Below are 56,460 nucleotides of genomic sequence, written 5' to 3' on the forward strand. Positions count from 1 at the left end.
CGGCATCGTTCCGGGCCGGGTCTCCACCGAGGTCGATGCGGACCTCTCCTTCGACACCGAGGCGACCATCGCCAAGGCGCGGGCCATCATCAAGGCCTACGAGGAGCGCGGCGTCGGGCGCGAGCGCATCCTGATCAAGATCGCCTCCACCTGGGAGGGCATCCGCGCGGCGGAGGCTCTGCAGAAGGAGGGAATCGACTGCAATCTCACGCTCCTCTTCGCCCAGGTCCAGGCGCAGGCCTGCGCCGAGGCCGGCGTGTTCCTCATCTCGCCCTTCGTGGGCCGCATCCTCGACTGGCACGTGAAGGCGGGCGGCGGGCCCTATACGGGCGAGACCGATCCCGGCGTCGTCTCGGTGCGCAACATCTATGCGTCCTACAAGGCGCAAGGGATCAAGACCGTGGTGATGGGCGCCTCCTTCCGCAACATGGGAGAGATCGAGGCGCTCGCCGGCTGCGACCGGCTCACCATCTCGCCCGCGCTGCTCGACGAGCTGGCGAAGGCGGAAGGCGAGCTGCCGCGCAAGCTCTCTCCCGACAACGTGGAGACAATCCAGCCCCTGCCGCGCCTCGACGAGAAGAGCTTCCGCTTCGCGCTCAACGAGGACGCCATGGCGACCGAAAAGCTTTCCGAGGGCATTCGCTCCTTCGTGAAGGACCTGCGCTCGCTTCGCGCCTTGGCGGCCAAGCGGCTGGACGAAGCGAAGGCGGCCTGAACCTCATGACGAAAGCCCTCGTGGTCATCGACGTTCAGAACGGTATTCTCGACGTGCCGGGCGCGAAACGCCCGGCCGTCCGGCATCGCTTCGACGAGGTGCGCGGGCGCATCGCCCGCCTCGTCAGCGAAGCGAGAGAGCAGGGGGCTCCCATCGTCTTCGTCCAGCACGACGGCGATCCCGACCACCGCCTCGAGAAGGGCACAAAGGGCTGGGAGATCTGCGGCGATCTCAACCGTGCGCCGGAGGATGCCGTCGTCGGCAAGACAGCCTGCGACTCGTTCTTCGGAACGGAACTTCAATCTGTGTTGTCCGGGCGCGGCATCGATCATCTGGTGATCGCCGGGTTGATGACGCAGTACTGCATCGACACCACCTGCCGGCGCGCCGTGAGCCTCGGCTACAATGCGACGCTCGTTGCCGATGCCCACACGACGGCGGATTCGGACGCGCTCGCCGTCGAGCAGATCGTGAGCCACCACAACGCCCTGCTGGACGGGTTCGATGCCGGTCCGGCCGTCCTGAGGGTCGTGCCCTCGAGCGAAATCCGATTCGGGTGAGAACAGGAAGGCGGCCTGAGCTGCCTTCCTGTCGTCGTCTGGCCGGCTAGCGGTTGTCCGGCCGGCTTCTCACTGCCCTCAATCCCTGCCGCGTGATGCGGTAGGGACCGCCGTTCGACGAGGCGATCAGGCCTTTCTGGCGCAGCGCCTTGAACAGGTCCATGGTGCAGAGAGTCAGCAGCCAACCCTCGCGGGTGAGGCATTCGATTTCGGAAATGCGGCCGGTCTCGTCCTTGTAGTGACGAATGACGCCGCCCTGGGCGAGCACGTGGAGCACGCGCTGCCCGTTGCGTGAAACGTTCACGGGAAAACCCTGAGCTTACTGTGTGCTTGTCAGAGAGAGGCGCGCAGGCGCGCGCGTTCGGCCGTTCGATCGGCCGCTGCCCGCCATTCAGGTGGCGGGCTCTACCGGGACTCGGTCTCTCTGCGCATCAAAGCTCCAGGTGAAGGACGGGATTTTTATAGAAGCAGTCGGGCTGGATCGTCAACTTTACGCGCACAGCGCTGTCATTCCGGGGCGAGCAAGAGCGAGAGCCCGGAATCCATAGCCACCATCGGTACAGAATAGGGCGCTACGTGAACCGCAGCGCCCTTTCTTGTAGTGTTTATGGATTCCGGGCTCCGCTGCGCGGCCCCGGAATGACAGTGCTATTTCTGGCTCGCCAGCGCCTTCTCGCGGATGGCGGAGAGGGACATGGCGGGGGTGATCGCCTCAGGATCCAGCAGGCAGTGCAGGATTGCGGGCTTGCCCGCGGTGAGCGCCCGGTCGAGGGCGGGGGCGAAGTCTTCCGTGCGCTCCACGCGCTCGCCATAGCCGCCGAAGGCCTTGGCGTAAGCCGCGAAGTCCGGGTTCTGCAGCATCGTCGCCGAGACGCGGCCGGGATATTCGCGCTCCTGGTGCATGCGGATCGTGCCGTACATGCCGTTGTCGATGATGATGACTAGGATCGGCAGGTCGTACTGCACGGCGGTGGCGAATTCCTGCCCGTTCATGAGGAAGTCGCCGTCGCCCGCGAAGACCACCACGGTGCTCTGCGGCTGCATGCGCTTCGCGCCCACGGCCGCGGGCAGGCCGTAGCCCATGGAGCCGGAAGTGGGGGCGAGCTGCGTGCCGAAATGGCGGAAGGGCCAGAAGCGGTGGACCCAGGTGGCGAAGTTGCCCGCGCCGTTGCAGAAGATCGCATCGGCCGGCAGCACCTCGCGCAGGTGAGCCATCACCTGGCCCATCTGGAGCTGGCCCGGATGACGGATCGCCGTGGGATCGCTCCAGGCGAGATAGGATTCATGCGCCGCCTTCGTGCCGTCGCTCCAGGGCAGGGAAGCGGGCGGATGCACGCCCTCCAGCGCCGCCGTGAAGGCGACCGGCGAAGCGTTGATCGCAAGATGCGGAGCATAGACCCGGCCGAGTTCGCTCGGATCCGGGTGGACATGCACCAGCTTCTGCTTCGGAGAGGGAATGTCGAGGAGCGTGTAGCTCTGGCTCGGGATTTCCGAGAGGCGCCCGCCCACGAGCAGGACGAGGTCGGCTTCCTTGATGCGTGCGAGAAGCTTCGGATTCACGCCGAGCCCGAGATCGCCGATGTACGAGGCGTGATCGGCGGGAAACAGCATCTGCCGGCGGAAGGTGCAGGCCACGGGCAGCTGGAAGCGCTCGGCAAAGCGCACGAAGCGCTGCACCGCCGTTTCCGTCCAGCGGCTGCCGCCGAGGAGCACGACGGGGTTCTTCGCCCCGTGCAGGAGCTTCTGCAGCTCCGCCATCTGGGACAGGCCGGGATGCGTTTCGATCGCCTGACAGCGCGGCGCATCCGCGACCGCGGCCATGTCGGTCAGCACGTCCTCCGGCAGCGCGATCACCACCGGGCCGGGACGGCCGGAGGTCGCCACATGGAAGGCGCGGGACACGATCTCGGGGAAGCGTGCGGGATCGTCCACCTCCGTCGCCCATTTCGCCATAGGGCCGAAGACGGCGCGGTAATCGAGCTCCTGGAACGCCTCGCGCTCGCGCATGCCGCGCTCGATCTGGCCGACGAACACGATCATCGGCGTCGAATCCTGCTTGGCGATATGGATGCCCGGGGAGGCGTTCGTCGCGCCGGGGCCGCGGGTGACGAAGCAGATGCCGGGGCGGCCCGTGAGCTTGCCGTAGGCCTCCGCCATCATCGCCGCGCCGCCTTCCTGGCGGCAGACTGTGATCTTGATGTCCGCATCATGCAGCGCATCGAGGGCTGCGAGGTAACTCTCGCCCGGAACGCAGAAGATGTGATCGACTCCGTGCAGAGCAAGTTGATCGACGAGAATCTGGCCGCCGGTGCGGGAGGACGCTGTCATGGGAGGCTCGCGAGGTCAGGTTGGACAAAAGAAAACGGAGGGCTAAAGCATCGGACCCAAAAGTGGACTCCACTTTGGGATCCAATCCGATGCTTTCTTTTGATGAGAGCATCGCTGAGTGCGGAAAACCGGATCCACTTTTCCGCACGATGCTCTTATGCCCTCCGTTGCATTGTGACGACGATCAGGCGTCCACGTCAAACTTCACGCCCTGGGCGAGCGGAAGCGTCGAGCCGTAATTGATCGTGTTGGTGGCGCGGCGCATGTAGGCCTTCCAGGAATCCGAGCCCGCCTCGCGGCCGCCGCCCGTCTCCTTCTCGCCGCCGAACGCGCCGCCGATCTCGGCGCCCGAGGGGCCGATATTCACGTTGGCGATGCCGCAATCGGAGCCGGACGCCGAGATGAAGGCCTCGGCCTCGCGCATGTTGAGGGTGAAGATCGAGGAGGAGAGGCCCGCGCCCACCGCGTTGTGGAGCTCGATCACCTCCTCGAGATCCGAGTAGCGCATCACGTAGAGTATCGGCGCGAAGGTCTCGCGCAGCACCGGGCCTGTCTGGGCCGGCATCTCGACGAGCGCCGGGCGGGCGTAGAAGCCGCTGCCCTCCACATCCGCATAGCGTCCGCCGCCATGCACCGTTCCGCCCGCCGCGCGGGCTTCGTCCAGCGCGCGCTCCATGCCGTCGAAAGCGGCCTTGTCGATCAGTGGACCCACGAGCGTTCCTTCCGCGCGCGGATCGCCGATCTTCACGCTGGAATAGACCTTCACGAGGCGCGGCACGAGCTGGTCATAGACGCTCTCGTGCACGAAGAGGCGGCGCAGGGTGGTGCAGCGCTGGCCCGCCGTGCCCATGGCGGCGAAGGCGATGCCGCGAAGCGCGAGATCGAGATCCGCGGACGGCGCGACGATGGCCGCGTTGTTGCCTCCGAGCTCCAGGATCGCGCGGGCAAAGCGCGCGGCGAGCTTGGGGCCGACCTGGCGGCCCATGGCGGTGGAGCCGGTGGCGGAGAGAACGGGCACGCGATGGTCGTCCACCAGGATCTCGCCGATCTCGCGGCCGCCGAGCAGCACCTCGGAGAGGCCTTCCGGCACGCCGCCGAAGCGCCTGGCGGCGCGTTCGACGATGGCCTGCGTCGCAAGCGCGGTCAGCAGGGTCTTCTCGGAAGGCTTCCACACCACGGAATCGCCGCAGACGAAGGCGAGCGCCGCGTTCCACGACCAGACCGCCACGGGGAAGTTGAAAGCGGAGATGACGCCGCAGACGCCCAGCGGATGCCAGGTTTCCATCATGCGGTGGTCGGCGCGCTCGGTGGCGATGGTGAGGCCGTAGAGCTGGCGGGAAAGACCGACCGCGTAATCGCAGATGTCGATCATCTCCTGGACCTCGCCGAGGCCCTCGGAAACGATCTTGCCGGCCTCCAGCGTCACGAGGCGGCCGAGGTCGTCCTTGGCGGCGCGCAGCTCCTCGCCGACGAGGCGCACGAACTCGCCGCGCTTGGGAGCCGGGATCTTGCGCCAGGCCTTGAAGGCGGCGTCGGCGCGCGCGATCGCGGCCCTGGCTTCGTCGGGCGTGGTTTCGCGCACGTGGACGATCACCTCGCCGGTGATCGGCGACATGGCGGGGCGGCCGGTGGCGGCAAAGGCGGTCTCGGGAACGCCGAGCCGCGCGAGAATGGCGCGGGCCTCGTCCGCAACGGAGGCGGAGGCGGAGGATACGGGTTTCAGGCTCGCGGTCATCTTGGATTCTCCCTGGATGCGGGCTTTGGGCTTCATGGGAAGCCTGCCACCCTCGCCTGTCTATGGAACAAAACGACGGCGGCCGTCAGGCCACCGTCTTAAAGCATGACCAGGAAACCTGGGAACTGCTTTTCCCGAATAGGGTCATGCGATTTCGTCAAGATCTAAGGATGCTCCCCCTTCGGCGGAAGCGGGAGACCGGTCCTTAATATCATGCCATGCGATTTAAGCCGCCGGGTCGAGGCGGATGTCCTTCACCGCAGGCTCACACTCCGCGTCCAGGCGCTCGCCCGCATAGACCCGGCCGAAGCGGTTGGCGAGGAAGGCATCGAGGCCGATCTCCTCCTGGCGCACGAAACCCTGTTTCGGCAGCTTGCCGGCGACCAGCAGGTCGAGCATGGCGCAGATGCCGGCGGCGGTCGTCACCTGGATCGCGGTGCGCTGCTGGCCTGCGACCGTCTGGCCGTAGACGCTGCGGGCGTAGGTCTCCTGCACATAGCGGCCGCCGCGCTCGCCGGTCACGGTCACGAAAACGATGACCATGTCCTGCATGGTGGCGGGCACCGCATTCTCCAGGATGTCCTTCAGGACCTCGCGGCGGTTGCGCAGCTGCAGGTCGTTGAGCAGGACCCGCATGAGCGCGCAGTGGCCGGGATAGCGGATGGTCTTGTAGTTCAGGTTGCGCACCTTGCCGGCCAGCGTCTCGCAGAGCGTGCCAAGGCCGCCGGAGGTGTTGAAGGCCTCGTAGCGGGTGCCGTCGAGGGAGAACTCCTCGAGCTCCTCCATGGCCGGGACTTCGCGCAAGCTGCCGTCGACCACCGCCTCGCAGCGCTCGATGTACTCGTTGATGACGCCGTCCGTGCTCCAGGTGAGGTTGTAGGAGAGGGCGTTCGATGGATATTGCGGCAGCGCGCCCACGCGCAGGCGCACGGTGTCGAGCTTGTCGAAGCGGCTCGCGATGTCATGCGCCACGATGGAGATGAAGCCAGGGGCGAGGCCGCACTGGGGAATGAAGGCGGACGTGGCGCCGTCGCAGAGCTCCTTCACCATGCGGGTGGTGGCGACGTCCTCGGTGAGGTCGAAATAATTGACGCCCGTCAGGCGCGCAGCCTTCGCGACGTGGCCAGTCAGGTGGTAGGGCGCGGCGCTGAGCACCGCGTAATGGCCCTTCAGGGCGTTCTGCAGGGCGACCGCATCGTTGAAGTCGAGCTGGACCGTCCTCACGCCATCCTTCGCGACGGCCTCCAGGGCAGCGGCGGAGGAATCCGCAACCGTGACGGCGTAGTCGCCGGTCTCGTGGAGCATGTCGACGATGGTGGAGCCGATCTTGCCGGCGCCGATGACGAGAATCGAGTGCATGAGAAACCTCCCTGTGGTCGGTCGAGAAAAGGGCACCTCGCTGCAGAACGCCATAGACAAACTGACGAAAAGACGAGTAGATCTCGGCAGATTGCCGTCTTGATTGGTCACATCGATGCTTGATGCCACGGATCGCGCCCTGGTTGCGCTCCTGCGGGAGAATGCCCGCATCGGTCACGCGGAGGCGGCGCGGCGGCTTAACCTGTCCCGCACCACGGTCCAGGCCCGGGTCGAGAGCCTGGAGCGCCGGGGCGTGATCGTGGGCTATACCCTGCGCCTGGCGGAGGAGGTCAGCCGCCGCATGGTGCGCGCGCACGTGACCATCGTCGTCGCTCCGAAGGCCTCGGCCGGGGTGGTGACCGCGCTTCAACGCATGCCTGAAATGCGCGCGCTTCATTCCGTCGCGGGTGTCTTCGATCTTCTGGCGGTGGTAGAGGCAGAGGACGTTCCCTCTCTCGACGCCGCCATCGACAGGATCGGCGCGCTCGAGGGCGTGGAGCGCACCCAGTCCTCCATCATCCTCTCAACGAAATTCGAACGATGACCTCCACAGATTCGAAGAGCGCCGATGTCGTGATCGTCGGCGGCGCCGTTATGGGCTCCTCCACCGCCTATCACCTGCTGGCCGATCCCGGCTTCAAGGGGCGCGTCATCGTCGTCGAGAAGGACCCGACCTACCAGCTCTCGGCCTCGGCGCTTTCGGCCGCCTCGATCCGGCAGCAATATTCGAGCGCGGTGAACATCCGCATCTCGCTTTACGGAATCCGGTTCCTGCACAGCATCGGCGACCACCTGGAGGTGGACGGCGAACGGCCGGAGATCGGGCTGCGGGAAGGCGGTTATCTCTACTGCGCCACGGAAGCCGGCGCGTCGATCCTGGCCGAGAACCAGGCGCTCCAGGCGGCGGAGGGCGCGGACATCCTGTTCATGAAGCCGGAGGAGCTCAAAAGCCGTTTCCCCTGGCTCAACGTGGAGGATCTCGCCGCCGGCACCTGGGGCCGCTCGGGCGAGGGCTGGTTCGACGGCTGGGGCCTGCTCCAGGCCTTCCGCAAGAAGGCGCGCTCGCTGGGCGCGGAATACGTGACGGGCGAGGTGGCCGAAATCGAGCGCGAGGGAGGGCGGATCGTCGCCGTGCGCCTGAAGGACGGCGCCCGCATCGCCTGCGGAGCGCTGGTCAACTGCGCGGGCTCCGGCGGACGGGCGGTGGCGGCGAAGGCCGGTCTCGAGATCCCGGTCCAGGCGAAGCGGCGCTACGTCTTCACCTTCTCCTGTAAGGAGCCAGTGGAGAATTGTCCGCTCCTTATCGACACCTCGGGAGCCTATGTCCGCCCGGAAGGGGAGGGGCACTTCATCTGCGGCGCCTCGCCCGAGGCGGATATGGACCCGGACTGGTCGGACGAGGATCCCGCAAGCCAGGAGATCGACTTCTCCTTCTTCGAGGAATTCATCTGGCCCGCGCTCGCCCACCGGGTGCCCGCCTTCGAGGCGATCAGGCCCGGCCGCGCCTGGGCGGGGCCCTACGACATGAGCCTGCTCGACCACAACGCCATCATCGGGCTCGCGGGCGGGTTCGACAATTTCTACCTGTGCAACGGCTTCTCGGGTCACGGCCTGCAGCAGGCTCCCGCCGTCGGCCGGGCGCTGTCCGAGCTGATCGTGCACGGAGGCTACCGCACGCTCGACCTGTCGGAGCTGGGCCATGAGCGCGTCGTCGCCAATCGCCCGCTCCTGGAGCGCAACGTGATCTGAGGCGGCGTCAGTCGCTCAGATAGATCCGGATGCGGCCGCCCCGGTTCATGTCCCGCTGAAAGGGGCCGGATCGCGGCGCGGGCGGCGTGGAATCCCGGCGGAGCTCGTTGACCCCGGGACGCTCCTCGCGCCTGCCGTCGTCATATTGCCCGGTCGGCACGGTGCTGCTGAAGCCGGTAGCGGACCGGGCGGTCTCGTCCGTGTTCAGGTCGCCGGTCCCGAGACTGGTGCCGTTGTCGATCATCGTGCCCATGCCGGGAAGCGAGCCGGTATTCGACATGCCTTCCGCATTCCCGCCCGTGATCCCGCCGCCGAGCGGCTTTCCGACATCGCCCGTGCCCTGCAGGGCTTCGGGGCCGCCGCCTTCGTGCGAGGTCCATTCCCGGCTGTCCCGGTCGAGATCCGCCGGATCGAACATCTCCAGCACCTGGATCGCCTTTTCGTGATCCTCCCGGTCGATGCGCGCCGCGATCAGCGAGTGCCCCCGCTGCAGGCCGCGCTCGAAAAGGTCGAGGTCCTCCTCCGGGAGCTCTAGGCCGCGGAGCGAGCTCCGGGCCTCAGGCTGGATCTCGAGGGTGCGGAAGCCTGAGATCGACGACACCTCCCGGCCGGGATTGACGCCGAGCGCCGTGACGCGGTCGCGGGCGAGACCCATCCCGAGCAGGGCCTGGAGGGCCTGCTGCGCCTTGAAGTGATCCTTGAACATGGCCGTGATGATACGTGGCATAGCTCTCTTCCATTGGGATACATCCTCAACGAACGGGCGCTTAAGCCTGTTCCCACCTTCGAATGTTAAGCCTTTTCAACGAAAGGGCTTCCATTTTGGAGCCGGCTATGATTGTCATGGCTCTGTCATGGAAACGTCATCCTGGCTTCGTGCAAGGATGATGAACGACAAGAACATCCGAACGGATGATCATGGGAGAGACCAGAATGATGAAGAAGTCCCTTCTCGGCGCCCTGGCCATCGGCCTGGCTTCGAGCACGTCCGCCTTCGCGCAGACGGAGATCCAGTGGTGGCACGCCATGACGGGCGCCAACAACGAGGTCGTCAACAAGCTGGCTGCGGATTTCAACGCTTCGCAGAACGAGTACAAGGTCGTTCCGACCTATAAGGGCTCCTACGCCGACACCATGAACGCCGGCATCGCCGCCTTCCGCGCCGGCAACGCCCCCCACATCCTGCAGGTCTTCGAAGTCGGCACCGCGACCATGATGGGCGCGAAGGGCGCCATCAAGCCCGTGCAGGAGCTGATGAAGGAAGCCGGCGAGAAGTTCGATCCGCAGGCCTACCTGCCGGCCGTGACGGGTTACTACTCGACCGCCAGCGGCGAGCTGCTCTCGTTCCCGTTCAACTCGTCCTCCACCGTGATGTGGTACAACAAGGACGCCTTCCGCAAGGCCGGCCTGAACCCCGACCAGCCGCCGAAGACCTGGCCCGAGGTGTTCGAAGCCGCCAAGAAGCTCCAGGCTTCCGGCCACCCGACCTGCGGTTTCTCCAGCGCCTGGATCACCTGGGTGAACCTGGAGCAGTTCTCCGTGTGGCACAACGTGCCGCTCGCCACGAAGGCCAACGGCATCGAGGGTTTCGACACCGAGCTGAAGATCAACTCGCCGCTGCACGTGAAGCACCTGCAGAACCTGGCCGATCTCCAGAAGAACAAGACCTTCGACTACTCCGGCCGCACCAACACGGGCGAGGGCCGCTTCACCTCGGGCGAGTGCCCGATCATGCTGACCTCCTCGGGCTTCTACGGCAACGTGAAGGCGAACGCGAAGTTCGAGTGGGCCAACGCTCCGATGCCGTACTACCCGGACGTCCAGGGCGCTCCGCAGAACTCCACGCTCGGCGGCGCTTCGCTGTGGGTCATGGGCGGCAAGAAGGCTGACGAGTACAAGGGCGTCGCCAAGTTCTTCGCCTTCCTGTCCGACACGGACCGTCAGGCGAAGCTGCACACCGACTCCGGCTACCTGCCGATCACCAAGGCGGCTTACCAGAAGGTCAAGGAATCGGGCTTCTACAAGCAGAACCCGTACCTCGAGACTCCTCTGATCGAGCTGACCAACAAGGAGCCGACGGAAAACTCCCGCGGCCTGCGTCTCGGCAACCTCGTTCAGATCCGCGACATGTGGGCTGAGGAAATCGAGAGCGCCCTGACCGGCAAGAAGTCGGCCAAGCAGGCCCTCGACGCCGCTGTCGAGCGCGGCAACCAGGAACTGCGCAAGTTCGAGCGGACCGTCACCCGCTAAGCTTCATCCGCAGTCGGATCATCGTCCCGGGCAGCCGCAAGCTGCCCGGGACTCTCTTATGACATAGCCTCGCAGATCGGTTGGTGCCGACCTCTGCCCGCGCATCACCCGTTGGCTTGGATCGATGGAAAAACGAGCCCTCTTCTCGAGCAAGTTTCTGCCGTACATGCTGCTCCTGCCGCAGCTGGCGATTACGATCATTTTCTTCTACCTGCCCGCATCGCAGGCCATCTGGCAGTCCTTCCTGATGGAGGACGCCTTCGGTCTTTCCAGCGAATTCGTCGGTTTCGAGAATTACCGCTACCTGTTCCAGCAGCCCGAATATTACCGGGCGATGGTGAACACGGCCGTCTTCTCCACCGCCGTCGCCGTCCTGTCGCTCGCCTGCTCGCTGCTCCTGGCCACCCAGGCCGACAAGAACCTGCGCGGCGGCGAAGCCTACAAGACCCTGCTCATCTGGCCCTACGCGGTCGCGCCCGCCATCGCCGGCGTGCTCTGGATCTTCATGTTCCACCCGTCGCTCGGCACGCTCACCCGGCCGATCCGCGCCGTCGGGATCGACTGGAATCCGCTGCTCAACGGCGACCATGCGATGCTCCTGCTGGTGCTCTCCGCCACCTGGAAGCAGATCAGCTACAACTTCCTCTTCTTCCTGGCGGGCCTGCAATCGATCCCGAAGAGCGTAATCGAGGCCGCCGCCATCGACGGCGCGGGCCCCTTACGCCGCTTCTGGACCATCATCTTCCCGCTGCTCTCGCCCACGACCTTCTTCCTCATCGTCGTGAACATCGTCTACGTGTTCTTCGACACCTTCGGCATCATCGATGCCGTGACCGGCGGCGGACCGGCGGGCCAGACGACGACCCTCGTCTACAAGGTCTATGCGGACGGCCGCCTAGGCGGCGATCTCGGCGGCTCCGCGGCGCAGTCGGTGATCCTGATGGTGATCGTGATCGGGCTCACAGCCATCCAGTTCAAATATGTCGAACGCAAGGTGCAGTACTGATGGTCGAGAGCCGGCGTTACAGAAACATCGTTGCCTACCTCGTCCTGCTGGTCGGCGTCGTCATCGTCGCCTTCCCGGTCTATCTGGCGATCCTGGCGTCCACTTTCGATGCGGCGACGATCATCAACGGCAACATGCCCCTGATCCCCGGCGATCAGGCGGACGAGAACTACTACCGCACCATCTTCGTCGGTGCGTCGAGCTCCACCCGCGAGCCCGTCGGGACGATGATGCTCAACTCCTTCATCATGGCCATGGGCATCGCGGTCGGTAAGATCCTGATCTCGATCCTCTCGGCCTTCGCGGTGGTGTATTTCCGCTTCCCGCTTCGCATGACGGCGTTCTGGGTCATCTTCATCACCCTGATGCTGCCCGTCGAGGTGCGTATCTACCCGACCTACAAGATCGTCGCGGATCTCGGCCTCCTCGACACCTATACGGGCCTGATCCTGCCGCTCATCGCATCGGCCACCGGCACGCTGCTGTTCCGGCAGTTCTTCATGACGATCCCGGACGAGCTGCTGGAAGCATCCAAGATCGACGGCGCCGGCGCGTTCCGCTTTTTCAAGGACACGCTGATCCCGCTCTCCATCACGACGATGGCGGCGCTCTTCGTGATCCAGTTCATCTATGGCTGGAACCAGTATCTCTGGCCGCTGCTGATCACGACGAAGAGCTCCATGCAGACCATCGTCATCGGCATCAAGAAGATGATCACGACGCAGGACGCCCTGACCGAATGGCAGATCGCCATGACGACCGCGGTGCTCGCGATGGTGCCGCCGGTGCTGGTGGTCATCTTCATGCAGCGGCTCTTCGTGAAGGGCCTCGTCGAAACCGAGAAGTGACGCCGGACTTCGCGCGTCGTTCTCCCGGCCCCGCCGGGAGGCTCATTGAAGTATCAAAGGATGACGGCCGACTGCCCGAGAAGATGCAGGGGTCGACGCTAAGGGGAATAGAACAATGGCAGGCGTGACGCTCGATACCGTGCGGAAGGTCTATGCGGGCAATGTGGAAGCCGTGAAGGGCGTCTCTCTCGGCATCGAGGACGGCTCCTTCTGCGTGCTGGTCGGCCCGTCCGGTTGCGGCAAGTCCACCTTGCTGCGCATGATCGCGGGCCTGGAGACCATCTCCGGCGGCACGGTGAAGATCGGCGACCGGGTCGTGAACCAGATCGAGCCGGCCGACCGCGACATCGCGATGGTGTTCCAAAACTACGCGCTCTATCCGCATATGAGCGTCTACGACAACATGGCCTACGGCCTGAAGAACCGCGGCACGCCCAAGGACGAGATCGAGAAGCGCGTGAAGGAGGCAGCCCGCATCCTCGCCATCGAGTCGTTCCTCGAGCGCAAGCCCCGCGCCCTCTCCGGCGGCCAGCGCCAGCGCGTCGCCATGGGCCGCGCGATCGTGCGCAAGCCCCAGGTCTTCCTCTTCGACGAGCCGCTCTCCAACCTCGACGCCAAGCTGCGCGTGCAGATGCGCGTGGAGATCAAGCGTCTGCAGCGCGCCCTCGGCGTGACCTCGATCTACGTCACCCACGATCAGGTCGAGGCGATGACGCTCTCCGACAAGCTCGTGGTCATGTCCGGCGGCCAGATCGAGCAGGTCGGCACGCCCTCGGACGTCTATCGCCGCCCCGAGACCCGCTTCGTCGCCACCTTCATCGGCTCGCCGCCCATGAACATCCTGCCCGGCAAGGTCGAAGGTCCCGGACGCGTCTCGGTCGGCGGCCAGATGATCCAGGTGACGGATATGCGCGACGGCCTCGCCCCCGGTTCCGCCATCGAGGTGGGCCTGCGTCCCGAGGACGTTCAGGCCGGGACCGGGGCGGGCTTCAGCGCCCTCACCATGGATGTGGACTTCGTCGAGGAGCTCGGCGCGACCCAACTCTTCCACGGCAAGGTCGCAGGCGCGGAATTCGTCGTGCAGGCCTCCACCGGCCAGATCCCGGCCGACACCCGCAGCCTCACCCTCTCCATCGACCCATCCAACGTCCACCTGTTCGACCCCCAGACCACGAAGCGCCTCGGCCGCGTCTGATCCGAAGGACAGCCGTGTGTCTCCCTCTCCCGTGTGGTAGAGGGCGGGAGCGAGAGGGCTGGCAGCCAAGAATTTTCACAGGCTCTGGATCGTCCAGGGCCTGTTTTGTTTGCGCTTTCGGTTTCCTGCCCCTCTCCCTCATCACCGGCCCTGTTCCGGTGATCCCGAAGGGATGTTCTCATTCTGTTCTAGGCTGTGGGGACAAGCTTTGCTATAGGTAGGTCAGATCTGCTCCACGAGGGGCGCGCTCGCGAGGCGTCGCAAGATGTGGGAGCAGGCACGGTCCTGCGGGAGGGCGACACGCACGCGCTCCCGACGGGAGGCCAGTCGCATCCGGCAACGGGTGATGGACCGCCTAAGAAAGCCGTGCGCGAGGGGCCACCCGGCTCTTTCCATCTCACCCATTTCTGAGCCGGACGCCCTTCGCGCCCCCTCTCCACCCCTTCAGGCTCGGAGCTGATCGGCTCCGGGCCCAAAGGTGCTGCCCTTTTGACCTTTGATGGTCCAAGGCCGTGACCGGAGGCCGGAACTCGCTGCAGCGGCGTCGCCCTCGCATGCGGCCGATGGCCGGTCACCTCGGCCCGATGCCGTTGTTGCGCCCCAACCGAAGCCCCATTATCCCTTGAGGACCATGCGAGGAACAGCGATGACGGTCAGGCTCGACGGAGCAACGCTCAAGATTGAGGATGTGGTGCGCGTGGCGCGCGCCGATGCAGCGGGGCGCTTTGCGGAAGCGGCACTCGATCCGGAGGCGCGCGAGCGGATCGCGGCGACCCGAGCCTATATCGACCGCACCTGGATGCATGACGACGCGCCGCTGATGTACGCCTTCAATACCGGCGTCGGGCTGTTCAAGGATCAGCGCGTTCTCATCAATGACATGGCGGCCTACCAGCAGAAGACGGTCTATGCCCATGCGACCGGTGTCGGCGAACCCTTCGCCGAGGACGTGACGCGGGCCATGATGCTGCTGCGCGCCAATGCCTTCGCCTCGAATTATTCCGGCCCGCGCGTCGAGCTCGTCGAGCGCCTCATTGCCTTCGTCAATGCGGGCCTGCACCCGGTCATCCCGCAGAAGGGCTCGGTCGGCGCATCGGGCGATCTCGCGCCGCTCGCCCATATGGCGGGCGCGGTCTGCGGCTTCGCGGAAGCGCAGATGGTCTACAAGGGCCGCATCATGCCCGCCCGCGAGGCCATTGCCGCGGCAGGGTTCGATCCCGATTTCGAGCTCGGCGCAAAGGATGCTTCCGCCCTCATCAACGGCTCGACGACCTCGCTCGCGCTCGCGGCGCTCGCCACGCACGACGCGCGGCGCATCCTGAAGCACGCCGACATCGCCATGTGCCTCTCGCTCGAGGCCATGCGCGGCGAACTCGCGGCCTTCGATCCGCGCGTGCATAAGGCGCGCCCGCATCCGGGCCAGGCGAAGGTCGCGCGCAACCTCCTGCGGATCCTGGAGGGCACGCAGCGCTGCTCGCAGAGCGCCCGCGACATCGTCTTTCCCGACGAGCCGCGCCAGCCGGGGCAGCCTGCCAGCCCGCGCGTGCAGGACGTCTATTCGCTGCGCTGCACCCCCCAGGTGCACGGTCCCGCCTGCGAGGCCGTGGACTATGTGGAGTGCATCGTCGGCACGGAGATGAATTCCGCCACCGACAATCCGTTGATCTTCGATGACGGCCAGGGCGGCTACGTCTCGATCTCGGGCGGCCATTTCCACGGCCAGTACATGGCGCAGGCAATGGACTTCCTCGCTATCGCCATGACCGATCTCGGCTCGATTTCGGAGCGGCGTCTCGCGCGGCTCATCGATCCCACCATGTCCTATGGGCTGCCGCGCAACCTGCTCGCCGGCAAGCGCGGACTGAACACGGGCTTCGCGACGGTGCAGTGCTCCATGTCGGCCCTGGTGATGGAAAACCGGTCTCTCTCCGTGCCCGGCTCCGTCGACTCGATCCCCGGCAAGTCCAATGCGGAGGACCATGTCTCGAACTCCACCTGGTGCGGGCGCAAGGCGCGCACCGTTGTCGAGAACGTGGAGCAGATCGTGGCGGGCGAGTTGCTGATGGCGGCGCAGGCGCTGACCCTCGTCGAGCCTCTCGCCAAGGATCATCCGCTGGGCAAGGGATCGCGTGCGGCGATGGAGGCCATCCGCGCCGTCATCCCGCCGGCCCTCGACGGCGACCGCTGGTATGCGACCGAGATGCGCCAGGCCCTCGACCTCATGCGCTCCGGCGCGGTGGTCGAAGCGGTCGAGAGCGCGGTGGGTGAGCTGGAATAAGAGCGGATTGGCAGAGCTGCGCTACGTTCCGGGAAGAGGGGATCGGTTCCATGGCATCGCGAGTCACCATCCGTCCCGTTCGCATCGAGGATGCCGATGAGCTGATCGCCGCCAATCTCGCGAGCATCGCGCTGCACGAGCCCTGGGTCTATCCGTGCCGGGACCGGATCGGCTTCATGGCCTATCTCGCCCGTTGCGACGGCGACAGATCCATCGGCTTCATCGCCCGCGAGACGTCGAGCGGCAGGATCGCCGGCGTCGTCAATCTCAGCGAGATCGTGCACGGTTTCTTCCAGAGCGCCTATATGGGCTATTACGGCGTCGTCGGCATGAACGGGCGCGGATTGATGAGCGAAGCGGTGGGCCTCGTCGTCACTCACGCCTTCACGGAACTCGGCCTGCATCGCCTGGAGGCGAACATCCAGCCGGGCAACAAGCCCTCGCGCACTCTCGTGCAGCGTCTCGGCTTTCGGCAGGAGGGATTCTCGCCGCGCTACCTCAAGATCGGCGGCATCTGGCGCGATCACGAGCGCTGGGCCATCCTTGCGGAGGATTGGAGCGGCTGAGATGCTTCAGGCGCTCGGAGCCGGGCCGAGTTTCTTCTGAAGGAAGAAGCGGCTCGAGCCGACAGGATAGTCCTTCAATTCGCCGAAGACCTCGTAGCCGAGGCGCTGATAGAGGCCGAGCGCCTTCGGGTTGAGCGTGTCGAGCCAGGCCGCATGGCAGCCGCGGCGGCGCGCCTCGTCCTCCGCCATGGCGATCAGCCGCGTCGCGAGGCCCGAGCCCCTAAGGGTCTCGGGCACGAAGACCAGCTCGATGGCACGCCAGCCCCCGGCCGTGCGTCCCAGGAGGCCGCCGACTGGCGCCTGGCACTCCGGATCGCGGATGGCGATGGCCAGGTCCTGCCCCGCAGGCTGCGAGGAGAGCAGGACCGTCTGGTTGAATGTGCGGATGCCTTCGAGGACGACGCGATGCAGTTCGTCGTCCGGCTCGCCGACGAAGGCGAGGATGGGCGACGGGACCGTCATACCGGAGCCGTCAGCTTCCTGACGGCCTCGATCAGCACGTGCGCCGCCATATCCGCATCCTCGAGCGTGATCGACTCCGCCGGATTGTGGCTGATGCCGTCCTTGCAGCGCACGAAGAGCATGGCGGCAGGGCACAGATGCGCCATGGCCACCGCGTCATGTCCCGCGCCCGAGGCCAGGCGCAGCGGCTCGATGCCGAGGCTCGCCACCGCATCCTCGAGCACCGTCATCAGGCCCTTTTCCATGGGCGTTGCCGGCGAGTCCATGAAAGGCTCGATGGTGAGCGCGACGCCCCGGCGTTCAGCCGCCGTTTCGCACTCGGTCACGATGTCCTGCACCATGGCGTTGCGCACCGCGTCGTCCGGCGCGCGGGCGTCGAGGGTGAAGTCGACCCGCGCGGGGATCACGTTGATCGCGCCCGGCTGCACCTGGGCGACGCCAACGGTCGCGACCGTGTCTGTGCGCGTGCCACCGGCGCGCTCCACGATGCCGATCATTTCGGCGACGGCCGCCAGCGCATCGCGGCGCATGGCCATCGGCACGGTGCCCGCATGGCCCGCCTCGCCGGTCACATGAGCGCGGGCCCTGGTGATGCCGTTGATGGCGGAGACGATGCCGACCGGAAGATTTCGGGATTCAAGCAGCGGACCCTGCTCGATATGCACCTCGAGGTAGCCGCGATAGCGGGCAGGATCGCGGGCGAGGGCGGCGATCCCCTCCGGGTCGCCGCCGAAGCGGATTAGCGCCTCGCGAAGGGTCACCCCATCCTGGTCCCTGCCGTCGAGCCAGGCGGGATCGAACCGGCCTGCGAGCGCATGGGACGTGGAGAGATTGGTCGGAAAGCGGACATTCTCCTCGTCCCCAAAGGCGACGATCTCGATGGGACAGGCGGGGATGGCGCCCCCGTCCCGCAGGGCCTGCGCCACGGCGATGCCGAGCACCACGCCGAGATTGCCGTCATAGCGGCCCGCATCGACGACCGAGTCGATATGCGAGCCGACGATGAGGGCAGGCGCATCGGGGGCCTGTCCCTCCATGCGGCCGATCACGGAGCCGAGGGCGTCGATATGCGCGTCAAGCCCCGCATCCCGCATGAGGGCGAGCACCGTCTCGGCGGCGGCGCGATGGGCGGGCGAGAGATAGAGGCGCGTGATGCGCCCGGGATCGTCGCTGTGCTGCGCGAGCGCCTCGATCATCGCCATGACGCGACGGCCGAGGGAGAGATCGGATGAGTTCGTCATGAGCCCAGAGTTTCAGGAACCGGCCCGCTCCGCAAGGGGAAGGCGGGCCGTATCCAAACCCTGTCAGGCCACGACGCCGAGCTTCTTCTGAAGGCTTGTGGACGAGGTCGTGTATTGGAAGAGAAGCTTTTTCTCAGGGTATACATAGCGGTGCACCTTCTGTGCTGCGAGCGCGCCCTCGTGGAAGCCGGAGAGGATGAGCTTCAGCTTGCCCGGATAGGTGTTGATGTCGCCGATGGCGAAGATGCCGGGTACGTTGGTCTCGAATTTTTCCGTATCGACCGGGATCAGGTTCTCGTGAAGGTTCAGCCCCCAATCGGCGATGGGGCCGAGCTTCATGGTGAGGCCGAAGAAGGGCAGCATCACGTCGCACTCGATCAGGAACTCCGAGCCGTCGTCCTTGCGGATGACCGCGCCTTCGAGCACTGGAGCCTCGCCCTTGAGGCCCATCACCTGTCCAAGATGGAAATCCATGTCGCCCGCGGCGACGAGCGAACGCATCTTTTCCACCGTATGAGGCGCGGCGCGGAAGGCGTCGCGGCGGTGGAGAAGCGTGAGGCGCTTGGCGATGGGCTGCAGGTTCACGGTCCAATCGAGGGCGGAATCGCCGCCGCCGACGATCAGCACGCGCCTGTTCCGGAACATCTCCATCTTGCGCACGGCGTAGAATACGCCGGTGCCCTCATAGGCTTCGATATTGTCGATGGGCGGCTTCTTGGGCTGGAACGAGCCTCCGCCGGCGGCGATGATCACCGCCTTGCAGGTGAACGTCGTGCCGTTCTCAGAGGTCTTCACCCGGAAGCGCGGGGCTTCCGGCGTGCCGATGGATTCCAGGCTCTCCACCATCTCGTTGAGGTGGAAAGTCGGGTGGAACGGTTCGATCTGCGCCATCAGGTTGTCGACGAGCCCCTGGCCCGTGACGACGGGGAAGCCGGGGATGTCGTAGATCGGCTTTTCCGGATAGAGCTCGGCGCATTGGCCGCCCACCTTCGGCAGGATGTCGATCAGGTGGCATTTGATGTCGAGGAGGCCCAGTTCGAACACGGCGAACAGGCCCACAGGCCCGGCTCCGATAATGACGACGTCCGTTTCGATATTGTCCACCATGAACAGGCTCCTTCGAGAGACCCCTTCGAAAGCACGGTCTCCGGGTATTGGCAATGCGGCAGGGATGCGGTCAGCCGCCCGTGGGGGCGAGGGTGACCTCCAGGCCGTCGAGGTCGGGAGTCCAGATGATCTGGCACGAAAGGCGGGAATTAGGACGGGTCACCACCGTGTCGAGCTGATCCTCCTCCTCCCCGGTCGGGGGATAGAGCTGGTCGAGCCATTCCTCGGCGACGAAGACATGGCAGGTGGCGCATTCGCAGGCCCCGCCGCACAGGCCCTCGATGGGCAGGCCCCAATCCCGGATGATCTCCATGACCCGCCAGCCCTCGATCGCTTCGAGGGTGTGGCGCTGGCCGGCCCGGTCGGTCACATGGATGACGCCCATGAAGCGGGAATTCCTTCACGTCGAATGAGAGGAGGCGGGCGCAGGCTGCGCCGGATGGCCTGCATATCGGCCGTTCGCCCCGTTCCGTCAATGGCTTAGCGCCCGTATGATTGCCTTGGCCGTGAGGAGAGGAGCCAGGCCAGAGCATCGGGCAGGAAGGATGCTCTGCTCTCCGAGGCATCAACCCCGAACCCGATTACGGCCGAGCCCGATCTGACGCTCAGGATCGGCATGTGGCCCCGCAGAAAACCAAGAGGGCCGGTCTCGCTGAAACGCCAGACGGCGCGCCCGAGGTCCACGCGCCCGTCGATCCGCAGCCGGGTGACCTTGAGGCGGCCCCGGAGCTCCTGCACGGCCTGCAAGGTCAGCGGCCACTGTCCGGGAACGGGGAGCGTCCGGTCGAAGGTGAGACGCGCGATCTGTCCCCCCTCGTCCCGGGCCTCCTCGCCGAAGGCCCCCGAGCCGGTCGGAGCAAACCGGGCGAGCTGCTTCGGGACGCCCCAAAGCTCCCGGCCCCCCGCCATGGAGGCCGGATCGTCGACCCAGATATGAGTGATGGAGAGCCCGAAACCGTCATCGGCACGCAGGGCGACGCCGCAGAGCAGCTCGCGGTATCGCAGCACGCTGCCGGGCCTGTACACCGCCCACCCGGTCACCACGAGAGCCCTGTCGCTGACGGCGAGCGGCGCAACGCCCTCCGGCAGGAAAGCCTCGACGGTCGAACGGGGAACGAGCCAGAAGGAGCCGTAAAGCTCTCCCCTGAGCCGCCAGGGCTCCGGGGGATAGGCGATGCCGTCGGCAGAAACGGGCCAGCCCGTGGGAGGCCCTGGAGAGGAAGCGCGAGGATCCATGCCGATGGGAACGCAGGCCGCCGTATGGGAGTTGCAACTGTCAGGCTGGACACTCACTGGGGGCAGGAGACCGATATGAGATCACGCAACTGGATAGCCCTCCTTGCCGTCGCGCTGCTGATCGTCGCGATGAGCACGGTGCTATGGGTCGTATTCGTCGACCGTGACGATCCGCCAGGGGCGACAGGGGCAATTCCCGGGGCAGAAACGCCCGCCACCGCCACTCCGGTGACGCCGGAAACCCCAGGGCGCGTCCCCTAGACTCCGAGCGTTTCGGCCCGCAGAGCCTCATTCGCCATCAATTCCGCCATGGAGCCCTGAAAACGGATCTCGCCCCGCTCGATGACGCAGGCCCTGTTGCTGATGCCGGCGGCGAAAGCCCAGTTCTGCTCGGAGAGAAGCACGGCCACGCCCTCGGCCTTCATGGCGCGGATCGCCTCCGCCATCATCTGCACGATGACCGGCGCGATGCCTTCCGACGGCTCGTCGAGCAGGATGGCTTCCGGATTGCCCATGAGCGTGCGCGCAATGGAGAGCATCTGCTGCTCGCCGCCGGACATCTGGCTGCCGCGGCGGTCTCGCATCTCGGCAAGGTTGGGAAAGAGCCTGAAGAGCCGCTCGGGAGTCCAGGGCGAGCGCCCTGCACCGGCAGCGCGATGGCCGGTCTCCAGGTTCTCGTCGACGGTGAGATCCGTGAAGATGCGCCGGTCTTCTGGAACGTAGCCGAGGCCGAGGCGGGCGATCCGGTAGGTCGGCAGGCCGATGAGCGAACGGCCTCTGAAGGCGAGGCGGTCGGCCTTCGCGGGGACCAGTCCCATGATCGCCTTGAGCGTCGTCGTCTTGCCGGCTCCGTTGCGCCCGACGAGGGCCACGACTTCGCCTGCGCGAAGTTCAAGCGACAATCCGAACAGCACCTGCGCGCTGCCGTAGGAGGCGGACAGATTCCGGATATCCAGAAGCGGCGCACTCACGGGGCTTCTGCTCCTGTCGGCTGCGCAAGGGCGTGGTCATCGCCGAGATAGGCCTGCTGCACATCCGGGTTGCTGCGAATCTCGTCGGGCGCGCCGCTCGCGATGATCCGGCCGCGCAGGAGCACGAGGACGCGGCCCGCGTGGCCGAAGACTACATCCATATCGTGCTCGGTGAAGAGGACGCCAATGCCTTCCGATGCCGCGATGGAGGCCGTCAGATCCATGAGCGCCGCCCGCTCGCGAGGGGCCATGCCTGCGGTCGGCTCGTCCATGAGCAGCAGTTTGGGCTGGCCTGCGAGCGCGATGGCAAGCTCCACCCGTTTCACGTCGCCATAGGCTAGCGCCGAGCAGGGACGATCCGCCGCGTCCGCCATGCCGACCCGGTCGAGAAGCATCAGCGCCTCTTCGCGATGGCGCTTGCGGGCTGGAGACCAGAGGGCGCGGCTCTCCCTTGCACGGCTCACCAGGGCCATCTGTACGTTCTCCGCCACGCTCATGGAAAGGAAGGCCTGCGCCACTTGGAAGGTGCGGCCCACGCCCCGGCGAAAGCGCGCCTGCGGAGAGATGGCGGTGATGTCCTGCCCATCGAGCAGGACCTGCCCATGGTCGGAGCGGAGCTGGCCGCCGATCATGTTGAACACGGTCGATTTGCCCGCGCCGTTCGGGCCTATGAGGGCGAGCATCTCGCCGCGCTCCAGGGCGAAGTCCACGTCCTGCGCCGCCACCACGCCGCCGAAGGACTTACTGAGGGATTGGACGGCGAGAAGCGTCATGCCCGCTCCTCCCGCCAATGCTGGACGGTGCCGACGAGACCGCGCGGGAAGAGCAGCACCATGGCGATGATGCTCAACCCTAAGAACAGTCGCCAGAGGGAGGTCAGCGGCATGATCTGGTCGCGCAGGAAATGCAGCACGCCTGCGCCCACGAGCGGCCCCATTACCGTCTGGATGCCGCCCAGCAGCAGCATGGTGAGCGCATCCACGGAGGTGGGAATGCCGAGCAGGCCAGGATCGACGGAGCCCCGCGAGAAGGCGTAGAGACCGCCGGAAAGCCCTGCGGCGGCGCCGGAGATCATGAAGGCGAGCCAGCGATGCTGGCGCAGATTGATGCCGATGGACTCGGCGCGAGGCTCGGAATCGCGCGCAGCGCGCAGCGCGTAGCCGAAGGGCGCGTTGATGATGCGGACGAGCAGAAAGACGGCCACGACGGTCAGGCCGAGCGTCATCAGGTAATAGGGGACCTGACCGCTGGCCCAGGCGGAGGGCCAGACGCCGACGATGCCGTTATCGCCGCCCGTGACCTCCACCCACTGGAAGGCGACCGCATAGAGGATCTGCGCAGCGGCGAGCGTCATCATCGCGAGATAGATGCCGGACAGGCGCACGACGAAGGCCCCGATCAGCGCAGCGCCTGTACCGGCCAGCACGAGCCCTGCGGGGAGCGCGGCCTCCATCGGTGCGCCGAGCCACTTCACGGCCAGCGCCGCGCCATAGGCCCCCAAACCGAAGAAGGCTGCATGGCCGAAGCTCACAAGACCGCCGACGCCGATGAGGAGCTGGAGACTGAAGGCGAAGAGCGCAAAGATCAGGATTTCGGTGGCGACCTTCAGGAGATAGGCGTCGGCCGCCAGCGGGAGGCAGGCGAGCGCAGCAATCGCGGCGAGCCCCAAAATCCAGTTGGAGGATCGCGGCTTGTGGCTGGCGATGCCGACCGCGTGCGTGCCGCCAACCGTCTCGGGCCGTCCGAACAGGCCGTTGGGCCTGATGGCCAGCACCACCGCCATGAGCAGGAAGACCACGACGAGCGTGCTCTTCGGAAAGATCAGAATGCCGAAGGCCTGCAGCTGGCCGATGATGAGGGCCGCGAGAAAAGCGCCCGTCACGCTGCCCATGCCGCCGACGACGGTGACCACGAAAGCCTCCGCGATGATCGCGAGGTCCATGCCCGTATTGGCCGCCACGCGCGGGATCTGCAGCGCGCCGCCAAGACCTGCGAGGAAGGCTCCGAGAAAGAGCGTGCCGGTGAACAGTATCGCCTGGTTCACGCCGAGCGCTGCGATCATGTCCCGGTCCTGCGTCGCCGCACGCACCAGGACGCCGAAGCGCGTCCGGCGCAGAAGCAGCCAGACGAGACCGAGCACGACGGGTCCGGCGGCGATGAGCACGAGTTCGTAGGACGGAAAACGCCGTCCGAGAATCTCGACCGGCGCGCGCAGTCCCGGTGCACGGGGGCCGAGGATGTCCTGCGGCCCGAAGACCTGCACCACGAGATCCTGCACCACGAGCACGAGGCCGAAGGTGGCGAGCAGCTGGAAGAGTTCCGGCGCGCCGTAGATGCGGCGCAGGAGCAGAACCTCGATGAGAACGCCGATGATGCCGACGATGAGAGCTGAGACGAGAATGCCGGCCCAGAAGGAGACCGGCCCGAAGGAGAGCTCGAGGAGCCGCGGCACGAGCGTCGCCGCCGTATAGGCTCCGATCATGTAGAGGGAGCCGTGCGCGAAGTTCACGATCCGCGTCACGCCGAAGACGATGGTGAGCCCGCAGGCGGTGATGAAGAGCGACGAAGCGCTGGCGAGCCCGTTGAGAGCCTGGATGACGAGAAAGGAGGGATCCATGAGCTATCCTCCCCGCGAGGGGAGGGGGGACCCGCGCCGAGCCTTCAACCGATCACTCCTTCCGCGCCGCCTTGACCTCGGACTCAGGATGCATGAAGGGCTCGCCCGCCTTGTACTCCCAATCCGTCATGCGCCCGCCCGCGCCCTGCTGCTCGAGCTTGCCGACCCAGGCGCCCATCGTCGACTGGTTGTCGATGCCGCGCATGGTGACGGGGCCGATGACCGTCTCGAACTTCGTGTCCTCGAGCGCCTTGAGGATAGCCTCCGTCTCGGTCGAGCCGGCGCGCTCGATCGTGTCGCGGATCATGTAGGCGGTCATGTAGCCGAGAAGCGATCCGAGGCGCGGCGTCTCGCTGTACTTCTCGCGGTAGGCCTTCACAAAGGCCTCGTGCTTCGGCTCCTTGATCTGGTCCCAAGGGTAGCCGGTCACGGTCCAGCCCTCCGGCACCTCGTCCTTCAGGGGCAGCATCCATTCCGGCTCGCCGGTCAGCAGGGACAGAACCGTCGCGTCCTCGAAGAGGCCGCGCGTGTTGCCCTCACGGACGAACTGGGTGAGGTCGGGTCCGAAGAGCACGTTGAAGATGCCGTCGGGCTTGGCCTGTTCGAGGGCGGAGACGGTTGCGCCAGCTTCAATTTTGCCGAGAGCCGGGTACTGCTCGGCGACGATCTCCGCGCCGGGCACGCGCTCCTTGATGAGGCGCTTGAACACTTCCGCGGCCGACTGGCCGTATTCGTAGTTCGGCGCGACGATGGCCCAGCGCTTGGCGCCCGAGAGCTTCGCTTCGTCCACCAGCATGCCGACCTGCATGAAGTTGTTGGGGCGGATGCGATAGGTGTAGCGGTTGCCCTGCGCCATGGTGATGGCGTCGGTCAGCGGCTCGGCGGCGATATAGGGAATCTTCTTCTGGTTGGCGAAATCCGCCATGGCCACGCCGGCATTCGACAGGAAGGAGCCGAAGAGCAGGGACACGTTCTCGCGGGTCACGAGTTCGTCGGCGACGCGGGTGGCGTCGCCGGGAGTCGCGCCGTCGTCGCGGGAGATGATCTCGATGGGCCGGCCGAGCACGCCGCCCTTGGCGTTGATCTCCTCGAGGGCCATCTGCCAGCCGTTTCGGTAGGGCACGGTGAAGGCCGCCCATTTGGAATAGGAATTGAGCTCGCCGATCCGGATCGGATCTTTCTGCTGCGCCTGCACGGCCGGGCTTGCCAGCGCGAGCGCCGCTCCAAGAGCCAGCCAGCGGATCATCGATGCCTTCGCCATATCAGCGCTTCCTTCTCTCGAGGACCTGCGAGGATTTAGGGCCTTTCAGGGCATGAAGAAAGGCCAAACTGCTCAGGTCCGGATTTCCGCCCTTGCTCGGGCCCGGGCGGGAGTGACACATTCCCTTCTGGTCATTCCCTCAAGCAAGCCGTGGTTCCATGCTCCTCGATCACGATCCCGCCCGCGCCTTCATGCCCTATCCCGCCGTTTCCGTGCCCCATGCCGAGGGCGGGCCCCTTGCGGGCCTGACCTTCGCCGCCAAGGACCTGTTCGACGTGGCGGGCTACCCGACGAGCGCAGGATCGCCCCACATGCTCGCCATGTCCGGCATCAAGACCCGGACCGCGCCCACCGTCCAGAAGCTGCTGGATGCAGGCGCGCGGCTCGTGGGCAAGACGATCACGGACGAGCTCGCCTTTTCCATGAGCGGCAAGAACGCCCATTTCGGCACCCCGGTGAACGGGGGCGCGCCCGACCGGATCCCCGGCGGCTCTTCCTCGGGCTCCGCCGCGGCCGTCTCCAACGGCCTGTGCGACTTCGCTCTCGGCACCGATACGGGGGGCTCCGTGCGGGCGCCGGCCAATCATTGCGGCCTCTTCGGCATCCGCCCCACCCATGGCAGGGTCAGCCTGGAGCTCTGCCACGATCTCGCGCCCTCCTTCGATACCTGTGGATATTTCACCCGCGACGGCGCGACCTTCGTCCGGGTCGGCGAGGTGCTGCTCGGAACGGACGGCGCTCCCTTGACCCAGAGCCCGAAGATCTATCTCGCCCGGGATGCCTTCGCCCTGCTCGATGCCCCCGTTCGGGAGGCTTTGAAGCCTGCGCTGCGCAAGGCGCAGGCCGTGCTGGGCGCCCCCGAGGAGGTCGACGTCGCCAGGGAGGGCTTCACGGGCCTTTACTGGGCCATGCGCTATATCCAGAGCCGGGAGGCCTGGACCATCGATGGAGCGATGATCGAGCGCTACCGACCGCCTTTAGGGCCCGGCGTCGCCGACCGCTTCGAGTTCTCGCAGGCGGTCACGGATGCCCAGGTGGCGGAATCCATGATCGTCCGCAGCGCCTTCCAGCTGCGCTTCGCCGATCTCCTCAGGCAGGACGCGGTGCTGATCCTGCCGACCATGCCGGATATTGCGCCGCTCGTCTCCGAGAGCGACGAGGCCTTGAACGACTACCGCAACAACGCCCTGAACCTGCTCTGCCTCTCGGTCCTGTCGGGCCTGCCGCAGGTCTCGATCCCGCTCGCTTCCCGAAACGGCGCGCCGCTCGGGTTGTCGATCATGGGGCCCGCCGGATCGGATCTGAGCCTCGTCTCCCTGGCGGAGCGGATCGCAGCCGCCTGATTGAACCCGTTCCACCCTGTCATAGTTACAGGCAGGGCGGAGAGCCCAAGGGGGCAAGACATGACCAATCCCGTCGTTCATCCTCACACGCCGCACGTGGCGGTCGCCAGTGCCTGCATGCTGGGCGAGGGGCCTGTCTGGGACCACCGCACCGATACGCTCCTGTGGGTCGACATCAAGGGCCCGGGGATCTGGCGCTATCATCCGGAAACCGCCGAGCATTCCCGCGTCGATGCGCCGGAATCCGTGGGCTTCGTCGCCCTGACCCCTGACCCCAAGGTGGTCATCGCGGGCTTCAAGTCCGGTCTCGCCCGCTTTAACCTGAAAACGGGCGATGTCCAGCGTCTTGTCGCGCCCGAGGAGGACAAGCCCGGCAACCGGATCAATGACGGCCATGTGGGGCCGGACGGGGCGGTCTATTTCGGCACCATGCACGACGATGAGGCGGATGCGTCGGGAGCATTCTGGCGCTGGGACGGCAGGGAGCTGGCCCAGTTTCATTCCGGCATCGTCGTCACCAACGGCCCCATCTTCAGCCATGACAGGCAGACGCTTTACGCCACCGATACGACGGGCCGGACGATCTATGCCTTCGATGCGAACAAAAGCCGGATCGGCGAGCCGCGCAGCTTCGCTCATTTCGACGAGGGGTGGGGCTATCCGGACGGCATGGCCATCGACGCGGAAGGCCATGTCTGGGTCTGTCACTGGGGCGCGTCGCGCATCACCCGCTTCGGGCCGGACGGCTCGGTGGAACGGATCGTGCCGGTGCCCACGTCGCAGGTGACGAAATGCGCCTTCGGCGGGCCGGATCTCACCGATCTCTACATCACGACCGCCGCCATCGGCCACGATCCGCATATCGACCCGATGGCGGGGCATCTCTTCAAGGTCGAGACCGGCATCCGCGGACTGAGGGCCAATATCTTCGAGGGGTAGGCGATGGGACTCGAGCGGTTCGGCTCAACGGACGACGAGGACGTTCTGCAGGCAACGCTGACCGGGCCTGACGGGACCGAGATGTGCGTCCTGACCTGGGGCGCCGTGATCCGCGATCTGATCGTACCGTCAGCATCCGGCCCGCAAAGGGTCGTGCTGGGCCTAAATTCCATCGAGGATTACATCGCCCATTCGCCCTATTTCGGCGCCATCGTCGGGCGCTACGCCAACCGCATCGGGCAGGCGCGCTTCACCTTGAACGGAGAGACGCACAGGCTCAACGCCAATGAGGGGCGAAACCAGCTCCATGGCGGCGCCATGGGCTTCGGCTCCCGCCTCTGGACGATCATCGACCGGAAGCCCTCGGCCCTGACTCTCGCTCTCGTCTCCGATGGCGGCGATATGGGCTATCCGGGCCGCCTGATTGCCACGTGCACCTATGAGCTCATGGACAAAGCCAGGCTGAGAATCGTCCTGGAGGCGACCTGCGACCGACCGTGCCCGGTCAACCTCACCACGCACAGCTACTTCAATCTCGACGGCAGCCCGGACATTTCGTCCCATCACCTGATGATCGCAGGCGATTTCATCACGCCGACCCAAGCCGATCTCATCCCGACCGGTGAGATCAAATGCGTGGAGGGAACGGACTACGATTTCACGACCTTGCGGCCTATCGGAGCGGTGCAGCTGATGCAGCATCGGATCTGCTACGACACCAACTATGTCCTGCGCGAGCCGTCCGGCGAGCTGCGCCACGCCGCAACCCTGAAGTCGCTGAAGAACGGCCTCTCAATGGAGCTCTGGACCTCGGAGCCGGGCCTCCAGTTCTATGATGGCCATCTGCTCGACATGTCCGTTCCTGGGCTCGGTGGCGCGCCATACGGGCCCCATGCCGGCCTCTGCCTGGAGCCGCAGCGGTTCCCCGATGGCCCCAATAAGGCCCATTTTCCCGCGTCTATATTGGAGCCGGGAATCGTCTCCCGACAGGTCAGCGAGCTGCGCTTCTCCCGGTAAAGGGGAACTTTGCGCAAGCTTGGCCGTTGTTTTCATAGGCGTTGCGTTTCCAAACAACACCAACCAGAAGGGAACCCTCCTATGCCGGTGCTCGACGCAAAAGCCCTGGATCTCGATCCGAAAGGAGCGGCTTTCCTCAGGGGCGTCCTGCGCGATTATCCTGCGCCCAAGGCAAAGGCGAGGGAAGTCCTGAAGATCGGCCGGGTTCACTTCCATCTCCGCATGATCAGGCGGTCCAAGGAACTCCTGACGGACACGGTGTGACGATCCCTTCGTCCCGAAAGTGAATGCCACTTCCGGGAGCGACGTTTTTCCTTCGATGAGGCTATCTTGCCCGCCGCTCAAGCAGCGGGCGTCGTCACCAAACCCCTCTTGGCGAGAAGCGCATCAGCCGTCGGAAGACGGCCCCGGAACTCCGTGTAGGCCTCCGCCGGATCGCGCAGGTTGCCGGCGGAATAGATGAAGCGCTTCAGCTTGTCCGCCAATTCCCGGTTGAAGGCATCGCCCGTTTCCTCAAACGCAGTGAAGGCGTCCGCATCCAGCACCTCCGACCAGAGATAGCTGTAATAGCCCGAGGAATAGCCGTCGCCCGCGAAGACGTGGGTGAAATGCGGCGTGCGGTGGCGCATGATGATCTCGCGCGGCATCCCGATCTTCTCGAGGGTCTCTCTCTCGAACGCCGACACGTCGAGATCCCTGCCATCCTTGCGCCGGTGCAGTTCAAGGTCGACGAAGGCGGAGGCGAGATATTCGACCGTCGCGAAGCCCTGGTTGAAATTCCGCGCAGCCACGAGACGCTGCAGCAGTTCCTCGGGGATCGGCTCGCCTGTGCGGTAATGCGTGGCATAGCGGCGCAGGATGTCCTCCTGCGAGAGCCAGTGCTCGTAGAGCTGCGAGGGGAGCTCCACGAAGTCCGTCGAAACGGCCGTGCCCGCGAGGAGCGGATAGGTCAGGTTCGAGAGAAGGCCGTGCAGCCCATGGCCGAATTCGTGGAAGAGCGTGCGCGCATCGTCGAAGCTCAGAAGCGACGGCTCGCCCGGCGCACCCTTCGAGAAATTCATCACGTTCACGATGATCGGACGGATCTCGCCGGTGAGCTTTTCCTGCGAGCGGAAGGCGCTCATCCATGCGCCGCTGCGCTTGGAGCTTCGTGCGAAATAATCGCCGATGAAGAGGCCCACATGCGAGCCGTCCGTGTCGAGAACCTCCCAGGCGCGAATATCGGGGTGATAGCGCTCGAAATCCTTCAGCTCCCGGAAGCTCAGGCCGAAGAGCCTGTTCGCCGTCTCGAAGGCCGCCTCGATGATCCGGTCGAGCTGGAAGTAGGGCTTGATGGTCGCCTCATCGAGGTTGTGGCGCGCCATGCGGACCCGATCGGCATAGTAGCGCCAGTCCCACGGCGCGATCTCGATGTTGTCGCCTGCCGACTGCGCCTGGGCCTGGAGATCGTCGCGCTCTTCCTGGGCGCGGGCGCGGGCCGGCTTCCAGACCTCGTTCAGAAGCTTGAGGACGTTCTCCGGCGTCTTCGCCATGGTGTCGGCGAGCTTGAAATCGGCGAAGGTCCCGTAGCCCAGAAGCTTCGCCCGCTCTGCCCGCAAAGCCGCCATCTCGGTGATGATCGCCTTGTTGTCGGTTGCGCCGCCCGTGTCGCCGCGCGCCGCCCAGGCCTTGAAGGCCTGCTCGCGCAGGTCGCGACGCCTGGAGAATTGAAGGAATGGCTCGATGCTGGAGCGGGAGAGGGTGATCACGTGCTTGCCCTTCAACCCGCGCTCCTCGGCGGCCTGTGCAGCGGCCTCGCGCAGGAAGGGCGGAAGGCCTTCGAGATCTGCCTCGTTCTCGAGGACGAGCTGGTAGGATTTCTCGTCCGCCAGAACGTTCTGGGAAAACTGTGTCCCGAGACCCGCCAGTCGCTCCGTGATCGCGGCGAGACGCTTCTTCTCCTCCGGGCCGAGCTGTGCGCCGGCCCGCACGAAGATCGTATGGTAGCGCTCGAGCACGCGCGTCTGCTCCGGCGTGAGGCCGAGGCTGTTCCGCTGCTGGAAGAGGGCATCCACGCGCTTGAAGAGCAAATCGTTCATGAAGATGCTGTTGCGGTGCTTGGCGAGGATGGGGGCCATCTCGCGCTCCACCGCCTGGATCGCATCGTTGGTGTGCGAGCCGGCGAGATTGAAGAACACGCCACCCATGCGCTTGAGCGTCCGGCCGCTCTTCTCGAGGCCCTCGACGGTATTGGCGTAGGTGGGGGCCTCCGCGCTGTCCGCAATGGCGGTGATCTCCGCCTGCTGCTCGTTCAAGGCAACATCGAATGCCGGCTTGTAATGCTCCGGCGCGATGCTTTCGAACGGCGGAAGGCCAAACGGGCCGGTCCATTGGCCCAGGAGAGGATTGTGGCCCAGGAGAGGATTGGCCGAAAGGTTCGCCTCGGATTCGGTCATATCGTTCTGCCTCATTGTTCCGGTCTTCGAGACTTAGCGCATCGTGCGGAAAAGTGGATCCGGTTTCCCGCAGAGAACACAGGCTCTTCAGGAGGAAAGGCCTCAGCCCCTGTTCCGAAGGGGCTCCGAGCCGGTCGAGGTTTCGCTCCCGGACAGGTGGCGCTGGAGGAAGGCGATGGAGCGCTGCGTCGCATCCCGATGCGCCTCGCCCCTGAAGCCGTGGCCCTCGCCGGGATAGATCTTGATCTCGTGCGGGACCTTCTGCTGGCGGAGAAGCGCCTCGACCGCATAGGCATTCGAAACGGGTACGATGGGATCGACCGCTCCATGAAGCACGAGGGTCGGCGGCAGGCGCGAATCCCGTGCGATGGCGCCCTGAGGAAGCGGGCCGAAATAGTTCACCAGAGCCTTGATGCGCCGGTCCATGCTGGAAACGGCTAGGCCCAGCGCCGCGCCGAGAGAAATGCCGACGACTCCGATGCGACCGGGATCGCCGTCCTGGCGGTTCGCCGCGAAGCTCAGCGCATCCTGCACGGTCTCGATCCAAGGCTGGAAGTTCTGGAACAGGGTGCCGAAGGAGGCCCGCCTCTCGCCCGTGCGGTCAAGATAATGCACGAGATGGACCTGATAGCCCGCGCCGGCCACGCTGCGGGCGCCCTCGTGGTATTGCGTGCTGCGGCTCAGCCCATCGGCGCCGTGCAGCATCAGGATCGTCGGGTGCGGGGGGGAACCTGCCGCCTGGAAGGTCTCGACGGTGACGGTCTTGCCGCCGCTTTTGAACGTGTTGCGTTGCTCCGTCACGGGCATGAGTGTTGGCTTGTCCTTGAGGGCGCGGGCGTGGACCTGGGGAGAGGCAGCGAGGGCTGCACCGATCAGAAGGCTGCGTCTATCGATCGACATGGGAAATAAGAGGGCTGCTGGAGTGAGGTCTCGGTTTCCTTATGAGGTGGGGTCAGATCCAGGCGGACACAGATGGCAAAAAGTCCCAGGACTCCTCTGAAACCTTTTGAGGAACGGCCAAGGATCGTTCCGGCCTCACGCACGTTGTTTTGCAGCCAGCGAGATCCCCTCGCAGCTCGACAGCGACCCACACGATGCGCCCAGCACCCGCTCCCGTTCCGCCTCCCCAGACGCCGATCACCCCGCCCGGCGTGCCCAGCATATCGGGACTGATGACCCTGGCCGTGGCGGTCGTGGTGCTGACGGCTCTCTATGTAGGGCAGGACGTTTTCCTGCCGGTCGTGCTGGCCATCCTGCTCGCCTTCGTGCTCGCGCCCTTCGTGGACCTGCTGCGGCGCTGGCGGCTGGGCCGGGTGCCGTCGGTGATCATTGCCGTGCTCGTCGCCCTCGGGATCATCCTGTCGCTGGGCGGCATCATCGGCTTTCAGCTGGCCGGCCTTGCGAGCGACCTGCCGCGATACCAGAGCACGATCCAGGACAAGATCGGCTCCCTGCGCGAGGGAACCCTCGGGCGGTTCCCTGCGCTCCTGAAGGACTTCGGCCGGCAGATCGATCGGGCGGTCGCCGAGAATACGGCGCCACCCACGGAAGCCCAGCCTGCCGAAGCTCCTGCACCCAACGAGCCGAATCCGCTGCCCGTTGAGGTGCACGAGCCCGAACCGACGCCCGCCGAGGTGGCGCAGAACGTCCTGCTGCCCGTCCTCGAGCCGCTCGCGACCATGGGCATCGTCTTCGTCGTCCTGATCTTCATCCTCATGCAGCGGGAGGACCTGCGCGACCGGATGATCCGGCTCTTCGGCGCGCGCGACCTGCACCGAACGACGGTCGCCATGGACGATGCGGCCCGCAGGCTCAGCCGTTACTACCTGATCCAGCTCGGCCTCAACGCCTCCTTCGGCGTGGTGATCTCCATCGGCCTGTGGCTGATCGGCGTGCCGAGTCCCCTCCTGTGGGGCATCTTCGCGGCCCTGATGCGCTTCGTGCCCTATATCGGCTCGGTGGCCGCGACGCTGCCCCCCGTCCTGCTCGCCGCTGCCGTCGATCCCGGTTGGTCGATGGCGCTCATGACCTTGGCGCTCTTTCTCATCAGCGAGCCCCTGATGGGGCACGTGATCGAGCCGGTCGTGTACGGGCAGAGCACGGGACTGTCACCGTTTGCTGTCGTCATCTCGGCCATTTTCTGGACCTGGATCTGGGGTCCTGTCGGCCTGCTCATCGCAACGCCGCTCACCCTCTGCCTCGTCGTGCTGGGGCGGCATGTGGAGCGGCTGGAATTCCTCGACGTGCTTCTCGGCGACCGACCCGCCCTGACGCCGACCGAAAACCTCTACCAGCGCATGCTCGCGGGCGATCCCGACGAAGCGCTCGAATCCGCGGAAGTGCTGCTCAAGGACCGTTCGCTCACCTCCTACTACGACGAGGTCGCCCTGAGGGGCCTGCAGCTCGCCGCGGGCGACGCAAGCCGCGGCGTTCTGACGAACCGTCAGCTCGAGCAGGTGAGGGACGTCATCCATGCCCTGGTGCAGGACCTGAGATACCACGATGATGTAGAGCCTCCGCCCGGCGAAACGGACGACGACCCCGTGGCGCCGCCAGAGAGCGAAAAGCCCGCCATCAAGGAACCCGCCGTCCTCGAAACCCGGCCTCTGGAAGAGAGAATTCCGGAGGACTGGACCGCCGAGGGGGCGGTGCTGTGCATCGCCGGGCGCGGCCCGCTCGACGAGGCGGCCTCCGAGATGCTGGCGCAACTCCTCGCCAAGCATGGCTTGGGAACCCGCGTCGTGGCTCACGAGGCCGTGTCGCGTTCGGCCATCCTCAACCTCGACATGTCCGAGGTCAGGATGGTGTGCATCAGCTATCTGGAGATCAGCGGCACGCCGGCCCACCTGCGCTATCTCCTGCGGCGTCTCAGGAAACAGGTGCCCAAGGCTCCTGTGCTCGTCGGATTGTGGCCGGCGGAGGATGCTGTGCTGAAAAACGAGGCGCTGCGCAGCACGATTGGGGCCGACTATTACGTCTCGTCCCTGCGCGATGCGGTGGTGCAGTGCCTGAAGGCCGCCACCGGCGAGGAGGAGATCCCGGAGGCGGTGACCTCTGCGAAAGCCAGACAGGCGCAGGAAACCAAGCGCCTTCCGCTCCCTGCGTAAAAAGAAAGGCCGCCAATCAGGCGGCCCCGTCTTTAGGTTTGTGGACTGGGCGAAGTCGTGCCCTCAGGCGACCTTTCTCCGCGCCAGCCGCGCCCTGATGCTCGCGGGGTCCGCGCGCGGCGTCGCCACAAACAGGGTCTTGGTGTAGTCGTGTTTCGGGTCGGAGAATACTTCATCGCGGGTGCCGTATTCCACCGCTTCGCCGAAATACATCACCATCACCTCATCGGCGATGTAACGGACCACCGACAGATCGTGGCTGATGAAGACATAGGTGAGATTGAACTCGTCCTGCAGGTCGGCCAGCAGGTTCAGAACCTGCGCCTGAACCGAGAGGTCGAGCGCCGAAACGGGCTCGTCGAGAACGAGCAGGCTCGGATTGAGCATCAGGGCGCGGGCAATCGCGATACGCTGACGCTGACCGCCGGAGAACATGTGCGGATAGCGATTGTAATGCTCTTCGCTCAGGCCGACCTTCTTCAGCATCGCCATGGCGCGATCCCGGCGCTCATCCGCAGGCACATTGCCCTGGATCACCAGCGGTACCGTCAGCGCGTCGCCGATCTTCTGGCGCGGGTTGAGCGAGCCATAGGGATTCTGGAAGACGATCTGCACTTCGCGGCGCAGATCCTTCGTGAGATCTCCCTTCGCGATGTCGACCTTGCGTCCCCGGATGAGGAGGTCGCCGGACGTCGCAGGATCGATCAACGTGAGGATGCGTGCGAGCGTGGACTTGCCGCAGCCGCTCTCGCCGACGATGGCAAGGGTCCTTCCCTTCTCAACCGTGAAGCTTACGCCCTTGACGGCGTGGATGGTCCTGCCCTTCGAGAAGAGGCTCCCGGGCATGTGATAGTCCCGGACGATGTTTCGGGCTTCGAGAACAACACTCATGATACGGCCGCTCCGGCGATATCGCTTCCATCCTTGAAATAGTCGGCGATGGTGGGCAGACGGTCGCCCGTCGCGTTGTCGGGTAGTGCGGCCAGGAGAGCCTTCGTGTAGTTGCTGCGCGGATTCTCGAACAACGTCAGAACGTCGGCCTCCTCCATCTTGCGGCCCTTGTACTGAACCACGACACGGTCGGCGGTTTCCGCAACGACACCCATGTTGTGGGTGATCATGATCATTCCCATCCCGTGCTCGTCCTGAAGCTGCATGAGCAGGTCGAGAATCTGCTTCTGGATCGTGACGTCGAGCGCCGTGGTCGGCTCGTCGGCGATCAGCAGTTTCGGATTGCAGGCGATGGCCATGGCGATCATCACGCGCTGACACTGGCCGCCGGACATCTGATGTGGGAACGAGTTCAGGCGCTCGGCGGGATTGGGGATGCCGACTGCGGTCAGAAGCTCGATAGCGCGCTCACGCCGCTGCTTCCGTCCCATGCCCAGGTGGAAGCGCAGCACTTCCTCGATCTGGAAGCCGACGGTGTAGCACGGGTTGAGGCTCGCAATCGGCTCCTGAAAGATCATCGCGATGTCCTTGCCGACGATCTTCCTGCGTTCGGCGTCGGACATCCGGAGAAGGTCGCGGCCGTTGAAGGTCATCTTGTCGGCCGTGACATTCGCCGTCCATGGCAGAAGGCCCATCACGGCGAGCATCGACACGGACTTGCCCGAGCCGGATTCGCCGACGATGGCCAGGACCTCACGCTCGTCGACCTTGAGTGACACGCCGTCGACGGCCCGGAACATTCCGGCCGTGGTCTGAAACTCGACGACGAGATTCTCGATTTCCAAAAGCGCCATGGTCACGACCTCTTCAGCTTGGGATCGAGAGCGTCACGAAGACCGTCGCCCAGAAGGTTGAAGGCAAGAACCGTGATGAGGATCGCAAGGCCGGGGAAGGTCACCACCCACCAGGCGCGGAGCACGAATTCGCGGGCATCGGCCAGCATGGTGCCCCATTCCGGAGAGGGCGGCTGCGCGCCGAGACCAAGGAAGCCCAGGGCCGCGGCATCGAGGATCGCCGTGGAAATGCCGAGCGAAGCCTGCACGATCAGGGGAGCGGTGCAGTTCGGCAGCACTTCCCTGAACATCAGGCGCCCCGTGCCGGCGCCGCTGACGCGGGCCGCCATCACGTAATCCTTGGAGGTTTCCGTGATCACCGCCGCACGCGCCAAGCGCACGTAATGCGGCAGGATGACGAGGGCCACCGCCAGCATGGCGTTCATGAGGCCGGGACCAAGCACCGCCACGATCACGATGGCGAGCAGGAGGCTCGGCAGCGTGAGGACGATATCCATCAGGCGCATGATAAAGATCTCGGTCAGGCCGCGGAAGAAGCCTGCGACAAGGCCGAGCACGGTGCCGACCACGATCGAGATCGACACCACCACGATGCCGATGAGCAGCGACAACTGCGCGCCGTAGATCAGGCGGGAGAGGATGTCGCGGCCGATCGGATCGGTTCCGAGCGGATAGGCGAGGGAGCCGCCTTCCTGCCAGAAGGGAGGCTGCAGGGCGATGGCGGTGTTCGTGAGGTTCGGATCATGCGGGGCGATCACGTCGGCCAGAAGCGCGACGAGCACCACGGCAACGATGATGACGAGCCCGGCCACAGCGCCATGGTTCGCGCTGAAATAGCCCCAGAACTCACGTAGCGGGTGGGGCGGGGAGGTCGCCGGGGCGGCGACGGGAGCTGGAATGGTTTCGGCGTTCATCGCGTATGCCTGATGCGGGGATTGATGAGACCGTAGGCGAGGTCGACGAGAAGGTTCACGCTCATGACGACCATGCCGAGAAGCAGCGCGCCGCCCTGCAGCACCGGATAATCGCGGCGGAAGATGGCGTCGATAAGCCACTTGCCCACGCCCGGCCAGGAGAAGATCGTCTCGGTCAGGATGGCGCCGGTGAACAGCACGCCGATCTGCAGGCCGATCACGGTGATGACCGGGATCAGCGCATTGCGCAGGGCGTGAAGCGCGACGATGCGGAAGCGCGGGAGACCCTTCGCCTTGGCGGTGCGGATATAGTCCTCGCCCAGAACCTCCAGCATGGCGGAGCGCGTCATGCGGGCGATCACGGCAAGCGGCACGGTGCCGAGCACGATGGTGGGCAGGATGAGGTGCTCGACCGCCGACCAGAAAGCCTCCGGCTCATCGGACAGGAGCGTGTCGATCAGCAGGAACCCAGTGACGGGCTCGATGTAGTACAGCACGTCGATGCGGCCCGAGACCGGGGTCAGGTCGAACTGCACCGAGAAGAGCAGGATGAGGATGAGGCCCCACCAGAAAATCGGCATGGAGTAGCCGGTCAGTGAGATGCCCATCACGCCATGGTCAAAGATCGAGTTCCGCCTGATGGCAGCGATGATGCCCGCCGGCAGCCCGATGAGAAGGGCAAAGAGGATGGCGCAAAGAGCCAACTCAATGGTCGCGGGAAACAGCGCTGAAAACTCGCTCAGCACCGGCTCCTGCGTGATCATGGACTTGCCCAGATCTCCCTGCAGGACACGCGAGAGATAGATTCCGTACTGGACAATCAGCGGCTGATCGAAGCCGTACAGCCGACGCAGCTCTTCGAGGCGCGCAGGGTCAATCCCGCGCTCGCCGGCGAGTGTTTCGATCGGATCGCCCGGCACGAGGCGGATCAGGAAAAAGGCAAGCAGCGTGATCCCGAGGAAGGTCGGGATGATCAAGCTGACGCGGGTGAGGATGAAGCGCAGCATCGCATCGTCTGAATGTAAAAAAGGCGGAGCGGCCGAAAAGCCGCTCCGCCATTGGTTGAGTGAAAAGGCTTACTTGTCCTTCAGATCCACGCCATAGAAGGTGTGGCGGCCGAAGGGCGAGAGCTTAAAGTCCACGACTTCCTTGCGGACCGGCTTCAGCTGCACGGCGTGAGCCACCGTGAACCACGGAGCCTGCTCCTTGAAGATCACCTGAGCCTGCTCGTACAGCTTGGTGCGCTCGGCCTGATCGGTCGTTACCTTCGCCTTCGTGACGAGGTCGTCGAACGGCTTATAGCACCACTTGGCGATGTTCGAGCCGGAGTTGCTCTGCGCCGAGGCGCAGCCGAGCAGGGTGTGGAGGAAGTTGTCCGGGTCGCCGTTGTCGCCCGTCCAGCCCAGCTGGGCCATCTGGTGCTCGCCGGCCTGGGCCCGCTTGCGGTACTCGCCCCACTCGAAGCTCTTGATTTCGGCCTTCACGCCGATCTTGGCGAGGTCGGCCTGCATGAGCTCGGCGATGCGGCGCGCATTCGGGTTGTAGGGACGCTGAACCGGCATGGCCCAGAGATCCGTCTCGAGGCCATTCGGATAGCCGGCCTCGGCCAGGAGCTTCTTGGCGGCTTCCGGGTTGTACTCGTCCTCCTTCACGTTTTCGTTGTACGACCACATGGACGGCGGGATCGGGTTCTTGGCCGGAACGCCCGAGCCGAGGAACACCGCGTCCACGATGGCCTTCTTGTTCATGGCCATGTTGAAGGCCTTGCGGACGCGCACGTCGTCGAAGGGCTTCTTCGTGGTCTGGTAGGCGAGGTAGCCGACGTTCAGGCCGGGCTGCTCGAGGACCTGGACGTTCGGGTCCTTCTTCATCGCCTCGAGGTCAGCCGGGTTCGGATACGGCATGACGTGGCACTCGCCCTTCTGGAGCTTGGCCCAGCGGACGGAGGCGTCGGGCGTGATCGAGAACACGAGGTTGTCGAGCGGAGCCTTGCCCTTGAAGTACTCGGGGAACGCCTTGTAGCGGATGATCGCGTCCTTCTGGTAGTTCACCAGGGAGAACGGGCCCGTGCCGATCGGATCTTGGTCGATCTTCTCGGGCGTGCCGGCCTTCATCATCGCGTCGGCGTATTCCTTCGACTGGACGCTCGCCCACATCATGGCGAGGTTGGCCAGGAAGGGCGCCTCAGGACGGTTCAGGGTGATGCGGACGGTGTGATCGTCGACCTTCTCCACCGACTTCAGCAGGGCGGGCATGCCCATGTCGTTGAAGTAGGAATGGTTCGGGCTTGTGACCTTGAAGAAGGGGTTCTCTTCCTTCCACTGACGCTCGAACATGAACACGACGTCGTCCGCGTTGAAGTCGCGGGTCGGCTTGAAGTTCTTGTTGGAGTGCCACTTCACGCCCTTGCGGAGGTTGAAGGTGTACACGGTGCCGTCAGGGGAAACCGTCCAGCTCTCGGCGAGGCTAGGCTGAACCTTCGTGCCGCCGCGCTCGAACTCGACGAGGCGGTTGTAGATCTGCTCGCTGGCGTCGAACGACGTGCCGGTCGTGTTCACGCCGGGATAGAAGTTCTCCGGGCTGCCTTCGGAGCAATAGACGAGGGTTTTGGCGGAAAGCGGAGCGGCGGCCAGGAAGGCCGGAACACAGATAGCCGCAAGAAGGGCTGATTTCTTCATTGGGATGGTCCTCTGAGACGGCGTTGCTTGGTGCCGTTCTGGCACGAAGTTAAGGTGCGAAGCGCGAACATTGTCAATCTGTTCTGATGTGCTTCGTCACATTTCTGAAAAAATATACCATTTCGAGCCGCTCCGGCACGCCCAGGGGAGCGTCCGAAACGTCACTTTTCCGCGATTCCGAAAGGCGTTGCCTTGTAGCGGGCGTCTGGCGGATCGGTCATCCACAGATTGTTAATTGGTAAACGGATTAGCTCTCGGCGGCATCCTCGGCCAGACCGCCGACTTCGGTGACCTTCGCAGCGAGCTCGGCCCGGCTGAACGGCTTATGGAGCAGAGGATAGCCCTGAGGCATCTTTTCCGGATCCACATATCCGGTCACGAGCAGGACGCCGAGGCCGGGTCTGCCGAGCCGCGCCTTGTCCGCCAGCTCGGTGCCCGTCATGCGGGGCATGGCGAAATCGGCGACTAGGAGGTCGATCCGGTCGTCGGCCTTCAGGATGTCGAGGGCCGAGGGTCCGTCCCCCGCCTCCACGACGCGGTGTCCCATCTCGCTCAGATAGGCCGACGTCACGGTCCTGACCTCCGCATCGTCGTCCACGAGGAGGATGCGCAGGCTCGGGGCTGATGGAAGGCGGGCCTCCTTCCGGCGCTGCTCGTCCTCCTGCTCCAGGGAGGTGCGGGAAAGATAAAGCTCGACCACGGTGCCTACGCCGACCGTGCTCTGGATCGTGACGGTGCCGCCCGATTGCTGGGCGAGGCCGTAGACCATGGGCAGGCCGAGACCCGTTCCCTTGCCCACTTCCTTGGTCGTGAAGAAGGGCTCGAGCACGCGGTGCAGAACCTCCGGCGGGATGCCGACGCCTTTATCGGCGACGGAGATCACCACGTAGTCTCCCTGTCCGAGATCCGTGATCCTGCCATGCTCCACGTGCTCGTTGCGCGTGGAGAGGGTAACGGTGCCGTTCTCGGGCATGGCGTCGCGAGCGTTGATGCACAGGTTGAGGATCGCCAGTTCGAGCTGGTCGGGATCTACCATTGCCGGCCAGAGATCCGGGGCGAGATGCTTCTCGATCCGGACCATGCCGCCGAGCGTCCGGGTCAGGAGATCGTTCATCTCGCCGATGACCTGATTGATATCCACCGCCTGCAGCCGCAGGTCGCGCTGGCGGCTGAAGCTCAGGAGCCGCTGCGTCAGGGTGGCGCCGCGCTCGGCAGCATAGGTCGCGTTCTGCAGAAGGCGTGTCAGGCGCGGATCGTCGGGAGCCCGGCGCGTGGCGAGATCCAGGCTGCCGAGCACGGCCATGAGCAGATTGTTGAAGTCGTGCGCGACGCCGCCCGCCAGGGTTCCGAGCGCCTGCATCTTGTCGGCCTGCCTCAGGCGCATCTCCATCATCTTGCGCTCGGTGATGTCGCGCTCGATGGTGGCGAGGTTGGTCACCGCGCCCGCCTCGTCCAGGATCGGGATGTGGTTGGTATAGAACCATTGCGTGCCTCCATCGGGAGCGGTCCGCTCCTCGATGATTTCGTGAGGCGCGCGGGCCGAGACCGCCTTGCGTTCGGCGTCCTCGATGGCTGCGGCGCGTTCGGGTGCGACGAAGTCCCGCTCCCGGCAACCCAGGCACTGGTCCTGTTCGCAGTCGAGGCTGCGGGCCTTGCTGGTGTTCAGGCGGACGAAACGGCCCTCCAGATCCTTGAAGGAGATCAGGTCGGTCGTGCTCTCCATGAGGCCGCGCAGGAGCGCGCGCTCGGTGTCGAGATCGCGGGCGAGCTGGCGTCTCTCATAGGCGGAAGCCACCATGCTGGACAGGGTCGCCGGGTCCCAGGGCTTCGGCACATAGGCCATGATCCGGCCCTTGTTGACCGCACCGATGACCGCCTTGAGGTCCGCATAGCCCGTGAGAAGGATCGCCTCCGCGTCCGTGACGTTCCGGGCCTTGGCCAGAAACTCGTCGCCCTGCATCTCCGGCATGCGCTGGTCGGAGATGATGATGGCGATGTCGGGCTCCTGCTTGACGATCTCGAGCGCCTTGAGCGGCGACGTGGTGGTGATGACCCGGTAATCGTCCTCGAACAGATCCTCGAGCGCGACAAGGATGTCCGGCTCGTCATCAACGACCAGGATCGTGCCATTTCTCGAGTTCATGTCGTTCGGCAAGGTCATTGAGCGGTCTGCCTTGGGATCGCGATCGTGAAGTTCGCCCCTCCCTGGGGGTTCGAGTCCACGGTGATCGATCCTTTGTGGGCCTGGACGACGCTATACGCGATCGCCAGACCGAGTCCAGTTCCAGACCCGACGGGCTTGGTCGTAAAGAACGGCTCGAAGATGCGCTCCCGCAATTCCGGTGGGATTCCCGGTCCCGTGTCGCTGATCCTGATGGTATAGGTTGTCCTGTCGCTCGAGGTTTCAATATCGATCGCGCCGGTCCCCTTGATCGCATCGGCGGCGTTGCCGACGATGTTCATCACTACTTGGTTCAGCAGCGCCGGCGAGCAGTAGAGGTCGGGCGCCGCGTTGAACCGGCAGCGCACGTCGATCCGGGTGCCGAGCTTGTGCCCGAGAAGCGCGAGCACCGTCTCGATGGATTCGGGCACGTTGATCGTCTGGAATCCGCCCTCGTCCAGGCGGGAGAAGCGCCGCAGGTTGAGAACGAGTTCCTGGATCCGGCCGAGGCCGAGCCTCATTGCCTCCACGCGCTCGCGGGACTTGTTCAGCTGTCGCTCCAGTCCGCTCTCCGGAGGAAGCTTGGCGGCGATCTCGTTGAGCAGCCGCTCCACCGTGCCCCGATGCGCCAGAATGAAGGCGAGGGGATTATTGATCTCGTGGGCGATGCCGGCGACGAGCTCGCCGAGGGACGCCATCTTGGCGGCCTGCACGAGCTGGGCCTGTGTATTCTTCAGGCGGTGGTTAGTCTCCTCCAGCTCCTCGTTCGCCCTGGCGAGCGCCTCGGCCGAGGCGGCTTCCGCCCGGGCATGGGCGAGGGCGAGTTCGCGCTGGCGCAGCTCCGCCTCGATGCGCCAATTCTCGTCCTGCATGAGCTTGCGGCGGACGAGCGCACGGATGCGCACCCGCATGACGTCGGCTTCCACCGTCGAGGGGACGACGTCGTCCGCGCCTGCGGCGAAGGCCCGCGCCAGCATGTCGCCGCCTTCGTCGCTGCCGAGGCCCACGATGGAGAAGCTGGGAGCCTCCATGCCCGGCACGGGCACGAGGCCACGATAGGCGTTGAGCTGGCGGCAGAGCTCGATCCCGTCGAAGCCCGGGCTGAGCAGGCTGACGAGCACGCAGTCCCAGGAGGAGGCCTGCGAACGGGCGAGCAGCAGGGCCTCGTCCGGATCCGCGGCCGGAGTGACCGTATAGCCCTCGTGCGCCAGCATGTCCTGAAGGGAGATGCGGCGCGTCGGGCTGTCGTCGACGATGAGGATGCTGGCCCTGCGAAAGGCGCCGAAGCTCGGGGCCTCCTGCTCCTCTCTCGCCTCGCTCAAGGAGAGCCGCCGGCGCAGCAGCGCCTTGATCCTCAAAATGATCAGCTCCTGCTCGGCGGATTTGGAGATGTAGGCATCGGCGCCGCTCTCGAGGCCCTGGCGCTCGACGGTGCGCTCGCGCGCTTCGGTGAGCATGATTACGGGAATGGCGCGGGTGCGCACGTTCAGGCGCAGCTGGCGCGTCAGCTCGTCCCCGTTCATGCCGGGCAGGTGAAAATCGGCGATGATGAGATCGGGCAGCCGCTCGTTCAGCCCGTCGAGGGCGGCCTCAGCGGTGGAACGCCAGGAGACGCGAAAGCCGTTCGTCTCCAGGACATGCCGCAGCTGCAGAGCCTGGGTCTCGGAATCCTCGACCAGGAGGATGTGGACGGCCTGGGTCCCCGATCCGGCGATCATTCGCCGTCTCCCCGGGCCAGCCGCTGGATCCGGCTCGAGATCAGGTCGAGGGGCAGGCTGATGCTGACGCCGCCCAGGCGCACCGCGGCGGCGGGCATGCCGTAAACCACGGCCGAACTCTCGTCCTCGGCGATCGTGTATCCACCGGCCCGGTGCATCTCGAAGAGGCCCTGCGCCCCGTCCTCGCCCATGCCGGTCAGGAGCACGCCCAGGCCCCTGCGCCCGGCCATCTGGGCAATGGACTGGAACATGAGGGTCGCCGAGGGGCGCTGGTTGCCCACCGGAGGCTCGGCGCTGATGCGCAGGGTTCCGGCCGAGGACAGGAGCAGGTGCCGGTCGCCGGGGGCGACGTAGACCCGTCCCGCTGCCGGAATCTCCTGGTCCTGGGCCAGGCGCACATCGAGCGGCATCAGCCCGTTCAGCCAGGAGGCGAAGCCCTCCATGAAGGGTGCCCCCATGTGCTGGACGAGGAGAATCGGCACGGGGAAGTCCGCCGGAAGCGCTCCGAGGATCTTGGCCAGGGCCGGCGGCCCGCCGGTGGAGGCGGCGATTCCGAGGATGCTGGGGCGGCTCAGGCGCGGGTCCGGCTCCCATGTCGGAAGCGAGGCCGGGGCATTCGGCCGCCAGACGGTCGAGCGCTGCCGGACCACCGGCACCTGGCTCATGATGTAGAGCTGCGTGCAGATCGTGTCGGCGATCCCGTCATAGCCGGCGCTGGAAAGGCCGACGGGTTTCTCCACGACTGTGAGCGCGCCCGCGCGCAGCGCGTTCATGGAGATCTTGAGGGAGGAATCCTCGATGCTGTCCGCGATGACGACGATGGGCGTCGGATGGTCGGACATGATCCGGCGCGTGGCTTCCAGTCCGTCCATGCCCGGCAGGCGGATGTCCATGGAAATCACGTCGGGCTGGACGCGGCCGATCTCCCGTAGGGCCTCCTCCGCCGAGCCCACGGCGGCCGCCACGATGAGGCGTGGATCGCGGCCGATGATGTGGACGAGCAGCTGCCGCACGACGAGGGAATCCTCGACGACCATCACGCGAACCCTCGGCTGGGGCGACAGACTCATCACACGCTCACAACATCTGCCCGATCGTCGCAAGCAACTCGCGCTGATCGAACTTCTGCTTGGTTATATAGGCGCTTGCGCCCAGATCGAGTCCTCGGCGCACGTCTTCCGGGTCGTCGCGCGACGTCATCAGGATCACGGGGATAGTCGAAAGCCTCGAATCCGCCTTGAGAGACTGCAGAAGGCCGAAGCCGTCCATGCGCGGCATTTCCACGTCGGCGATCACGAGGTCGATCATGGCCTCGCCCGAGCGCAGGACGTTGAGCGCGTCGAGCCCATCCACGCTGAGCAGAACCCGATAGCCCTGCGCTTCCAGGATGCTCTTCTCCAAGGTGCGCGTGGTGATGGAATCGTCCACCACCAGGATGGTCCTGGTCTCCGGCTGCGCCTCCGGCGCCCAGGGCGCAAGGCCGAGTCCGCCCGCCGCCCGGCTTTCATGTCTGAGCCAGTGCTCGACCAGGAGCTCGGGCGACAGCACGAGCCCGGGCACCTCGTTCTCGAGCATCACGGTTCCCGAGACCAGATCGCTGAGGCCGATGGCCTGCACCTCGTTCGCCAGCATCGCCCGCACATCGTGGAAGGCGTTGACCGCCAGGGCGCAGTAGCGTGGCCCATGCCGGACGAGGACGGCTTTCACGCTGCCCCCCTCTGCCGGGATCGGGGCGCCTGCGGACCCTGTGAGAGCAGCAAGAGAGATCACGGGGACAACAACGTCCTGATCCCCGATTTCGATCCGTGCCGTCGGGCGGCCTTCCACGCTCTCCAGCTCATCGGTGCTTAGCCGCAGCAGGCGTACCACCGCATGGGCGGGCAGCCCGTACATGCGACCCTCCGCATCCACCAGCAGCAGCGGCTGGCGGGCCGCGCTGAAGGGCACGTTCAGCAGCACCTCCGTCCCATGCGGATAGCGCGGCCGCAGGAGAACCGAACCGTGTAGCCTGCGGGCGGCTTCCGCCACGACGGACAGCCCGAAGCCGCGTCCCGACAGGCGGTCGACCTCCCCCGCCGTGGAGAAGCCCGGCGCGAAGACGAGGGAGAGCAGTTGGTCGAGGGGCGGGGATGGTTCGCCCGCCGCTCGCGGCGTCAGGAGACCGCGTTCGACGGCGACCTGTTCGATCCGGGCGAGATCGGGCCCGCGCCCGTCGTCCCGCACGCTGATCGTCAGGCGTCCGCCGCGGGAGGCGAGCTCGAGCGTGATCTCCCCCCGCTCGGGCTTGCCTCTAGCCGCACGTTCCTCCGCCGGCTCCAAGCCATGGCTCACCGCGTTGCGCAGGAGGTGCATGACCGGGTCCTTGAGGGCCTGAAGCACCTGCCGGTCCGCCTGGATGTCGAGGCCGATGCTGCGCACGTTCACATCCCGGCCCGCCTTGCGCGCGATCTCGCGCACCATGTGCCCGAAGCCGCCGAAGACCGTCTCCGCGGAGACGAGGGAGACGCGCTCGATGTTGTCGCGGACCTGCCGGGCGGCCTGATCGATGGACCAGGCGGATTGCTTCTGCGCCCGCGAGAGGGCCGACACCCGGCGGAACAGGGCTTTCAGCCCATCGTCAAAGTCGCGCAGGCGGGGCGCGAAGGAGGCGCTCGCCCGCGCGGAACCTTCGACCGGGGCACGTTGCGCCGCCGCGCCTGCGACGCTCATCTGCGCATGAAGGCCGTCCCAGCTCCGCCGCAGCCTGCGCACGTCCAGCTCGATCCGCCGGAGGGTGTCGCCCATCGCCTGATCGGCCTGAAGCTCGGCCAGGAGCTGATGCATCGAACTGGAAAGCTCGTCCATCTGCTCGGCTGAGACCCTGAGATGGGGGCTCGATCCCGGCTCGGGGCCATCCGCCCTGGCTCCCGCCTGCTCCGGCTCCTCGGTCCGAGGTCTCGGAGCAGGTGCCGGCACCACGGGAGCGGGAGGAGCGGTCGGGGTGGTCTTGGGCGGGTTCAGGAGGCCAGCAATCAGATCCTCGACGGCATCCAGATTCTGCCGGACCGTGGCGACCGTCGGCTCATCCAGGGTGCGCTGTCCCTCCAGGACTTCGGAGAAAAGCGCCTCCAGCTGATGGGCGGCCTCCTCCACGGCGGGCAGGTCGACCGCGCGGGCGGCGCCCTTGAGGCTGTGTGCGCGGCGAAAGACATCCGTCAGGTCGATCGTACCCCGGCCGGCATTGTCCAGCGCCGTCCGGATCGCCTCCAGGTGCTCCCGGTGCTCCGCGTCGAAGGCGGCCAGCAGCTGTTTTCGGATGTCCGTCACGATCGAAACTGTCTCCGCTGCCGGTCAGATCAGAGGCGGTAGCGCTCGGCGATGCCGAGGAGCTGCTGCGAGAGGTCGGAGAGGTTGGCCGCCGCCATGTCGAGCTGCCGGGTGCCGGCTGCCGTCTGCTGGCTTGCCTGCCGGATGTTCTGCAGGGCTCCCATCACCTGCTCGATGCCGAGCTGCTGCTGGTTGGTGGAGGCCACGATCTGCTGGAAGGTCTGCACGCTCTCCTGCACGCGGCTCGAGATTTCCGTGATGGTCTGCTGCGTCGTGTCCGTGCGCTCCTTGCCGGCGCCGACGCGCTTCACGGCTTCTTCGGTGAGCATGACCGACGAATTGATGCCCCGCTGGATATCGCCCAGGATCGAGCGGACCTGCATCGTCGCATCCTTGGCCTGATCGGCCAGGACCTTCATCTCGGATGCGACCACCGCGAAGCTGCGGCCGTTCTCTCCGGCGGCGGCGGCCTCGATGGCGGCGTTGAGCGCGAGAAGATGGGTGCGCTCGGAGATGTCGTTCACCGTTGCGATGATCTCGCCCACGGCCTGCGTCTTCTCGCTCAGGGCCACGATGTTCTCCGCCACGGCTTCCGCCTGCTCGCGGATCGAATCCATGGCGCGGGCAGTCTCGTCCACCGCCTGGAGACCGGCCATGCTGGTTTGGGCCGTGGCCTGTGCGGAGGCGATGACCTCCTGTGCGCGCTTCCCGATCTGTGCGCCCGCATGGGTGATCTCGTCGACCGTCGCGGCCGTTTCCTGCACGGCGGCGAGTTGCTCCTCGACGGAGGCTGCCTGCTCCTGAGTCGAGGCGCGGATCTCGGCTGCGGCCGCGTTGAGGTTCTCCGTCGCTTCCCGGCTCTGCTGGGCCAGCTGCCGTAGGCCCTCCACCATGCCGTTCAGCGTCGCGCCCAGACGGCCGATCTCATCCGGGCCCGCAGCCGCCTTCTGGCCGCCCAGGTCGCCGCGGCCGACCCGCTCCACGAATTCCATGAAGGCGTTCAGGGGCTGCGCGATGGAGGAGCGCAGGGCATAGGTGATGATGATGCTGAGCAGGGCGGCGGCGGCTACGGCGATGATGACCGAGGTCCGACTCTCCTCGTAAACCTCGTCCACACGGCTCTGCCCAAGGGCGATCGCTTCGCCCAGAATGTCACGGGCTTGCTCCAGGGTGCTGTTCCAGGTGCTCCGGCTGCTGTTCAGGGCGCTCTGCGTCTCCAGCACCGCGGCAAGATCGTTGGTCTGCAGGGCTGCGAACTGCCGCTCGGTCGCCCCCCGCAGCTGGCGGAGTTCAGTGCTGGCGCGATTGAGGAGCTCCGAGATCCGGCGCCACGCATCCGCGCGCTGGCTCGATACGGAGCGCGTGGCGAGATCGCTGGTCGCGGAAAACACCCTTGCCAGAGCGGCCTCCGTCGTCGCCGCCTGCTGTCCCCATGCGCGGATGAGATCGTCGAGAGGCACCTGGCCCTGGCTGACCGAGCGCAGAAGATAGCGGGACAGGATCTCCTCCCTGAGGCCCCGCATGGCGTTCTGCTGTTCGCCGAGGTCTTCGACTTGGCGCATCAGCGCCAGATCGCGCGCGACGATGGTCTCGGTCGTCCGCCGAACGTCGTCGAGCTGGTTGATGGCATAGATGCCGAGACCGACCATCAGGGCGACAATGACAGCGAATCCGAACAGGATGCGGTTGGCGATCGAGATCGTCACGTCAAACTCCGGGTACTGGGGAAGAGGGTAGGAAGGGACGTAGAAGTCGGTCTGTATCCAGGAGAGACAGGATTCTGTCCTGGTCGGCGAGCCCGCTCTCCGCCTTGGCGTAGCCGGTCACGGCTTCGCTGCGGAAGCCGCCGGCCTCGTCGGTGAGTGGAGCGACGGCGGAAACGGCAAGCGCCCGGTCCACCCTCAGGGCGACCTGCGGCTGTTCGTTCCGGAGAAGCACGAAATGTCCGCCCTCGTCATCGGAACCGGAGGGCGGCATGCCAAGGGCGGCTGCGAGGTCGATCACGCTGACGAGGCGGCCATTGCGTCCGAAGACGCCGAGAAGCGCCTGAGGGCCGTCGGGAACCGGTACGCATTCCTGAGAGGGCAGGACCTCGGCGACGGCCTCGACGGGGACGCCGAAGTTCTCCGACCCTGCGCCGCAGACCAGGACCCGGGCCGCTTCGGCCTCTGGGGCAGCCTTCTCGTCGTCGCGAGCGGCAAGCCGTTCGGTCCGCTCGTCGAGGATCAGGCGGGCCCTCTCCTCTGCGGACAGGGCCTTGGCGCGGTTGATCAGCTTGAGTTTGCGACGCAGCGACTGGGCCATGCTCAACCCTTACGGCCGGACCGTGCGGCGGCATCCAGGTGGATGCGCACCAGTTCCCGCAGGTCGGCGGCCGTTAGCCCGTCCCCCTCGTCGAGGGGACGGTCGCCGGGCATTGCGGCCGCAATGCGGGCCGCGCTCGTCATGGAGCGCCGTCCGGGGCCGTGCCGCCCGTCTGCCAGGAGCAGAAGTCCGAGGTGGTAGTGAGCCATGGCGAAGCTTTTATCCAGATATATTCCTTTTCGGAAGGCCTGCTCGGCCTCGCCGGGCCGATTCAAAGCCTGCGCGATGAGCCCATGGTAGAAATGGAGGGTCGGATTGAGGGGATCGGCAGCGAGAGCCTCGCGGCAGAGATCGTCCGCAGCCTTGAAATCTCCCGCATCGGCCCGGGCTCTGACCTGGCTCGGCAGGGTCGCCAGTTCGGGAAGAGGAGGAACGGCCGCAGGCTTCGCCGGGGCAGGGGGCAGACGCGGCGGGCTCTTAGCCCGAGCGGACCGCTCGGGCTTGAGGACCGGCTGGGGTGGGGCTCGAACCTGCGGCGCCTCTGGCACAGGGAGTGCGGCCTCTTCGGGAGGCCGGTGCCGATAGGCTACTGTCCCCGGCAGGCTCAGGGCCTGCATCATGGCGGAAAAGGTCGGGCTCGGCTCCGCATGGCCGAGAAGAAGCCAGCCGTCCTGAAGCAGGCAGTCCCTCAAGGCGGGGACCACCCGGTTCACTGTGTCCGGATGGAAATAGATCAGCACGTTGCGGCACAGGATGAGGTCGAACTCGGTGAACTGGAGGGGCGAGGTCCCGTCGAGCAGGCTCATGAGGTTGTGCCGCTGAAACCTGACGAGGGAGCGGAATTCGGGCCGCAGCTGCCACTGCTCGCGTTGCAGCGGAAGGAAATAGCGGGTCCGGTCCTCCGGCGGGATGGCGCGCAGCGCCCATTTGCCGAACCGCGCCTGACGTGCGATCTCTAGGAACGCCTCGTTGATGTCGGTGCCGACGATGTTGATGCGCCAGTTGGCGCAGTCCTGGCCGAGGAGTTCGTTCACCAGGATCGCCAGCGAATAGGGCTCCGCGCCCGTGGCGCAGCCGGCGCTCCAGATGCGCAGGCGCCGCTCGGAACGCTTCCTTTCGATGATCTCCGGCAGGATCGCGCCCCGCAGGGCTGCAAACTGCTCCGCATAACGGAAGAAGAAGGTCTCGCCGATGGTGATCTCGGCCTCGAGTCTCACCCATTCCGCCGGGCCGGAGATGGAATCGTTCAGGAGACCGAGGTACTGCGCCGGGTCGCGAAGCCCGGTCGCACGCAGGCGCTTGCGCACCCGCTCCCAGAGCAGCTCATCCTTGTCCTGATAGTAAAAGTGCCCCGTGCGCTCGATGACGAGGCTTTTCAGCTGGGAAAAACCTGCATCGGGCAGCGGATTGGGTGCGGACTTTGCGGCCATCAGGCCGGGACGGCCCATTCGCCGAGCCGGTTCTGCGCATTCCGGCGAAGGTCGGCGAGCGCCTGCTGTTCCTCCGCGAACAGAATGCGCTCGAGCGACAGGAGATGAACCAGGCGGCCGCCGAGCTCGATCTCGGCCTCGACGCAGCCGTTCAAGGTGTTGCCCTCCGGTACGGCGGAGAACTGGTCGGACCGGACGGTCACGATATCGAGGACGCGGTCGACGAGAAGAGCGCCGGGGCCGGACGCTCCGAGAGCCTCGATCAGGATCAAGTGCCGGTAAAGCTCCGCTTCCGCCGAAACCTGCTCCTGCTCCAGTCCGAAGAGCACATCGAGCCGGATCGCCGGAACCGCCTTGCCGCTCAGGTTGAAGAAGCCGGCAACCGGGCGGGGCAGGGCAGGGGGGCGCCACAGGCACGGGAGAGGCAGAAGCTCGTCCACCGCATCCCGGCGCAGGGCGCAGGCGATGCCGCATACATCGAAGACTATGACCTGCAGGCTCGCCATGACTCACATCTGGAAGGGAAGAGGGTGAGGACGGACATGTCCTTCCTCAATATATGGATGACAACCCCAAAGGGGCAACAGCTCCCGCTCAGGTTCCAGAGACCTGCCGCTTCACCGGCACCAAATGTCAGCGCCGCGCGAGCGCCAGTTTCACGCCGAATCCGACGAAGACGCATCCGGCCAGGCGGTCCATGACGCGGATGACGGCCGGGCGGCGGAGGGCGCGATTGAGCGGCCTTGTCGCCAGGATCAAGGCCGCGAACCAGAGCAGGCTGAGCACCACATGCACCATCACCAGGAGCAGGATAAAGCTGCCGGCCTGCACTCCCGCAGGGACGAATTGCGGGAGGAAGGAGATGTAGAAGATCCCGGCCTTCGGGTTCAGAAGGTTGGTGAGAAGCCCGCGCCAGAGCCACTCTGTGCCGCCCTGCGCCTTGGGCGAGATTCCCGTCGCGGACGGATCGAAACCCTCGCGCGGCTTGAGGATCATCCTGGCACCGAGCCAGACGAGATAGGCGGCTCCCGCCCATTTCAGGACCGTGAAGGCAAGTTCCGACGCCGTGAGAAGGGCGGCGAGGCCGACGGCCACCGCCAAGCCCCAGACCAGACATCCGAGCGTGATCCCGATCCCCGCGAAGGCCGCCTTGCGCGCGCCTTCGAGCGCAGAGGTCCGGAGGACGAGGGCCGTGTCGAGGCCGGGGGTGATCGTCAGCACGGCGGCGGCGAAGAGGAAGGCGAGGAGGGACTGGGCGACCGTCATGGGCTTCCCGCAAAGAATTGGGCGATGGATTGTCGCCACTATTCTGCAGGGTAGAGCGCCGATCAATCCTGAAGAGCCCTGCACCCCGCTCACACCTGACCCAATGCCGACGGTAGGCTCGAAAGAGGCCTGTCGTCTTGACCTCTCTCGGGCAGGGCATAAAAGCATACAGCGCGCAAAGCTGCCGGCGACCGGAGCGGCAGCGCGCCGCACCGCTTCAATTCCCGCCCCTGACTAGGGCCTTTCCCGAATCCCCTCCTGCCTTCGGGGCTAGGACGTCCTTCCATGCGATCCGTCTTCCTGCGCAACGCCCTCGTCCTTGGAATGCTTTCGGCCATCGGGCCGTTCGCCATCGACATGTATCTGCCGGCCTTCCCGGCGATCTCGCGCGACCTCCAGGTCGACGTGAGCGCGGTGCAGATGAGCCTGATGAGCTTCTTCACGGCTGTCGCGGTCTGCCAGATCGTCTACGGCCCGCTCTCCGACCGGTTCGGTCGCAGGCCGCCGCTTTTCTTTGGTCTTGGTCTCTTCGTCCTCGGGGCGATCGGCTGCAGCTTCGCCCAGAGTGTCGAGGCGTTAATCGCCTTCCGGTTCCTGCAGGGCGTCGGCTCCTGCGCCACCATGGTCATCCCTCGGGCGATCATTCGCGATCTGCATACCGGCCACGAGGCGGCGCGGCTGATGGCGACGATGATGCTGGTCTTCAGCGTTTCGCCCATTCTGGCGCCTCTGGCCGGCAGTTTTCTGACGGAAGCTTTCGGTTGGCGCGTGATCTTCTGGGCGACGGCTGCCATCGGCCTCGGAGGACTGGCAGTCGTCCTCTTCCTCCTCCCGGAGACCCACCGGCCCGACGGGACAAAGAAGAGCATCGGCCAGACCTTCGGCACCTACAGGAGCCTCCTGAAGGACCGGCACTTCCTGGGGCTCGCCTTCATCGGCGGCTTCGGTCAGGCGAGCTTCTTCTCGTATCTCGCCGGCTCCTCGGTGATTTTCATCGAGCATTTCGGCCTGTCGCCCTCGGGCTACAGCCTGATCTTCGCCTCCAATGCCATCGCCTTCATCGGCAGCGCGCAGTTCAACAGCACCTTCATGCGCCGCTTCGGCGCTCCCCGCATGGTGCGCACGGCGATCTCTGGATTTGCCGCTCTCACCAGCGTGCTCTTCATCCTGACGGTGGCGGGAGTCGAGGGCCCCTACCTCCTGTGGGGCATGCTCTTCGTGTCCTTCGGGTGCCTCGGCTTCGTCATTCCCTCGACCGCCGTGCTGGCGCTGGAGAGCCATGGGCCGATCGCCGGGACGGCCTCGGCCCTCATGGGGACGCTCCAGCTCAGCACCGGTGCGATCATAATCGTCCTGGTGAGCGCGTTCTATGACGGCACGTCGCTCTCGATGGTGAGCGCCATCGTGGCCTGCGGTCTCATCGCGCTGACTTTGAGCCTGCGGACCCTGAAGCCGAAGCGGGCCTATCCCTGACGGGACTTCGCGATGACCCAGTCGCGGAAGGAGCGCACCAGGGGGGCTTCCGCCTTGTGCTCCGGATAGACTAGGTAGTAAGCGCCGCCGCTCACGAGGCTTTGGGGAAAGAGGATCTCGAGCCGGCCGGAGGCCAGTTCGTCCGCGATCAGGAAATGCGGGATGAGCGCCGCGCCGAGGCCTGCCATGGCCGCCTGAGCCACCATGGCGAACTGCTCGAAGCGCGGGCCGCGCAGGGCATTCCCGACCTCGATGCCGATGCCGCCGAACCACTGGGCCCAGGCCGTGGGCCGAGTGCTCTGCTGGAGCAGCGTGGCGCGGGTCAGGTCCTGCGGCGAGCGGATGCCCTCCCGCTCCCGGTAGGCGGGGCTGCAGACCGGCACGGCCTCCTCGTTGCGCAGCCATTCGCAGACGGCTCCCGGCCAGTGCGGCTGGCCGAAATGGATGGCAGCATCGAAGGGCTCGGCGGCGAAGTCGAAGGGCACCAGGCGGACGCCGAAATTCACCGTCGCGTCCGGGTGCTGGGCGAAGAACTCCGGGATGCGTGGAATCAGCCAGCGCGTGCCGAAGGTCGGGAGCGTCGCCAGATTCAGGACGCCGCTCGTGCCTGAAAGCGCGATGGCCTGATGCGTGGCGTCGGCGAGTTCGGTCAGCGTCGTCCGCACGTTCGCTGCATACATGCGGCCCACATCGGTCAGAACCACCCGCTGCCGGGAGCGGCTGAAGAGGGAGACGCCCAGCGAATCCTCGAGCTGCTGGATCTGGCGCGAGACGGCGCTCTGCGTCAGGCTCAGTTCCTCGGCTGCGCGCGACACGCTGCCGTGGCGGGCGGTGGCCTCGAAGGCCAGGAGATTGCCGATATTGGGCAGAAAGCCGCGTCTGAGCACTACTTCATTCCATTTGAGAATAACGTGCTGCGAAGATGTCGATTTACTTTTGCCCTGTCCAGGGCGATTTTGCCGCCCAATTTCAATAGGTTTAATGGCGTCCCCTGACTGTCGGGGCGCAGTCGAAGAGGAGCGTTCATCATGGCCGGTGCTCAACAGGATTTCGCGAAATTCACCTGGGAGGACCCGCTCCTCCTCGACGAGCTGCTCACCGACGACGAGCGCATGATCCGCGATACGGCCCGTTCTTACGCCCAGGACAAGCTCCTGCCCCGCGTGATCGAGGCCTATCGCGAGGAGAAGACGGATCGCGCCATCTTCAACGAGATGGGCGAGCTCGGCCTTCTCGGCGTGACTATCCCGGAGGAATACGGCTGCGCGGGCGCGTCCTACGTCGCTTATGGCCTCGTCGCCCGCGAGGTCGAGCGGGTCGATTCCGGCTACCGCTCCATGATGAGCGTGCAGTCCTCCCTCGTCATGTACCCGATCTATGCCTACGGAACGGAAGAGCAGCGCCGGAAGTACCTGCCGAAGCTCGCTTCGGGCGAGTATGTCGGCTGCTTCGGCCTCACCGAACCGGATGCGGGCTCCGATCCCGCCGGCATGAAGACCCGCGCGCAGAAGATCGACGGCGGCTACCGCCTCACCGGCTCCAAGATGTGGATCTCGAACTCTCCCATCGCGGATGTCTTCGTGGTCTGGGCGAAGTCCGAGGCCCATGACAACCAGATCCGCGGCTTCGTGCTGGAGAAGGGCATGAAGGGCCTCTCCGCCCCAAAGATCGGCGGCAAGCTCTCGCTTCGCGCCTCCATCACCGGCGAGATCGTCATGGACGGCGTCGAGGTGGGCGAGGATGCGCTGCTGCCGAACGTGTCGGGCCTGAAGGGTCCCTTCGGCTGCCTCAACCGCGCGCGCTACGGCATCTCCTGGGGAGCCATGGGCGCGGCGGAGGATTGCTGGCAGCGGGCGCGGCAGTACACGCTGGACCGCAAGCAGTTCAACAAGCCGCTCGCCGCGACCCAGCTCGTGCAGAAGAAACTCGCCGACATGATGACCGAGATCACGCTCGGCCTACACGCCTCGCTTCGCGTCGGCCGCCTGTTCGATGAGGGCCGCATGGCCCCGGAGATGATCTCGCTGGTAAAGCGCAACAATTGCGGCAAGGCGCTCGACATCGCCCGCACGGCGCGCGACATGCATGGCGGCAACGGCATCCAGGAGGAATACCACGTGATGCGCCATGCGCAGAACCTAGAGACCGTGAACACCTATGAGGGCACCCACGACGTGCACGCGCTGATCCTCGGCCGCGCGCAGACGGGCCTGCAGGCGTTCTTCTAAGACGGAGCCGACATCCCATGCCTCTTCGCATCACCCTGGCGGGTTCGACCGGCTGGGTCGGCAGGGCCCTCGTGGCGGCCATCGCGGGCGCGGACGATTTCGTGCTCGCAGGCGCGGTCAGCCGCAGCGCGGCGGGGCAGGATGCTGGCGAGGCCGCCGGTCTCTCCCGCCTCGGCGTTCCGGTCAGCGCCACTCTGGAGGAGGCGCTCCGCGAGCCTTCCGACGTGGTCATTGACTATACCAAGCCCGACGCCGTGAAGGGGCATGCGCTCACGGCGCTGGCGCAGGGGCGGCACGTGGTCGTCGGCACATCAGGCTTGAGCGCCGTCGATTATGCCGAGATCGGTGCCGAAGCGCAGAAGGCCGGGCGCGGTGTCCTGGCGGCGGGCAACTTCTCGATCACGGCCACGCTTTTGCGCCGCTTCACGCTCGAGGCGGCCCGATACGTCCCGGACGTGGAGATCATCGACTACGCCTCCGCCAAGAAGCAGGATACGCCCTCCGGCACGGCGCGGGAGCTGGCGGAACTCCTGAGCGAGCAGCGGCAGCCCGCAACCTCAAAACCGGTGGACGAACTTACCGGCGTTCGCGAAACGCGTGGCGGCATCCTGGGCGCGAAGGAGCCGGTGCAGGTTCATTCCCTGCGGATGCCGTCCTTCGTCCTCTCCTGCGAGGCCGTCTTCGGAGCGGACAACGAGAGGCTCGTGATCCGTCACGACGCCGGTTCGTCGGCTGCTCCATATGTCGCCGGCACCTTGCTGGCCGCCTGCCGGGTCGGGTCGTTCACAGGCCTGCGGCGCGGTCTCGACACCATCATGGATTGATCCGATGAAACCGCTCGAGGGCCTCAAGGTCCTGGAACTCGCACGCATCCTGGCCGGTCCCTGGGTCGGCCAGCTTCTGGCCGATCTC

The 56,460-nt window shown here is 65.8% G+C and carries 51 protein-coding genes (2 of these 51 cut by a window edge); 20 read left to right on the top strand and 31 right to left on the bottom strand.

The genetic code is table 11. The features are described from left to right. Positions 1–715: the 3' portion of a transaldolase gene (gene tal, locus LG661_RS00845; RefSeq protein ID WP_230529954.1), read on the top strand. Its footprint begins 257 nt before the window's first position; the window shows 715 of its 972 coding nt (coding positions 258–972); its start codon lies beyond the left edge, outside the window; its stop codon occupies positions 713–715. Between the two features lie 5 nt (positions 716–720). Next, entirely contained in the window at positions 721–1,275 is a 555-nt protein-coding gene (locus tag LG661_RS00850) for a cysteine hydrolase family protein (RefSeq protein WP_230529955.1), read from the top strand. Positions 1,276–1,321: 46 nt separating this feature from the next. On the opposite strand, the gene LG661_RS00855 is transcribed toward LG661_RS00850, so the two are convergent. The 4 genes from LG661_RS00855 to LG661_RS00870 form a co-directional block, all read right to left on the bottom strand. After that, positions 1,322–1,579 (bottom strand): YjhX family toxin, encoded by a 258-nt coding sequence (locus LG661_RS00855; protein ID WP_230529956.1) that lies wholly within the window; start codon positions 1,577–1,579, stop codon positions 1,322–1,324. Positions 1,580–1,923: 344 nt separating this feature from the next. Beyond that, entirely contained in the window at positions 1,924–3,603 is a 1,680-nt protein-coding gene (locus LG661_RS00860) for a thiamine pyrophosphate-binding protein (RefSeq protein ID WP_230529957.1), read from the bottom strand. Between the two features lie 184 nt (positions 3,604–3,787). After that, positions 3,788–5,338, bottom strand: a complete 1,551-nt coding sequence (gene amaB / locus LG661_RS00865) for an L-piperidine-6-carboxylate dehydrogenase (protein WP_230530072.1) — start codon at positions 5,336–5,338, stop codon at positions 3,788–3,790. Between the two features lie 225 nt (positions 5,339–5,563). Then, the gene (locus tag LG661_RS00870) at positions 5,564–6,697 is read right to left on the bottom strand and encodes a saccharopine dehydrogenase family protein (protein ID WP_230529958.1); all 1,134 of its coding nucleotides are present in this window, start codon (positions 6,695–6,697) and stop codon (positions 5,564–5,566) included. 115 nt (positions 6,698–6,812) lie between these two features. On the opposite strand from LG661_RS00870, the gene LG661_RS00875 reads away from it, so the two are divergent. Further along, a complete protein-coding gene (locus tag LG661_RS00875; protein WP_230529959.1) occupies positions 6,813–7,241 on the top strand; it encodes an Lrp/AsnC family transcriptional regulator in 429 nt (142 codons plus the stop codon). After that, a complete protein-coding gene (locus LG661_RS00880; protein ID WP_230529960.1) occupies positions 7,238–8,446 on the top strand; it encodes an NAD(P)/FAD-dependent oxidoreductase in 1,209 nt (402 codons plus the stop codon). Before LG661_RS00875 ends, LG661_RS00880 begins: the two co-directional genes overlap by 4 nt. Before the next feature lie 7 nt (positions 8,447–8,453). Here the strand turns inward: LG661_RS00880 and LG661_RS00885 are convergent, their stop codons facing one another. After that, positions 8,454–9,173, bottom strand: coding sequence for a hypothetical protein (locus LG661_RS00885; RefSeq protein ID WP_230529961.1), 720 nt, complete (start codon positions 9,171–9,173; stop codon positions 8,454–8,456). A 206-nt stretch (positions 9,174–9,379) separates the two neighbouring features. Here LG661_RS00885 and ugpB point away from each other — a divergent pair, with 206 nt between their 5' ends. From ugpB to LG661_RS00915, 6 genes are all read left to right on the top strand, one after another. Further along, positions 9,380–10,696 (top strand): sn-glycerol-3-phosphate ABC transporter substrate-binding protein UgpB, encoded by a 1,317-nt coding sequence (gene ugpB, locus LG661_RS00890; RefSeq protein ID WP_230529962.1) that lies wholly within the window; start codon positions 9,380–9,382, stop codon positions 10,694–10,696. A gap of 124 nt (positions 10,697–10,820) precedes the next feature. Continuing rightward, entirely contained in the window at positions 10,821–11,702 is an 882-nt protein-coding gene (gene ugpA, locus LG661_RS00895; RefSeq protein ID WP_230529963.1) for a sn-glycerol-3-phosphate ABC transporter permease UgpA, read from the top strand. Next, positions 11,702–12,550 carry a sn-glycerol-3-phosphate ABC transporter permease UgpE gene (gene ugpE / locus LG661_RS00900; RefSeq protein WP_230529964.1) on the top strand — a complete coding sequence of 283 codons (849 nt, stop codon included), beginning with the start codon at positions 11,702–11,704 and terminating at the stop codon, positions 12,548–12,550. The genes ugpA and ugpE overlap by 1 nt, the downstream gene beginning before the upstream one ends. A gap of 115 nt (positions 12,551–12,665) precedes the next feature. After that, complete coding sequence (locus tag LG661_RS00905) at positions 12,666–13,745, top strand: sn-glycerol-3-phosphate import ATP-binding protein UgpC (RefSeq protein ID WP_230529965.1); 1,080 nt, start codon at positions 12,666–12,668, stop codon at positions 13,743–13,745. Between the two features lie 646 nt (positions 13,746–14,391). Further along, positions 14,392–16,023 carry an HAL/PAL/TAL family ammonia-lyase gene (locus tag LG661_RS00910; RefSeq protein ID WP_230529966.1) on the top strand — a complete coding sequence of 544 codons (1,632 nt, stop codon included), beginning with the start codon at positions 14,392–14,394 and terminating at the stop codon, positions 16,021–16,023. 50 nt (positions 16,024–16,073) lie between these two features. Continuing rightward, on the top strand, positions 16,074–16,589 hold the full coding sequence (locus LG661_RS00915) for a GNAT family N-acetyltransferase (protein ID WP_230529967.1): 516 nt from the start codon (positions 16,074–16,076) through the stop codon (positions 16,587–16,589). Between the two features lie 6 nt (positions 16,590–16,595). Here LG661_RS00915 and LG661_RS00920 read toward each other — a convergent pair whose 3' ends face one another. The 5 genes from LG661_RS00920 to LG661_RS00940 all read right to left on the bottom strand — a co-directional run bounded on the left by LG661_RS00920 (position 16,596) and on the right by LG661_RS00940 (position 20,635). Beyond that, positions 16,596–17,051, bottom strand: a complete 456-nt coding sequence (locus tag LG661_RS00920; protein WP_230529968.1) for a GNAT family N-acetyltransferase — start codon at positions 17,049–17,051, stop codon at positions 16,596–16,598. Then, the gene (locus LG661_RS00925) at positions 17,048–18,292 is read right to left on the bottom strand and encodes an allantoate amidohydrolase (RefSeq protein ID WP_230529969.1); all 1,245 of its coding nucleotides are present in this window, start codon (positions 18,290–18,292) and stop codon (positions 17,048–17,050) included. Before LG661_RS00925 ends, LG661_RS00920 begins: the two co-directional genes overlap by 4 nt. A gap of 63 nt (positions 18,293–18,355) precedes the next feature. Further along, entirely contained in the window at positions 18,356–19,399 is a 1,044-nt protein-coding gene (locus tag LG661_RS00930; protein ID WP_230529970.1) for an NAD(P)/FAD-dependent oxidoreductase, read from the bottom strand. A 70-nt stretch (positions 19,400–19,469) separates the two neighbouring features. Then, positions 19,470–19,784, bottom strand: coding sequence for a 2Fe-2S iron-sulfur cluster-binding protein (locus tag LG661_RS00935; protein ID WP_230529971.1), 315 nt, complete (start codon positions 19,782–19,784; stop codon positions 19,470–19,472). 95 nt (positions 19,785–19,879) lie between these two features. Beyond that, positions 19,880–20,635 (bottom strand): acetoacetate decarboxylase family protein, encoded by a 756-nt coding sequence (locus LG661_RS00940; protein WP_230529972.1) that lies wholly within the window; start codon positions 20,633–20,635, stop codon positions 19,880–19,882. A gap of 75 nt (positions 20,636–20,710) precedes the next feature. Here LG661_RS00940 and LG661_RS00945 point away from each other — a divergent pair, with 75 nt between their 5' ends. Then, entirely contained in the window at positions 20,711–20,896 is a 186-nt protein-coding gene (locus LG661_RS00945) for a hypothetical protein (protein ID WP_230529973.1), read from the top strand. Here LG661_RS00945 and LG661_RS00950 read toward each other — a convergent pair. Genes LG661_RS00950 through LG661_RS00965 form a run of 4 tightly spaced genes read right to left on the bottom strand, consistent with a single transcriptional unit; the run spans position 20,893 to position 25,484 of the window. Further along, positions 20,893–21,606, bottom strand: coding sequence for an ABC transporter ATP-binding protein (locus tag LG661_RS00950; protein WP_230529974.1), 714 nt, complete (start codon positions 21,604–21,606; stop codon positions 20,893–20,895). The genes LG661_RS00945 and LG661_RS00950 overlap by 4 nt on opposite strands. Next, entirely contained in the window at positions 21,603–22,379 is a 777-nt protein-coding gene (locus LG661_RS00955) for an ABC transporter ATP-binding protein (protein WP_230529975.1), read from the bottom strand. The genes LG661_RS00950 and LG661_RS00955 overlap by 4 nt, the downstream gene beginning before the upstream one ends. Further along, on the bottom strand, positions 22,376–24,223 hold the full coding sequence (locus tag LG661_RS00960) for an ABC transporter permease (protein WP_230529976.1): 1,848 nt from the start codon (positions 24,221–24,223) through the stop codon (positions 22,376–22,378). The genes LG661_RS00955 and LG661_RS00960 overlap by 4 nt, the downstream gene beginning before the upstream one ends. Positions 24,224–24,275: 52 nt before the next feature. Continuing rightward, a complete protein-coding gene (locus tag LG661_RS00965; RefSeq protein WP_230529977.1) occupies positions 24,276–25,484 on the bottom strand; it encodes an ABC transporter substrate-binding protein in 1,209 nt (402 codons plus the stop codon). Positions 25,485–25,642: 158 nt separating this feature from the next. Here LG661_RS00965 and LG661_RS00970 point away from each other — a divergent pair, with 158 nt between their 5' ends. The 4 genes from LG661_RS00970 (at position 25,643) to LG661_RS00985 (ending at position 29,047) form a co-directional block, all read left to right on the top strand. Beyond that, positions 25,643–26,827: an amidase gene (locus LG661_RS00970; RefSeq protein WP_230529978.1), complete on the top strand. Its 1,185-nt coding sequence runs from the start codon at positions 25,643–25,645 to the stop codon at positions 26,825–26,827. Positions 26,828–26,887: 60 nt separating this feature from the next. After that, positions 26,888–27,766: an SMP-30/gluconolactonase/LRE family protein gene (locus LG661_RS00975; RefSeq protein WP_230529979.1), complete on the top strand. Its 879-nt coding sequence runs from the start codon at positions 26,888–26,890 to the stop codon at positions 27,764–27,766. A gap of 3 nt (positions 27,767–27,769) precedes the next feature. After that, positions 27,770–28,783 carry an aldose epimerase family protein gene (locus LG661_RS00980; protein ID WP_230529980.1) on the top strand — a complete coding sequence of 338 codons (1,014 nt, stop codon included), beginning with the start codon at positions 27,770–27,772 and terminating at the stop codon, positions 28,781–28,783. A gap of 81 nt (positions 28,784–28,864) precedes the next feature. Continuing rightward, the gene (locus LG661_RS00985) at positions 28,865–29,047 is read left to right on the top strand and encodes a hypothetical protein (protein ID WP_230529981.1); all 183 of its coding nucleotides are present in this window, start codon (positions 28,865–28,867) and stop codon (positions 29,045–29,047) included. Positions 29,048–29,124: 77 nt separating this feature from the next. Here LG661_RS00985 and LG661_RS00990 read toward each other — a convergent pair whose 3' ends face one another. Beyond that, positions 29,125–31,218, bottom strand: coding sequence for a M3 family metallopeptidase (locus tag LG661_RS00990; RefSeq protein ID WP_230529982.1), 2,094 nt, complete (start codon positions 31,216–31,218; stop codon positions 29,125–29,127). A 102-nt stretch (positions 31,219–31,320) separates the two neighbouring features. Beyond that, complete coding sequence (locus tag LG661_RS00995; RefSeq protein WP_230529983.1) at positions 31,321–32,118, bottom strand: dienelactone hydrolase family protein; 798 nt, start codon at positions 32,116–32,118, stop codon at positions 31,321–31,323. Between the two features lie 194 nt (positions 32,119–32,312). Here LG661_RS00995 and LG661_RS01000 point away from each other — a divergent pair, with 194 nt between their 5' ends. Beyond that, positions 32,313–34,325 (top strand): AI-2E family transporter, encoded by a 2,013-nt coding sequence (locus LG661_RS01000; RefSeq protein WP_230529984.1) that lies wholly within the window; start codon positions 32,313–32,315, stop codon positions 34,323–34,325. Positions 34,326–34,388: 63 nt separating this feature from the next. On the opposite strand, the gene LG661_RS01005 is transcribed toward LG661_RS01000, so the two are convergent. From LG661_RS01005 to LG661_RS01070, 14 genes are all read right to left on the bottom strand, one after another. Next, positions 34,389–35,216, bottom strand: a complete 828-nt coding sequence (locus LG661_RS01005) for an ABC transporter ATP-binding protein (protein WP_230529985.1) — start codon at positions 35,214–35,216, stop codon at positions 34,389–34,391. Next, the gene (locus tag LG661_RS01010; protein WP_230529986.1) at positions 35,213–36,070 is read right to left on the bottom strand and encodes an ABC transporter ATP-binding protein; all 858 of its coding nucleotides are present in this window, start codon (positions 36,068–36,070) and stop codon (positions 35,213–35,215) included. Before LG661_RS01010 ends, LG661_RS01005 begins: the two co-directional genes overlap by 4 nt. Before the next feature lie 2 nt (positions 36,071–36,072). Then, entirely contained in the window at positions 36,073–36,984 is a 912-nt protein-coding gene (locus LG661_RS01015) for an ABC transporter permease subunit (RefSeq protein WP_230529987.1), read from the bottom strand. Continuing rightward, positions 36,981–37,991, bottom strand: a complete 1,011-nt coding sequence (locus LG661_RS01020) for an ABC transporter permease subunit (protein WP_230529988.1) — start codon at positions 37,989–37,991, stop codon at positions 36,981–36,983. Before LG661_RS01020 ends, LG661_RS01015 begins: the two co-directional genes overlap by 4 nt. A gap of 69 nt (positions 37,992–38,060) precedes the next feature. Then, on the bottom strand, positions 38,061–39,662 hold the full coding sequence (locus tag LG661_RS01025) for an ABC transporter substrate-binding protein (protein WP_230529989.1): 1,602 nt from the start codon (positions 39,660–39,662) through the stop codon (positions 38,061–38,063). 247 nt (positions 39,663–39,909) lie between these two features. Continuing rightward, complete coding sequence (locus LG661_RS01030) at positions 39,910–41,805, bottom strand: response regulator (RefSeq protein WP_230529990.1); 1,896 nt, start codon at positions 41,803–41,805, stop codon at positions 39,910–39,912. A 14-nt stretch (positions 41,806–41,819) separates the two neighbouring features. Then, entirely contained in the window at positions 41,820–43,541 is a 1,722-nt protein-coding gene (locus LG661_RS01035; protein ID WP_230529991.1) for a response regulator, read from the bottom strand. Then, positions 43,538–44,611 carry a chemotaxis-specific protein-glutamate methyltransferase CheB gene (gene cheB, locus LG661_RS01040; protein ID WP_230529992.1) on the bottom strand — a complete coding sequence of 358 codons (1,074 nt, stop codon included), beginning with the start codon at positions 44,609–44,611 and terminating at the stop codon, positions 43,538–43,540. Before cheB ends, LG661_RS01035 begins: the two co-directional genes overlap by 4 nt. 7 nt (positions 44,612–44,618) lie before the next feature. Then, positions 44,619–46,847, bottom strand: coding sequence for a response regulator (locus LG661_RS01045; RefSeq protein WP_230529993.1), 2,229 nt, complete (start codon positions 46,845–46,847; stop codon positions 44,619–44,621). A gap of 29 nt (positions 46,848–46,876) precedes the next feature. Further along, positions 46,877–48,553 carry a methyl-accepting chemotaxis protein gene (locus tag LG661_RS01050; protein ID WP_230529994.1) on the bottom strand — a complete coding sequence of 559 codons (1,677 nt, stop codon included), beginning with the start codon at positions 48,551–48,553 and terminating at the stop codon, positions 46,877–46,879. Between the two features lies 1 nt (position 48,554). Further along, on the bottom strand, positions 48,555–49,151 hold the full coding sequence (locus tag LG661_RS01055; protein WP_230529995.1) for a chemotaxis protein CheW: 597 nt from the start codon (positions 49,149–49,151) through the stop codon (positions 48,555–48,557). Positions 49,152–49,153: 2 nt separating this feature from the next. Continuing rightward, the gene (locus tag LG661_RS01060) at positions 49,154–50,599 is read right to left on the bottom strand and encodes a CheR family methyltransferase (protein WP_230529996.1); all 1,446 of its coding nucleotides are present in this window, start codon (positions 50,597–50,599) and stop codon (positions 49,154–49,156) included. Continuing rightward, positions 50,581–51,087, bottom strand: a complete 507-nt coding sequence (locus LG661_RS01065) for a chemotaxis protein CheW (RefSeq protein ID WP_230529997.1) — start codon at positions 51,085–51,087, stop codon at positions 50,581–50,583. Before LG661_RS01065 ends, LG661_RS01060 begins: the two co-directional genes overlap by 19 nt. Positions 51,088–51,214: 127 nt before the next feature. Next, positions 51,215–51,847: a LysE family translocator gene (locus tag LG661_RS01070; RefSeq protein ID WP_230529998.1), complete on the bottom strand. Its 633-nt coding sequence runs from the start codon at positions 51,845–51,847 to the stop codon at positions 51,215–51,217. A gap of 285 nt (positions 51,848–52,132) precedes the next feature. On the opposite strand from LG661_RS01070, the gene LG661_RS01075 reads away from it, so the two are divergent. Further along, entirely contained in the window at positions 52,133–53,320 is a 1,188-nt protein-coding gene (locus tag LG661_RS01075; RefSeq protein ID WP_230529999.1) for a multidrug effflux MFS transporter, read from the top strand. Here LG661_RS01075 and LG661_RS01080 read toward each other — a convergent pair. Further along, a complete protein-coding gene (locus tag LG661_RS01080; protein ID WP_230530000.1) occupies positions 53,311–54,207 on the bottom strand; it encodes a LysR family transcriptional regulator in 897 nt (298 codons plus the stop codon). The genes LG661_RS01075 and LG661_RS01080 overlap by 10 nt on opposite strands. A gap of 141 nt (positions 54,208–54,348) precedes the next feature. On the opposite strand from LG661_RS01080, the gene LG661_RS01085 reads away from it, so the two are divergent. The 3 genes in view from LG661_RS01085 to LG661_RS01095 are tightly spaced (at most 17 nt apart) and all read left to right on the top strand, a layout consistent with a single transcriptional unit that may run on beyond the window. Next, positions 54,349–55,548: an acyl-CoA dehydrogenase gene (locus tag LG661_RS01085; RefSeq protein WP_230530001.1), complete on the top strand. Its 1,200-nt coding sequence runs from the start codon at positions 54,349–54,351 to the stop codon at positions 55,546–55,548. 17 nt (positions 55,549–55,565) lie between these two features. Beyond that, positions 55,566–56,372, top strand: coding sequence for a 4-hydroxy-tetrahydrodipicolinate reductase (dapB, locus tag LG661_RS01090; RefSeq protein WP_230530002.1), 807 nt, complete (start codon positions 55,566–55,568; stop codon positions 56,370–56,372). Positions 56,373–56,376: 4 nt separating this feature from the next. Beyond that, positions 56,377–56,460, top strand: the 5' end (the start) of a protein-coding gene (locus LG661_RS01095; protein WP_230530003.1) for a CaiB/BaiF CoA transferase family protein. The gene runs 1,089 nt beyond the window's last position; 84 of the gene's 1,173 nt are visible here — the first part of the coding sequence; the start codon lies at positions 56,377–56,379; the stop codon falls past the right edge of the window.

Source organism: Microvirga roseola (assembly GCF_020866965.1).
In the GTDB taxonomy this organism is placed as follows: domain Bacteria; phylum Pseudomonadota; class Alphaproteobacteria; order Rhizobiales; family Beijerinckiaceae; genus Microvirga; species Microvirga roseola.

Bases quoted from the DNA above. Each gene is read 5' to 3' on its own strand.
- LG661_RS01015 (WP_230529987.1), bottom strand. From the start codon at position 36,984: ATGAACGCCGAAACCATTCCAGCTCCCGTCGCCGCCCCGGCGACCTCC.
- LG661_RS00905 (WP_230529965.1), top strand. From the start codon at position 12,666: ATGGCAGGCGTGACGCTCGATACCGTGCGGAAGGTCTATGCGGGCAAT.
- LG661_RS00920 (WP_230529968.1), bottom strand. From the start codon at position 17,051: ATGACGGTCCCGTCGCCCATCCTCGCCTTCGTCGGCGAGCCGGACGAC.
- LG661_RS00850 (WP_230529955.1), top strand. From the start codon at position 721: ATGACGAAAGCCCTCGTGGTCATCGACGTTCAGAACGGTATTCTCGAC.
- LG661_RS00935 (WP_230529971.1), bottom strand. From the start codon at position 19,784: ATGGGCGTCATCCATGTGACCGACCGGGCCGGCCAGCGCCACACCCTC.
- LG661_RS00875 (WP_230529959.1), top strand. From the start codon at position 6,813: ATGCTTGATGCCACGGATCGCGCCCTGGTTGCGCTCCTGCGGGAGAAT.
- LG661_RS00970 (WP_230529978.1), top strand. From the start codon at position 25,643: ATGCTCCTCGATCACGATCCCGCCCGCGCCTTCATGCCCTATCCCGCC.
- LG661_RS00990 (WP_230529982.1), bottom strand. From the start codon at position 31,218: ATGACCGAATCCGAGGCGAACCTTTCGGCCAATCCTCTCCTGGGCCAC.
- LG661_RS01065 (WP_230529997.1), bottom strand. From the start codon at position 51,087: ATGGCGAGCCTGCAGGTCATAGTCTTCGATGTATGCGGCATCGCCTGC.
- LG661_RS01030 (WP_230529990.1), bottom strand. From the start codon at position 41,805: ATGAACTCGAGAAATGGCACGATCCTGGTCGTTGATGACGAGCCGGAC.
- LG661_RS00880 (WP_230529960.1), top strand. From the start codon at position 7,238: ATGACCTCCACAGATTCGAAGAGCGCCGATGTCGTGATCGTCGGCGGC.
- LG661_RS00925 (WP_230529969.1), bottom strand. From the start codon at position 18,292: ATGACGAACTCATCCGATCTCTCCCTCGGCCGTCGCGTCATGGCGATG.
- LG661_RS01020 (WP_230529988.1), bottom strand. From the start codon at position 37,991: ATGCTGCGCTTCATCCTCACCCGCGTCAGCTTGATCATCCCGACCTTC.
- ugpE (WP_230529964.1), top strand. From the start codon at position 11,702: ATGGTCGAGAGCCGGCGTTACAGAAACATCGTTGCCTACCTCGTCCTG.
- ugpB (WP_230529962.1), top strand. From the start codon at position 9,380: ATGATGAAGAAGTCCCTTCTCGGCGCCCTGGCCATCGGCCTGGCTTCG.
- LG661_RS00940 (WP_230529972.1), bottom strand. From the start codon at position 20,635: ATGGATCCTCGCGCTTCCTCTCCAGGGCCTCCCACGGGCTGGCCCGTT.
- LG661_RS00910 (WP_230529966.1), top strand. From the start codon at position 14,392: ATGACGGTCAGGCTCGACGGAGCAACGCTCAAGATTGAGGATGTGGTG.
- LG661_RS01005 (WP_230529985.1), bottom strand. From the start codon at position 35,216: ATGAGTGTTGTTCTCGAAGCCCGAAACATCGTCCGGGACTATCACATG.
- LG661_RS01025 (WP_230529989.1), bottom strand. From the start codon at position 39,662: ATGAAGAAATCAGCCCTTCTTGCGGCTATCTGTGTTCCGGCCTTCCTG.
- LG661_RS00930 (WP_230529970.1), bottom strand. From the start codon at position 19,399: ATGGTGGACAATATCGAAACGGACGTCGTCATTATCGGAGCCGGGCCT.
- LG661_RS00945 (WP_230529973.1), top strand. From the start codon at position 20,711: ATGAGATCACGCAACTGGATAGCCCTCCTTGCCGTCGCGCTGCTGATC.
- LG661_RS00955 (WP_230529975.1), bottom strand. From the start codon at position 22,379: ATGACGCTTCTCGCCGTCCAATCCCTCAGTAAGTCCTTCGGCGGCGTG.
- LG661_RS01035 (WP_230529991.1), bottom strand. From the start codon at position 43,541: ATGATCGCCGGATCGGGGACCCAGGCCGTCCACATCCTCCTGGTCGAG.
- LG661_RS00985 (WP_230529981.1), top strand. From the start codon at position 28,865: ATGCCGGTGCTCGACGCAAAAGCCCTGGATCTCGATCCGAAAGGAGCG.
- LG661_RS00885 (WP_230529961.1), bottom strand. From the start codon at position 9,173: ATGCCACGTATCATCACGGCCATGTTCAAGGATCACTTCAAGGCGCAG.
- LG661_RS01070 (WP_230529998.1), bottom strand. From the start codon at position 51,847: ATGACGGTCGCCCAGTCCCTCCTCGCCTTCCTCTTCGCCGCCGCCGTG.
- amaB (WP_230530072.1), bottom strand. From the start codon at position 5,338: ATGACCGCGAGCCTGAAACCCGTATCCTCCGCCTCCGCCTCCGTTGCG.
- LG661_RS01085 (WP_230530001.1), top strand. From the start codon at position 54,349: ATGGCCGGTGCTCAACAGGATTTCGCGAAATTCACCTGGGAGGACCCG.
- LG661_RS01000 (WP_230529984.1), top strand. From the start codon at position 32,313: ATGCGCCCAGCACCCGCTCCCGTTCCGCCTCCCCAGACGCCGATCACC.
- LG661_RS00860 (WP_230529957.1), bottom strand. From the start codon at position 3,603: ATGACAGCGTCCTCCCGCACCGGCGGCCAGATTCTCGTCGATCAACTT.
- LG661_RS00980 (WP_230529980.1), top strand. From the start codon at position 27,770: ATGGGACTCGAGCGGTTCGGCTCAACGGACGACGAGGACGTTCTGCAG.
- ugpA (WP_230529963.1), top strand. From the start codon at position 10,821: ATGGAAAAACGAGCCCTCTTCTCGAGCAAGTTTCTGCCGTACATGCTG.
- LG661_RS01055 (WP_230529995.1), bottom strand. From the start codon at position 49,151: ATGGCCCAGTCGCTGCGTCGCAAACTCAAGCTGATCAACCGCGCCAAG.
- LG661_RS01060 (WP_230529996.1), bottom strand. From the start codon at position 50,599: ATGGGCCGTCCCGGCCTGATGGCCGCAAAGTCCGCACCCAATCCGCTG.
- LG661_RS00995 (WP_230529983.1), bottom strand. From the start codon at position 32,118: ATGTCGATCGATAGACGCAGCCTTCTGATCGGTGCAGCCCTCGCTGCC.
- LG661_RS01010 (WP_230529986.1), bottom strand. From the start codon at position 36,070: ATGGCGCTTTTGGAAATCGAGAATCTCGTCGTCGAGTTTCAGACCACG.
- LG661_RS00915 (WP_230529967.1), top strand. From the start codon at position 16,074: ATGGCATCGCGAGTCACCATCCGTCCCGTTCGCATCGAGGATGCCGAT.
- cheB (WP_230529992.1), bottom strand. From the start codon at position 44,611: ATGAGTCTGTCGCCCCAGCCGAGGGTTCGCGTGATGGTCGTCGAGGAT.
- LG661_RS00965 (WP_230529977.1), bottom strand. From the start codon at position 25,484: ATGGCGAAGGCATCGATGATCCGCTGGCTGGCTCTTGGAGCGGCGCTC.
- dapB (WP_230530002.1), top strand. From the start codon at position 55,566: ATGCCTCTTCGCATCACCCTGGCGGGTTCGACCGGCTGGGTCGGCAGG.
- LG661_RS00870 (WP_230529958.1), bottom strand. From the start codon at position 6,697: ATGCACTCGATTCTCGTCATCGGCGCCGGCAAGATCGGCTCCACCATC.
- LG661_RS00960 (WP_230529976.1), bottom strand. From the start codon at position 24,223: ATGGATCCCTCCTTTCTCGTCATCCAGGCTCTCAACGGGCTCGCCAGC.
- LG661_RS00975 (WP_230529979.1), top strand. From the start codon at position 26,888: ATGACCAATCCCGTCGTTCATCCTCACACGCCGCACGTGGCGGTCGCC.
- LG661_RS01075 (WP_230529999.1), top strand. From the start codon at position 52,133: ATGCGATCCGTCTTCCTGCGCAACGCCCTCGTCCTTGGAATGCTTTCG.